Below are 55,782 nucleotides of genomic sequence, written 5' to 3' on the forward strand. Positions count from 1 at the left end.
GCCACGGCCATCCCTCTCTCCTGGCCGTGGATGGAAGCAGAACGGCGCCCCTCGGGGCGCCGTTCTTTTTTGCGTGGAAGCAGGGTCGGATCCCCGCCGGCGCTAGCGCTTGGCGCGCATCGTGCGGATGTTGTCGCCGACGAACAGCACCAGGCCAGCCCAGATCGCTGCAAACCCGATCGCCTTGGCAGTGTCGAATGCCTCATGGAAGAAGAACACACCCAGCAGCAGCTGCAGGCTCGGTGCGATGTACTGCAGGATGCCGACCAGCGACAGCGGAATGCGCTTCACGCCGTAGGCGAAGCCGATCAGCGGTACTGCGGTGACCGCGCCGCCGAAGATCAGCAGCAGGTCGTTGCGCCAGCCCCAACCATGGAAGAACGCACCGCCGTGGCCGTTCTCGGCCCAGATCGCAAACGCCAGCGCCGGCAGGAACAGGTACATGCTCTCCACGCCGAGGCCGGCCACCGGGTCGACCGAGACCAGCTTGCGCAGCAGGCCATACAAGCCGAACGAACAGGCCAGGCCCAGCGCGATCCACGGTGGCGTACCTGCATCGATGGTCAGCCAGGCCACGCCCACCGCCGCCATTGCCACCGCTACCCACTGCAGCCGGCGCAGCCGTTCCTTCAGCACCAGCACGCCCAGCAGCACGTTCACCAGCGGGTTGATGAAGTAGCCCAGGCTGGTCTCGATGACATGACCGGCGTTGACCGCCCAGATGTACAGGCCCCAGTTGAACGCGATGGTCAGGCTCGACACCAGCAGGATCGGCAGCGCGCGCGGCTGCGCGGCGATCTTCCGCCACCAGCCCAGGCGCGCACTGATCAACAGCCAACCCAGCACCAGCACCGTGCTCCAGATGATGCGGTGGGCGATGATCTGGAACGAGGGCACCTCGTTGAGCAGGTGCCAATAGACCGGCACCAGGCCCCAGATCACGAAGGTGGATGCAGTGACCAGCAGGCCCCGGCGTTGTTCTTTCTCGTCCATGCTCACTTCTTTCTCGTCCTTGCCATTGTCAGCACCACCACACCCAGAAGAATCACCGCCATCGCCAGCAGGTCGCGCCAACCGAAGCGCTCACCGTTGAGCAGCGCGCCCAGCAGCACCGCGATCACCGGATTGACATACGCGTAGCTGCCCGCGAGTGCCGGGCGCACGTTCTGCAGCAGCCACACGTAGGCAGTGAACGCGACGATGGAGCCGAACACGCACAGATAGGCCATCGCCAGCAGGCCACCGGTATCGGGCAGCGTGGTCGGGCGCTCGCCCACCGCCAGGCCGATCAGCACCAGCAGCACGCCGCCGCAGATCATCTGCCCGGCCGCGGTCATGAACGGACCCGGCAGGTCCAGGCCGCGTGCCCACACAGAACCGAACGCCCAGCCGATCGGCGCGATCAGCAGCAGCACCAGCCCGGTCGGCGAGCCGGTCAGGCTGCTGCCGGCGTTGAGCCAGACCACGCCGAGGAAGCCGATGGCGATGCCCAGCCACTCACCACGGCTGGCATGTTGCCCGCGCAGCGCCGAGAACAGCGCCATCCACAGCGGCACCGAGGCCACCGCCGTGGCGGCCAGGCCGGAGGACACCTCGCGCTCGGCCAGCACCACCATGCCGTTGCCCAGCACCAGCATGGTCACGCCCATGATGACCAGGTTGCGCCACTGCCGCAGCGTCGGGTTCGGCAGCTTCCAGAACAGGCGCAAGGCCAGGAACATCAGGCCGCCGGCAATGATGAAGCGGCTGCCGGAGACCATCGTCAGCGGCAGTGCGCCGCCGTGCAGGGCCTTGGCGATGCCCAGATAGGTCGAGCCCCAGACCACGTAGACCAGCAGCAGTGCCAGCGCGACAAGGCCACCCCGGGGGGCAGCCGCAGACGAAGAGGGGGGAGCCGACATGACACACCAGGGAGCCGGGGGAAGGCGGATTCTAGGACGTTTTGAGTATGGTCCGGGACCCCATACGGTGGCACGCTGTCATCCATCCATGCACCCTGCTCTGGTCTGCTACCCCGTGTTGACGGCCGATGCAGTACCAAGAGGGCTGCCCGGCCGCGCCGCCCCAAGGCCGGACGCCGTTTTCCCTGCGCACGGACGCGCCGCATCGAGGATTTCCACCCAGATGAGCACCACGTCCCAACCTGTTGTCCCCGCGAACGACCGTGCCGCTTTGCGGCGGTCGATCTCCAACACCCTCAAAGGCTCCGCCGGCAACCTGGTGGAGTGGTATGACGTCTACGTGTACTCGGTGTTTGCCGTGTACTTCGAATCGCAGTTCTTCTCGCCGGACGACAAGAACTCCACCCTGTACGTGTGGGCGATCTTCGCGGCGACCTTCCTGATGCGCCCGATCGGCGCCTGGTTCTTCGGCCGCTTCGCCGACCGCCACGGCCGCCGCCTGGCGCTGACCGTCTCGGTCACGTTGATGGCGCTGTGCTCGTTCCTCATCGCCATCACCCCCACCGCCGCCAGCATCGGCATCTGGGCCGCCGTGATCCTGTTGTTCGCACGCCTGCTGCAGGGCTTCGCCACTGGCGGCGAGTATGGTGCCAGCGCCACTTACATGTCCGAGGCCGCCATTCCGGGCCGTCGCGGCTTCCTGTCCTCGTTCCACTACGTCACCCTGGTCGGCGGCCACGTGCTGGCCCAGCTGACCCTGCTGCTGATGCTGACCTTCTGGGGCAAGCCGGAGATCTCCGAGTGGGGCTGGCGCATCGCCTTCGGTATCGGTGGCATCGCTGCGGTGGTGGTGTTCTGGCTGCGCCGGGGCATGGACGAATCGCTGTCGGAGTCGTCGATTGAGGCCGCGCGCGAGGGCAAGGCAAAGAAGTCCGGTTCGATGTATGAGTTGTTCGTGCACCAGTGGCGGCCGCTGCTGCTGTGCTTCCTGATCACCGCTGGCGGCACCGTGGCCTTCTACACCTACTCGGTGAACGGCCCGAAGATGATCCAGAGCGCCTTCGCCGGCAACGACCCGATGACCGGCACCCTGATCAACCTGGGCGTGCTGGCCTTCCTGATGGTGCTGCAACCGGTCGGCGGCTGGCTGTCGGACATCATCGGCCGCAAGACCCTGCTGGTGTTCTTCGGCGTCGGCGGCGTGCTGTACAGCTGGTACCTGATCACCCAGCTGCCGCACCAGCATGACGCCACCCTGGCCTTCCTGACCCTGGCGCTGGCGTTCGTCATCCTCACCGGCTACACCTCGATCAACGCGGTGGTGAAGGCCGAGCTGTTCCCCACCCACGTGCGTGCACTGGGCGTGGGCCTGGGCTATGCGCTGGCCAACTCGCTGTTCGGCGGCACCGCCCCGCTGCTGTACCAGGGCGCGCTGAAGACCGGCCACGTCGACTGGTTCGCCATCTACGTGACCGCCACGATCGCGGTATCGTTGGTGGTCTATGTGTTCTTCCTTACCAACAAGGGCCCGAACTGGCTCGACGGCACCCGCAAGTAAGCGCGTTGCCGTGATCGCGGCCACTGGTGCAATGCCGGTGGCCGCTACGTCTCCCGCCACCGCGCTGATGTGGATCGCGGTGACGCTGGCCGCAGCCACGGCATTGGCCTGGGTGCTGCGCCGCCCCAACGCGCAGGCCACGTGGCCGCGCACGGGGTTCGGGGTCGCCCTGCTGGTGTTCTGCGCCGCGCTGGCGCTGCAGCTGGCGATGGACCTGGGCAGCGGCCACAGCTCGCTGCACCTGCGGCTGCATCGCGGTGTCAGTCCGGCACCCCTGGTTGGCCTGCGCACGATGGTGGCGTGCTATCTGGCAGCGCTCGTCGCCGGCGGCTGGGGCGCGTGGAAGCTGCTGCGCCGGCGCTGACGAACACCCGGTCGTGCCGGCCGCTGGCCGGCAACTCAACATTCCTTTGGTAGTGCCGGCCGCTGGCCGGCAACCTCATGAACCTCCGGAAAGAGCAGGGAGTTGCCGGCCAGCGGCCGGCACTACCTCAGCGGCGGGCCGCTTCGCTCTTGTCGCGCGCGCCGCGGAACTCCGATTCCTTTTCCCACGTCGGCCAGCGGCGGCTGTTGGCCAGCTCGGCACCCAGGTCGTAGACCAGCAGCGTGTCGGCAGCGTGGCCGCTCGGGTCCCAGCTCGGCGTCCAGGCATCACAGGCCTGGTGGTAGCAGTCGGCGAAGTACTTTTCGCGCAGCGCGCGGCCGCCTTCAACGCCACCGTCCAGCTTGTCCAGGCCCGGGCCGATGGTGATCGCCGGCACGCCCAGGCGGGCGAAGGCAAAATGATCGGCACGGTAGAAGAAGCCGGCTTCCAGGTTCGGGTCCGGACTGTAGCTGCGGCCACGGGCCTTGGCCACGCGCTCCAGATCGCCTTCCAACGACACCCGGCCCTTACCCCATGAAGCAATGTCGCGGGTCGGGCCATCCGGGCTGAACATCTCGATGTTCAGCACCGCAGCGGTCTTGTCCAGCGGCGCCAGCGGGTGCGCAGCATAGTAGCTGGCCCCCAGCAGGCCCTTCTCTTCAGCGGTCAGCGCCACGAAGTACAGCGTGCGCTGTGGCTGCGGGCCGGCAGCGAACACCCGACCCAGCTCCAGCACCGTGGCCACGCCGGTGGCGTTGTCGATCGCACCGCGGCGGATGCGGTCCCCCTTGGCGTCGGGCTGACCGATGCCGAACGCATCCCAGTGCGCGGAGAAGATCACGGCCTCGTCAGCATGTTCACCACCGGGCAGCTTGGCGACCACGTTGCGGGTCACCACCTGCTCGCGCTTGAGCGCGAAATCCACGCTCAGTTTCGCGTTGTCCAGTGCCACCGGGCGGAAGTCGGCACGCATCGCCTTGCGCTTCTCCGCATCGAAGTCGAGGCCGGCGTCGGCGAAGATCGCCTCGGCCAGCTCGCGCTGCATCCAGCCGCGCAGCGGGGTGTGCTGCGCCATCGCTTCGGCGTGGCCGCGCTCGATGTCGAACAGCGGCGAAGTGCCCGAGCTCTTTACCGTGGCCCAGCCATACGCGGCCGGCGCGGTCTCGTGCACGATCAGCACGCCTTCGGCACCCCGGCGTGCGGCTTCCTCGAACTTGTAGGTCCACCGGCCGTAGTAGGTCACCGCCTTGCCATCGAACGCGCCCGGCGCGTCGGCCTCGAAGTCGGCGTCGTTGATCAGCACCACGGCGATCTTGCCGTGCAGGTCCACGTCCTTGTAGTCGTTCCAGTGGCGTTCCGGTGCGTCGATGCCGTAGCCGACGAACACCAACGGTGCATCCTTGATCTGCACGCGCTTGCGCGGCTGCAGGCTCTGCAGGGTCACGTCCACGCCATTGGCCAGCGCACGCTTGCCCTGCTTCAGCGACAGGCTGGCCTTGGCCTCACCCTCCAGCTGCGCGCGCACCAGCGGCACTGGCTGCACCCAGCTGCCGTCCACGCCGCCCGGCTGCAGGCCATAGCTGCGGAACTGCTCGATCAGGTACTGCACCGTGCGCTCTTCGCCCTCGGTCGCCGGTGCGCGGCCCTCGAACTCATCCGACGCCAGCACACGCACATGCCGCGACAGTGCCTGCGGATCGATGCCGCCACCCGGCAGGTCGTTGGCCGCATGGGCCAGGCCACCGACAAACAGGCAGGACGACAGCAGCAACACGCGCATCGGATTCACGGCAGTACCACGGCTAGCTTGGAAGTCACCAGAGTGTAACGTGGTCGTGACATCACGGCGCAGCCTGGGCCCACGTCATCCACGCAGGGCGTGACTCTACCTGCTGATGCGGTCCAGCCAGCAGGCCAGGCCCTGCGCGTTGAGTTCGATGTCCATCGCCAGAACAGTGATCACCGCCGCATCGTCCAGCGCACAACCATGCTGCTGCGCCCGTTCCAGGTACAGCGCCTGCAGTGCCGCCAGCAGGCAGCGGTGGCGGTCCGGGCGGCCATCGCACTGGCGGCCGATCGCGGCCATCGCATCGATCTGCTCGAACAGGTCCGCAGCCAGTTTTTCCACCTGCTGCACGCGCCCATAGTGGGTCAGGTACATCGCCTGCGGGCCGTAGCCCAGCATGCGTCGGATCGAGGCCTTCATCGCCTCCGGGTCGAACTGCACCGGCGAGGAAGTCGGGAAGATGAAAGCGCCCTGCGCGCTGTCCAGCTCGCGGTAGGAGATGCCGAACGTATCGCCAGTGAACCAGCTGCGGCTGCGCGCATCCCACACGCAATAATGGTGCAGTGCGTGGCCCGGCGTATGCAGCAGCGCCAGCTCGCGGCCAGCGAGATCGATGCGGTGGCCGTCTTCGGCAACCACCACGCGGTGTTCGGGAATCGGCTCGATGCGGCCGTAGCTGCGCGCGATCTCTTCGGCGCCGTACACCGCCGTCGCACCCGCAATCAGCCGGATCGGGTCGATCATGTGCGGCGCACCGCGCGGATGCAGCACCGCCTTTGCGTTGGGCAGCTGCTGCATCAGCAGTCCGGCGCCGCCGGCGTGGTCCAGGTGCACGTGCGTGAGCAGCAGCCAGTCCACGGCATCCACGCCCAGGCCAGCGTCCACCAGCGCCTGCAGCATCGCCGGCACAGACAGGCCGGTGCCGCAGTCGACGAAGGCCGCGCGGCCTTTTTCAACGATCAGGTAGGCCGCGTCGAAGTCCGGGCGCTGGAAGCCGGTATCGATGGTGTGGATGCTGGGATCGGCGGTCATCGGCACGCACCTGGCAGTCTCGGAAACAGACGCCCATGGTAGGCGCGCAGGCGGTCCGGGTTCGATGCGGCTTTGGTCGGGTAGTGCCGGCCGCTGGCCGGCAACCTCGGGATGGCCGGGAGAATGCATGTGCCGCCGGCGGCCGGCACTACCGATCAGCCAGAGCGCAATCCGAACCGTGGCCGCAGCAGCAACGCCAGCACCAGCACCGCCAGGAACGCGCCATAGGCATACAGCACCGCCAGCACCTGCGGCCAGATCGGGCCGGCGCCGGGCTGCACCACGCCAATGCGGTAGCCCCACAGCATCGACACGATGCTCAGCGCGAACGCCACGACCAGGGTGGTGCCATCGAACAGGCGCCGCCGCGCGCTGCGCGGCTGGCGCGGAAACAGCCAGTACAGGCTGCCCAGCAGCAGGAACCAGGGCAGGAACAGCAGCAGCGACAACCAGGCCATCGCAGACTCCATGTCATCGCGCCAGAGGCGCGCGGACATCATGCCATGGGTGCTGTGCCACGGTCGTGCCGGCGGGGGGCTTCCCTGTAGAGCCGAGCCTATGCTCGGCTGCTTTGCTACCCAGCCGAGCATGGGCTCGGCTCTACAGAGGCGGAGCCGGGTCGAGCATGGCTCGACTCTACAAAGGGCAGGCAGGCCCGGCGATCAGGCCGCTTCGCGCAACGCAGCCAGGGCGGCCAGCACGGCGTCCACCTCGGTTTCCAGCTTGAACAGCTCGCTCTGCAACTGGTCGCCCTGCTCGGCCTGCTTGATCACCGCAATCAACTGGCCGGCATCGCGTGGCGAATCGAAGCCTTCGCTCTGGATCAGCAGCGTGCCGTCACCGGCGGTCAGCTTGAAGTAGAAGCGGCCGTCCTTTTCGCGGTACTGCTTGAACTGCGGCGGCGCCACGCGGGCCACGCCGGCATCTTCGCTGGCGATGTCACCGGCACTGGACAGGTCACGCAGGCCCACCGCATGACGCAGCTCGTCCAGCAGCGGTGCCGCCAGCTGCTCGCGCAGCTGCTGGCCACGGCGCTTGAGCAGCGCTTCGATCTTCTCCGGCTCGGCCATCAGCGCGTTGTAGCGCTCGCGCAGCGGCGACAGCTCGCTGTCGATACGCTCGAACAGCTGCTGCTTGGCGTCGCCCCAACTGATGCCGGCGGCGAAGGCCCTGGCGAATTCCGCGGTCTGTTCCGGCGTCGCGAACGCCTGGTACATCTGGAACAGCGCCGAGCCCTCGGTGTCCTTCGGCTCGCCCGGTGCGCGCGAGTCGGTCAGGATCGAGAACACCAGCTTCTTCAGCTCCTCGCGCGGCACGAACAGCGGAATGGTGTTGTGGTAGCTCTTGCTCATCTTGCGGCCATCCAGGCCCGCCAGCGTTGCCACCTGCTCATCGATCACCACGTCCGGCAGCGGGAAGTACTCCTTGCCGTACACGTGGTTGAAGCGCTGGGCGAAATCGCGTGCCATCTCGATGTGCTGGATCTGGTCACGGCCCACCGGTACCTGGTTGGCCTTGAAGATCAGGATGTCGGCGGCCATCAGCACCGGGTACATGAACAGACCGGCGCTGACGCCTGCGTCCTCGTCCACGCCTTCCTCGCGGTTCTTGTCCACTGCCGCCTTGTAGGCGTGCGCGCGGTTGAGGATGCCCTTGCTGGCGATGGCGGTCAGGAACCACATCAGCTCGGTGGTCTCGCGGATGTCGCTCTGGCGGTAGAACCACACGTGTTCCGGGTCCAGGCCGCAGGCCAGCCAGCTGGCCGCGATCTCCAGGGTCGCGCGCTGGGTGCGCTGCGGGTCCTGCGACTTGATCAGGCTGTGCAGGTCGGCCAGGAAGAAGAAGCTCTCGATCCCCGGCGCGCGGCTGGCCGCGATGGCCGGACGGATGGCGCCAACGTAGTTGCCCAGGTGGGGCGTGCCGGAGGGGGTGATGCCGGTAAGGACTCGGGTCGTCATGACTGCGTGGGGTAACCTTCGATGAACGGGGCCAGTTTACCTTGCACGCCACCAACCCCGTCAGGGCCTGCGGCGCGTTCATTCACGCAACCCCGCTGGAGACGCCCGATGAAACGCCTGCTGCCCCTGCTGCTGATCCTGCCCCTGGCCGGTTTCCGCCCGGCTCCCCTGCCGCCGCCGGTGTACGACGGCGGCCCCGTGCGCATGGCCCTGGTCGACCGCGACCGCGGCACCGAACTGCGCAGCTACCCTGCCGAGGGCCAGCGCTGGGTGGCCGGCGAGCGCGGCCACCGCTACGCCGTGCGCCTGCACAACGACAGCCCTCGCCGGGTACTGGTAGTGCTGTCGGTGGACGGCGTCAACGCCATCTCCGGCGAGGATGCCGATCCCTCGCAGACCGGCTACGTGCTCAATCCCGGCCAGCGCGCCGACATCACCGGCTGGCGCAAGAGCCAGGACGAAGTGGCGCAATTCGTGTTCAGCAGCCCCAGCGGCAGCTATGCCAGCCGCACCGGCCGCCCGGACAACATCGGTGTGGTCGGCGTGGCCGTGTTCGAGGAAGCACGTCGCTGGCGCCCCGAGCCGATCCTGCGCCGTGGCCTGCCGCCGCCGGCTCCAGCCGCACAGGCCGAAGCGGCGGCCGACGCCAGTGCCAGCCGCATCGAGGGTTTCGCCAGCAAGTCGCAGGCCCCGGCGCTGGGTACCGGCCATGGCGCACGCGAGCAATCCTCGGTACGCGACACCGACTTCGAACGTGCCAGCCGCAGCCCTGCACAGGTATTGCAGCTGCGCTACGACAGTGCCCGCAACCTGCGTGCGCGCGGCATCCTGGTCGATGCGCCCTCGCGCCTGCCGCGCGAACCGCAGGCGTTCCCCAACCGCTACGTGCCGGACCCTCCGGCCCGCTGATCGTCCCGCGCAGACAACACGACGCCCGCAACCTCACGGTGCGGGCGTCGTGATGTGGGGGAAACCGAAGCGCTTACTTGTAGTCCGGGTAGTCCTTGCTCACCGCGTCCTGGAACTCACGCACTTCCTTCTCCGCGCGGTCCTTGGCCCAGCCATAACGTTCCTGCAGGCGGCCGGCCAGATACTCGGCATTGCCTTCGGCCACATCGAAGTCGTCGTTGGTCAGATCGCCCCACTTGGCCTGGGCCTTGCCCTTCAGCTGCGACCACTTGCCGGAAATGATGTCTTTGTTCATTGCTGGGAGTCCTTGGTTGCAACGGCGTTCTTACCGTGGCTCCAGCTTCGCGCAGTCGCTGTTGAGTACCGGTCAACCGGCAATGAAATGCACGCTCACCTGCTTGAATGGTTCACTACGCTTCGACACGTACGCTGCAGAGAAACGCGCAAGCAAAAAGGCCGGGGAGATCCCCCCGGCCTTTTTGCTTTCCGTTCCACTTCAGGCTCAACGGCCCTTGGCGGCATCCTCAACCTTTTCACCGGCCTTCTGCACGTCCTTGCCGGCACCGGCCACGGTGTTGCAACCGGCCAGCAGGGCCACCGAGAACATCGACAACAGCATCAGGGCAACTACGCGCTTCATGGGCTTCTCCTTGGGTTCGCCGCTATACCGCTTCATTCGCGGATGGGATTCTTTCGCTCGGCGGGAGGGCACCAATGCCCACTGCCGCCGCGTGAAGTGCAATCTGGCGGCAGGGGCGTGGAGCGGGCGTGAACGGTTCGGCGATCCATTCAGCAGGGGGCGGTCAGTCGCGCATCAGGGTGGACTTGCCGAACAGGCTTTCCACCAGGTCCACGGCCAGTTCGGCGGTGGCATTCTGCTTGTCCAGCAAGGGGTTGAGCTCGACGATGTCCAGCGAACCCATGCGCCCGGTGTCGGCGATCATTTCCATCACCAGCTGCGCCTCGCGGTAGTTCACCCCGCCCGGCACCGTGGTGCCCACGCCCGGCGCGATGCTGGGGTCGAGGAAATCCACATCGAAGCTGACATGCAGATGGGTGTTCTCATCAATGCCGGCCAGCGCCGCTTCCACGGCACGCTTCATGCCGTTCTCGTCGATGTAGCGCATGTCATAGACATCCACCTTGTGGGTCTTGATCAGGCGCTTCTCCTCCGGGTCCACCGAGCGGATGCCGATCTGGTGCATCTGCGCCGGGGTGATCGCCGGTGCGCTGCCGCCCAGACGGGTCAGCGCGTCCGGGCCGAGGCCGCACAGGCAGGCCACCGGCATGCCGTGGATGTTGCCCGACGGCGTGACATCACTGGTGTTGAAGTCCGAATGCGCGTCCAGCCACAGCACGCGCAGATTCTTCCCCTGCTCGCGGCACCAGCGCGCGACGGCGGTGATCGAACCGATGCCCAGGCAATGGTCGCCACCGAGCATGATCGGCATGCGCCCGGCCTGCAGCTCGGCGTAGCTGGCTTCCATCAGTGCGCGGTTCCAGGCCACCACCTCATCCAGGTGGCGGTAGCCCTCCACCGGCGCAGTCCACGGGTTGCGCGGGCCATCCAGGTTGCCCACGTCGCGCACGTCCACGCCGCGCGCTTCCAGCGCCTCCGGCAGGCCCGCCACGCGCAGCGCCTCCGGCCCCAGCCGTGCGCCGCGATGGCCCGCACCGACATCGGTGGGAACGCCAATCAGGGATACGGAAATGGGATGGGCCATGGGTGCCTCCTGCGGTGCGGAAAAAGAAGCACAGTCTAGCCAGAGCTGTGTGACACCACTCGCGGCGGTGCAGCAGGGCATGGGTCAGATCGCCGCGGCCTGCCAGCCGTATCCGGTCAGGCATTCCAGCGCTGGGTCGTCAGGAATTGGACCTTCCGCGATCCACCTCACATCCCGGTCGGTTTCGCCTCTTACGCAAGGCTGTTGTTGTGTCCACGCTGCGCAGGCACCCTGAAGGTGCCGCCTCACTTCCTCAATCATGGAGCACCACGCGCATGAAACATGCACTCAATGGACTTGCGGTACTGGCAATTGCCCTGGGCGGACTGTTTCCCGCCGCTGCCAGTGCACCCTCGCAACGCATCACGCATACGGTGACCTCCGATGCGTATCCCATGCAGACGGCAGGCGCACGCCAGGTACTCGACTGGGTGGCGCAGCGGGTGAAGCCGTCGTTCGCCCCGCAGGGCTACGGCAACGTACAGGTGGAACGACAGGCAGTCTCCGTAGGCCGCGCGTCTGCACGCTCGGATGAATCGATACCTGGAAAACTGCCAGACCAGGGCATTCCCGGTGAGATCTACCGGGTGGAAAACCTGCTTCCCGACGGTTCCATCCAGACGTGGGAATTCACCTGGGTGGAACCCTCTTCCGGCCATGGCGGCGGCTGGGACGTCACCGGCTACACCTACAAGAAGGGAAATGACCCGGTGAACCAGCAGTAGCGGAACGGTGGCAACGCGCACCGCGCTGCCCCCTTAGACACGCCGCCGCCGCGCCTCAACCGCCGCGGCGGCGAACCGGCGTCAGGCTCTGCACCTGACCGTTGTTGCGCATCATGCACAGGAAACGGCCATCGGGATAATCGATGATCAGTTCCTGGTAATCGCTGCCCACCGGCATCTGGGTGACCAGCGCGCCCTGAGCGCCCTTGCGCATGTTGCAGGCGCCCAACGCGGTATCGCCTGCCGGCGCCGGGGTGGTCACCGAAGACACATTGCGGAACACCGCGCGGCAGCCGCCATTGACCCACACCGAGTGCCGGGACAGGCCCCAGTTCTTGCCTTCCTCGCATCGGGTGCGGCTGAGCTGGCGCACGATTTCCACATTGCCGCGGGTATTCAGATCGCACGACACCTGCTGCTGGCCGGTGGATTCGCAGGTGACTTCGCGGGGTAGCGCGGCATCCCCGGCGGCAGCGTCGCGAGGGCGAACGCTATTTGCGGCGGGCGCAGGCGCACCACTGCTACTGACCTGGCAAATGCCATTGGCGCCGCCACGGCCGGTGTAGCTGATCTGCGGCGTGCCGTCATCGCTGCGGCTGATCGACAACGTGATACCACTGTTGGCATCGCGCGCTTCGAAGTAGCGGTCGTTGAAGCGCTTCAGCGCCGTCTCGCGGCCCTGCACGTAGACCGGCCCGCCATCGTCTGCGTGAACATCGATGCCGCCCGGGCAGCTGGCGTTGAAGAACGGCACGGCGGCCATGGCCGGGGCCACGAAAGCGGTGGACACCAGTGCGACGGTGAGCGATAGGGCATGGCGACGCATGTGCGGGTCCCGAAGGGCATGTGTCCCCAGTATGTGTCGGGGGTCTGCAAATGGTCTGTGAGGAGAATCAAAAAGCCGGCAGCGCATTCGGGCGTTTGTGTTTGCTATGGTAGCTGTGGAGCCTTGCCCGGGCTGTTAAGTCACCTTTACTTCGTGGGCCAGCTCAGGGCATGCGGCAGCGATGGTTCGGGCAGATTTCTCGCTGATGGCGCCACTGCGCAATCTGTCGCTTCTGGCATTGCGATGCTCGAAACGGGCCAAACGCGATAATTCATTTTTCCTTTCAGATCACCCGATGCCATCGAAACAAACGACTGGCAGGCGGGGATTTCGCGTGCGCATGATGAATCGCCACCTGCAAAGGTGGTCGGGACTTCCAAGCCCGTGTTGTCAACGATGTATACGCTTGCCAGCCGGCGTCGTCCTTTCAGGGGCGGCGCCGGCTGGCAATCCGTTAGCCGATCGACGGCGGGCGGTGCGTGGGGGCCTCGTGCCCGCCGATTCGTTGACCCGGTCTTGGAAGCCACGCATCGCCCGCCACCCTACCGTGGCGGCACCTCTGTTCCTGACGAGGATGCCCGCATGTCCAGAACCCCTCACCCATACCTGACCGCCACCCTGGGCGAGGCCGCCCTGCGCCTGCCGCCCGAACTGGCGCAGCCATTGGAAGCCGCTTTCGCCGCTGCGAACGAAGCGCCTGCGTCCATCAACCTGCCCAGCTGCCTGCAGCGCATCCGCGTCGGTGATGCTGCCGACGGACAACCGTGGCAGGGGCCCACCGGCACACCCGGCCAGGCCGTGGCCGCCGCACGCCGGGATCGCGCTGCGGTTGGCCTGGTGTCGCTGTTGGAGCTGTACCACGCCGCCGAGCGCGTGCGCGTGGACGGGGAAAAGAAAGACGACATCGGCGACGGCACGCGCGAAGGACTGATGCTGGCCTGCCGGGGACTGGCGGAGTATGTGGCGTTGCAGGTGCGTAGCTGAGGCTGCTGCGGTCGCAGTGTATGTGCGGCATTGATCGAAGGATCTGCCCGCGCCATACAGTGAGTTGACTCACCGGGTTGGGACGAGAAAACCAGCGAATGGCGGTTTCTTCATTTTCGTTCCATCGCCTTTGCGACCGGCGCCGCGCCGACGCATCATGATCGGCGCCTGTGCTTATGCTGCGCTGGCGTGCAAGCGCACACCCAAGGCACGGATCACGGACCCAATCCGCAGTCAAAAGATGCTGTGCTAGATTCAAGAGCGTGACATTGGCGCGAGAGACGCTTTCATGGATGCATGGGTCGAGAAATGCGCTTCTTCATCAAAACGTGGCCTTCGGCGCCACCTCTGGATAGCAGTGCGTCGTCGCCTCGCGATCGTTATTCCGGCGCTTGTGCTGGCAGCATGTACGAGCGCCGCGCCGCCGCCCCCATCAGATTATCTGAATCAAAAACAGCCCGTCGAATCAGGGAGTCAAACTGGTATGGAGCGGTTCAAGAACGATATCGAGCGTTTGACCAAGTTGCGTTTTGATGATGTCGACGCATTGAATGAACAGCTCCACACGCACCTGGGAGAACCGACTCGACAAGGCTTGAGGGACGAGCGGACCGCAGAACGCGGCATGCTGGGCGGACTTGGTATCCAGAACATCACGCTGAGAAGTCCTGCCGACGATCCGACGCACGCGACCTTGATCTTTGAGGTCACACCACCGAGCATCGCGCTCGAGGAAATCATCTGGGAAGAATCCGCCATGTATCCACCCCACCCGGATGCGCCTGATTCCCGCCCTTACTGGTCTGCTCAGGTGAACAGTGCCAAGGTTGTACTCGGGCTCTCCCTTGACCACAAGACGCTGACCTACGTATCGATCAGTCAGCGCTGATTCGTGTCATTGCGAAAGAGCCGCACCATGGAGCGTACTGAAGAATCTGCACTGTCACAGCCGCAGGAGAGTGGCCGACCAGGGGCAACACGTCGTCCGGCTTCGCCTTTGGTTGATCCCTCGCTGGCATCGCTTCTGACCAAATCCCCAACACTTCGAGCGGGTCTTGCACAGGCTGATAGTCCCTTGCACGTGGCAAGAGAGTATTCATCGTCGAGGGAGCGATGGACGATCCTGCCCAACGCCGTGGAACCATGAATATGATGGACGCGCTTCGCCTGCCTGAAGCAGAGTCCCTTCATCGCGCTGAAGCGTTGGCCGCAGATCTTGAACAGCAGCCGGCGCAGCAGGTTCATGCGCAGGACGGGCCAGCATTCTCAAGGTAAGGCCGTCGACGCAACCGCTCTGCCGCCCTTCGAACAAATGGGAGTACCTGGAGCAGCGCAAAGAGGCGCTGACTCATGGGAATGGGGGCGATTATCCTAGTCGAACGGATGACCTGGTTGTCGTGGAACACCTGACACGATTCGCTGGAGCGGAGGCATCAGCCCCGCTTTCATGTGGGGACAAGATGCGCACAATTGCAATCTTCCTGGTTGGCGTCTGCACCATTGTTCTTTCAGGCTGCGCGACTACCACACTTCCCAATGGGGTTGCTTCAGCGGGATACACTGAAGTTGTTTCCGTCCCTCTAGGCCCTCTCCGTTACTTCCATACGACTTCTGTTCTACCGGGGAAGAACGCCGTAGGCGCTACGAACCTCGTCCGCTGCACGAACACCGCGCGGACGATCAACCTGCAGATCGCGAACGGGCTGGCGCTTGATGCCGCAGATGTGTGCGCACGTATCGATGCTGCGGCTGCGGCATCCGAGTCATGGATACCGGCAGCATCAAACAGGTACCGAATCCTTCTTGTGCCGGAAGGCACTGCTGGGGCAGTACGAACAAGATCGCTTGGCCGCTTTGCCACGGGCAGGCAGCTTGCGTTTGTGGCACCTGTCTACAGTAATCAACATAGAACCTTCGCGAATTTGGTTGACTTGGTTGCGCACGAGAGCTTTCACGCATTAGGCCACGCTACAAAACACCGCCGAGGACTGGACGAAAGAAGTGCCTACTACGCGGGCCTGTGTGCGCAACTTCGGATCAACGGCCTCATTACGGAAGAAGACTTGCCGGGGGCCCCTCTCGAGTTCGGTGATCGGGCAGTACGATACTCCTCGCAGGAGGCCTATCGTGTGCGCTTGGAAACATATCCGTTGCTGGCGGACGGAAGCATCCGGCTTGGAGCTCCATCTGGCGACTTGATGCTGGACCGATGCCAGCAGATCAGAAGCGAGGTTGTCGGGCTTCAGTCGAGCTCATTAGTTCCTCCTAGGGGTCTGCTTCCCTGAGGTCAGCGTAGGGACGGACGGCAGACGCAGGAAAGCCAGCGTACTGCGCTGGCCTTTTTCGTTGAAACCCCTGTTTTCAAGGCGTTTCAGAGCTTCCCAGGTGGTGCCGCTTATCCGAATCGAACGGATGACCTACTGTTTACAAGATAGTTGGACTTAGGTTTAAAATCATGGACTTAGGCTGCACTATTTTCCCGGACGTTGATCGTGGAACACTTGCAGTTGCTGGACGCCCAAGCCAATTTTCCCGGCACTTCAGGCCAGTAGCTAGCGGCTCTGATCGAGCTGACTATTCCTAGCCAGGCAGCCGGCGGCGTAATGCTCATGCCTCAGTCCCCTCACTACATGGATTTGTGGGGGTCGCATTTCCCACTTGGATGGAGAGAAAGGGATGGTGGAGTGGCTGCATAGCAGCTTGCTGCTGGCAAGCGTAACGGTGCAAACAATCGTGGAGACTGCGCCTAAGGCTGACGTTAGCTGGCTGCAAACATATGGTCAGCTCATAGGCGTAGCCATTGGTGCCATCCTGACTGGTGCTGTAGCCATTTGGCTTGCTGTCATGAACAATCGAAGCAGCGATCTCAGACTGCGGATGCAGCAGACCCATGATCTACAGCGCGAGAATCAACGCATTACGCGAGACAGACTTGAGGAGCTTTACGAGCTATCTGGCCATTGGATATCCGCCCTTGAGAATTACGGCCTCATGGGGTTGCGACTCGCAAAGGGCCAGCTCACCTACAGGCAGTATCTCGATCTTCAGATCGAACATGGGTCAAAGTCGAAAGTGCAGAAGTCCCGCATGGAACTTTTGCAGAACGTATACGGCTCGCCGGAAGTCAGTCGAGCGGTCGAAGCGGTTAAGGATGCCCAAGCTGCCTACTACCTACGGCTGAGTGAAGTGGAGCGGATTGCCCAGCGCCCGGACCGACTAGGAGAGGTAGTCGTCAGCAGACCGCCTGCAGACGATAGGCTCTATGCCCAGCTTGAAGAGTTGGCAGGTAACGTCCGTGCGGAATGTCGGAAGCTTTTGGAGGCTATCGGCATGCAGGCCAAAGGCTAGATCTCACCCCGACAGTCCTATCGGCAGCCGCGTGTGCGCGTATCGCGCGAACGTCCTACGCAACAACACCGAGCAGCTCCTGAAGCCGGTCGGCTGAGCGAATGCCGGCAGGCGCTTACCCCTCCCAGCCGAAGGGAGGCTTGAGGTGCAGCCCGGCCAACCGGTTCGCACGTACCGCCTCCCGGTATGCACTGATCTTGGCCACATCCTCGCGCAGCCGCGCCTCGTGCCTGGTCACCCACATCTCGGCGCCGGCGCGGCCCTGCTCGTAGCTGGTACACCAGCGGAACGGCCCGCCGGGGCCATGCCGGTGTCGGTCAAGACTGGCGATCCAGATCCCGTCGCCGACCCGTTGCGCCATCGCAACCACCCAGACGCCGTTGCAAGCGATGACCGTCGGTGCCTCGCTGGGGAGGCTGGCAGAGCGCGTCGTCCAGTAGAAGTCAGGGGGCACCGGCATGGCAGGGAGGATACGGCTGGCCGTCGCAAAGGCTGCGACAAGGGAGCGGGCTGCAGGCGTGAGCATGTACGGCGGTGGGGATGCTGATGGCCCCCTTACGCGCGATAAGGTGCAATTTTTCAGGTGACCACGGGAAAGAGGTAATAAAGGTAACCACCCTGCAAAGAGCGCCCCATTCACCTTTAAAAACAATGATTTATATTGAATTTATCAAGGTAACAATAGGGTAACCTCTGAGTAATCCCATTACCTTCTTCAGAGGTAACATTGGCGCGAACAAATTTCCTTATGAATCAATGACATTACTTTGTAGGGATCGAAAAATTACCTCAAATCACCTCGAAAGGTAACCACCATTTTTCCTTTTCCATCAGTCACTTACAGGCTGTTTGGATGCGCGTGTTACCTGGTTACCTCGTTCCCGTGGTCACCTGAAAAATTGCCCCCGCCCGAAGGTGCCCATAGGAGGCCACAGGGCGCCACGCAGACACCCCCTGCCGCGCAGGGAACCGCAGGGCGGACCGGTGCAAGCGAAGCCCGGAGAACGCCATACAGGGCCGAGGCTGGGCCGCGCTGCAGGCAGTGCAGAAAATGCACCCTGTGAAGTGCGCAGGCGTGGCGGGGAGACGAGTGCGCGCGCTAGGGGACGAAGGGCAGAATGGGGAGATGAACACCACCGATCAGCTCCCCATGCCAGTTGTCCGCGTGTCGGCCGCAGGCTGCGCCTTCACCACCAGCACAGACGTGGCCGCATTCTTCGACAAGCGCCACAGCCACGTGCTGCGAGCCATAGAGAGCCTGTTGAGCGACTTGAGGGAGCAGTTTCAGTGGCAAAGCCAGGCTCACGAGGATGAGCAATCAGACGCTCAGGACCATCAGCCCAAAATTGGGCTGATGGTCCCCGAGGAATTCTTCGAAGCGGCAGAGGTGGAGGTCGGCATTGGAAGTGGCGCCGTCCGCCGCGATCCGATCTACAACCTAAGCCGTGACGGGTTCGCCCTGTTGGCGATGGGCTTCACGGGCAAGCAGGCTCTTGCGTTCAAGCTGGCCTACATATCGGCGTTCAACGCGATGGAAGCTAGACTGCGCCAGCCCTACGTGGCTCCCTTAGCTGAGGATCTAGAGTTCGCACGGCGACTGCGCGTCAAAGACAAGCTGATGCTCCACGAGCAGGCCTACAAGGCCTCCCGTGCGTTGAGCACCGCCGCCAACCAGGACGAACGCCGCCAGGCCTATTGGCAGCTGTATCAGGTCAACACGACCCTTGGCGTCCCCATGCCCACCATGGAAGCGTTAGGAGTTGAGCCATTGGCCACCGGCAACCGCTTGCCCCAGAAGCGCTGAATCTATCTTGCGCCCTCTGTCTGGCGGCCCCACGAAGCTCGGTCTAAATCTGTATTGCGCCCTGTGGCGGGCGTGACAAGGACGCAAGTGCGCGCTGAGAGCTTGAGAGCTAACGATTGAGCTAAGAAAACTGGGGTCGCCTTGATCGGCTTGAGCAACGGCAGGCGCGAAGTGACAAAACTGGCAGCGTCTGAGGAGCACTTGGCCACAGCTCCGTGGTGCCGAAGAGACCGCAATCTGCGTGCCGGCTAAAGTCGAGCCTGCCACGGGCCGATAGCGAGGGGTGAATCCGTAAGATCTAGCGACGTGTAGCATTTGAGCATTCACGCGTCGATAATCGGGCTGATCGATCACGCCAACGCTATTCGCGTTACGACGCACAACACTAAGAGGGAACTTATGGCACCTGACAAATTGGCGCTGCTGCGCAGCCTGGAGATTGGCGAGCGCGTCGCCGAAGAGGAGGTTGAGAAGCTTGAGAAGTACTTTGTCGAGACTGACCAGTGGCGTCAGATGGAGGCCGGGAAGGTCGACGTAGTCTATGGACCCAAGGGCTCCGGAAAGAGCGCCCTCTACACGCTATTGAACAAGCGCGAGAACGAATTCTTTGACCGTGGAATTCTGCTCGCGGCAGGTGAAAATGTACGTGGTGCGACTGTCTTTCGTTCAGTGGTTTCTGCCCCCCCGCCGTCGGAACTCGCATTCCAGTACCTATGGAAGCTCTACTGCCTCACTCTGATTGCAAACACCCTAAGGAGCTATGACGTTCGTGACGGCAACGCGACCGCACTCATATCTAGCCTTAGCGAGGTCGGTCTGCTCCCGACTTCAACTGGTCTGCCCGCCATCTTCAAAGCAGTTACGTCGTACTTGAAGAGCTGGCTCAATCGCGATGCCAAGTCTGTTGCATATGAGCTAACCATCGATGCGGCCACCGGGGCGCCAAGCGTTTCTAGAAAAGTGGAATTCGCAGCAAAAACCGAACAACAGAGTCTTGACGACATACCTGTAGACGAGCTGCTCGAAATGGCCGACACCGCCCTGCAGGGCGCCGGCCTTAAGCTCTGGCTGCTCTTTGATAGACTCGACGTCGCATTTGCAGATTCCCCTGAACTAGAACGCAATGCCTTGCGTGCTCTATTCCGGGCCTACAACGACATCAAGGCATTCTCAAACATTTCGCTCAAGATTTTCGTGCGAGACGACATCTGGAGACGAATCACCGAAGGCGGCTTTACAGAAGCAAGCCACATCACGAAGAGCCTGACCATTGCCTGGTCTACGGAGAGTTTGCTCAACCTTATCGTGATGCGCCTTCTCAGCAACGAATCCATCGTCAAATACTGCGGGGTAGATCCCGACGCTATTCGCTCGGACTACGATGCACAGAAGGCGCTTTTCTACAGTCTGGCGCCAGACAAGATCGACTCTGGCAAGAATCCTCAAACATTCGAGTGGATGGTCTCTCGAACGACTGATGGCACTGGTTATCCTGCTCCACGCGAGCTGATTCATCTGCTTGGCGCTGTCAGAAAGCTCCAGATTTTGCGATTCGAGAGAGGCGCAGCCGACGTTGAAGACACACAGATCTTCGAACGCGCGCCCTTCAAGGAAGCACTCATTGAGGTATCCAAGGTCAGGTACGAGCAGACGCTGCTCGCTGAGTACCCAGGACTACGGGAATACTTGAATCAACTCGAAGGAGAGAAGTGCGAGCAAACCACTGATAGCTTGAGCAAGCTTTGGGGCATCCCTATCGAAGAATCATTCAGGATTGCCAAGCGCCTTTCCGAAGTAGGCTTCTTTACTACGATTGGTGACAAGGCCAATCCCTCCTTCTGGGCTGCTTTCCTGTACCGACCTGCACTAAATCTGGTTCAAGGAAAAGCTGATCCCGCCTAGCCTCAATCAGAAGCGCCACCTCTGAGGCGAACCGAGGCGGAGCCTTCAGGCTCCGTTCGGTGTGGCATCAGTCTGCGCTTGCCACTAAGTCGAAAGGCGCGAACCGGATTACTTCTTGGCCCAGCCATTCGTTGATCGCAGTCATGCGTGTCTGCAGCGGGGCAAGCTCCATCGCCGCCCACACCGTCGCCGCGTCCCGGATCGAGCCAAAGCCGCCGCTGTTCTGCGGAACGATGCCGAGCAACTGCGGAGGCACGCGCAGCGCGGCCAGCATGTCATCGCGGGTCACGCTCTTGATGCCGGTGAATTCATCCCTTGCCGCCACCTCGCTGACCGGGATCACCTGCAGGCCGTCCTTCTTCCCGTTGGGCGAGTGCACGAACAGGTTCTTGAAATTGCCCGGCCCGCGCGACTGCCGCAGGGCGTCGCGCAGCGCATCCACGTCCATGCCCTCGGGCTGGGGGTCGGTCATGTAGAGGATGTAGCCGGCGTGCGATCCGTTGTTGTAATACTTCCGCCGGAACAGCGTGGCCGACTCGTTGAGCAGCGCGGCCTGTACCGCCGGCATCAATTCCGGCAGGCCGTAGATTTCCTGATCGGCATCGGCCTCCCGCAGCTGGAACAGCTCACCGGCGGGAAACTCATGCTCTACCCGTCCGGCGCGCACCTGAAAGAACTCACCGGGCTGGACACCGCGGCGCACGTACTGCGCCAGCGGCACGGCCAGGCTGTGTGCGGCGCCTGACATGGCACGGCGTCGCTCGACATACCCCATGCCGAACGTGGTGTAGTCCAGCGCCAGCTGCGAGAACGCCTCGCGACTCAGCAGCCGGTGCGGTCGGAACGTGAGCACCGGCATGCTGCGTTTGAATGTCAGGCCGCTGTGCAGGTACGGGTTGGAGCGCGTGGTGCGCGACAGCCCTTGCAGATCCGTGGACCAAGGATCTGCGCGCGGGCCGTGAAGTGGCTACAGAGCTACTGAGACGAACGAATGCAGGCCCATGGGCGGCCGGTACCGATCAAACCTGAGCAACGACGCCTTCTGTTTCAGAGTCCGGCACCCCGCTCACGAAATCAGCCTTGGACAGCGCCTGGCAGCGCCTGGTCCGCCGCGCGATTGCGGAGGACGTGATCGAGGAGGAGCAGCGGTTCGCGCTCCATGGCCTGAAACACCGGGGAATCACCGACAGCGAGGACAAGAGCGCTGGCGGCCACGTGACCGAGGCCATGCGTCAGCTGTACGACCATTCCGTACCGGTGGTAAGAGCGGCCGTGAAACCAAAAAAGAGCCGCTAATTTTCCCGGTAATTTTCCCGGTAGACGTATAAAGGCCAGCGCAACGCACTGGCCTTTTTCGTTGAAACCCCTGTTTTCAAGGCGTTTCAGAGCTTCCCAGGTGGTGCCGCTTATCCGAATCGAACGGATGACCTACTGTTTACAAGACAGTTGCTCTACCAACTGAGCTAAAGCGGCATGGGTGGTGCACCGGCGGCAGCGCCGCGGTCAGGGGATTCTAGCGCAACCGCGTGCATTCCAGCGACCGGCTCTGCGCCGCGCCGCTGCGCTGCTGGGCCTGGGCCGGCTGCGTGCCCGCCGCCAGCTGCCCTTCCAGCCACCATTGGCCGGCGTCGCCGCTGGCGACCAGGCGCGGCTGAAACCCGGCGGCCTGCACCGCCGCCATGCGCCGTTCGGCGCCTTCGCGGTTGCGGTACTGGCCCAGCGCCACGGCGTTGGCCTCCTCGCCCTGGCTGATGATGTAGTAGTCGCTCAGGCCGGCGGCGACGATGCGCTTCACGGTGGCCTGGGCTTCGTCACGGTTGGCGGCGGCCGGCAGCATCACCCGGTAGCGGGCACTGCCGCTGGCAGCGGGCTGTTCGCGCAGGCGCACCTGGCTGAGCAGCGTACCGGCCTTGCCTTGCGCACTGCTCGCGGCGGCGCGGTCGGCGAACGGGCCCAGCGCGACGCAGCGCGGCGGCTCGGCGGCCGCGGGCGGGGTTACGGGCTTTTCCGCTGCCGGAACGGGTGCAGGCGGTGTTCCCGGCTTGGCAGCGTCAGCAACCGGCGCAGCGTCAGCCACCTGCGGCTTGGCGATCTCCGGCTTTGCCGGCGCAACGGGCGCGGGCGTCGCAGCCACCGCGGTCTTCGCCGCCGGTTCGCGCTCCATCAGCGATGCAGTCGGGGCGGCGGCCGTGGCCTCGGCTGCGGCATTGGCATCCACGCCACCGGGCACCCAGCGCAGCTCGGCGACGCCAGCCGGTTGCGGCGCAGGCGCAGGCTTCTGCGGCGCATCGCGCAGCAGCCACCAGCAGGCGACGCCGAGATTGAGAATGGCCAGTACGACGATGAGGGCACGGGTGAGCATGCGCGGATACTAGCGCGCGGGCTGGTGCACCGCCCAGCGGGCGAGGCCATCCAGCACCAGCGAGGGGTGGTAATCGGCAGCGGGCAGCAGCGGCATCAGCGCCGCTGCGCCGCCACCGTGCACCAGCAGCGACGGTGCCACGCCCAGCAGCGTGTGCGCGTGCTGTGCGCTGCGTTCAATCAGCGCCACCGCAGCGCCATCGCAGCCGGAAGCCAGCGCGTCGGCGGTGTCGTTGGCGAACTCGCTGTAGCCGCCACCGGTCGCGGGCAGCTGCACGGCACGCGCGTGCAGTGCTTCGCGCATGGTGGTGGGCGATGCGGAGATGCGGCCACCGTGGTGCTGGCCGTCGGCATCGAGCAGATCAATCGTCAGTGCGGTGCCCACGCCGACCACCAGCACCGGGCGCTGCGCCTTGGCCGCAGCCAGCAGGGCGAGGAAGCGGTCGACGCCGAACTTTTCCGGCCTGGCATAGGCAATGCGCACGCCGGCGCATTCGGCGCTGGTGCGCACCACATGCACATGCTCGAAGCGGCGCTGCAGCTGGTCCAGCATCGCGCTGGTCAGCGACGGTGCCGCTACGCTGGCCACGAACGCGGTGCGGCCGCTGGGCAGGCTGTGCGGCGGCTGCCCGGCCATGCCTTCGGCGCCATGCGCCCAGGCCTGTACGTCACCGGCACGGTCACCCTGCAACGGCGCGAACTTGAAGCGCGAGTTGCCGAGGTCGAACAACCAATCGCTCATGCCGCCCTCACGCTGACTTCTCCGGCGTGCAGCAGGCGTTCCTGGCCATCGATGCGCACGCGCAATGCGCCGTCATCAGCCAAGCCAAGCGCAGTACCGTGCTGCCACTGCCCGTCCAGTTCCACGCGCACTTCGCGGCCGGCCAGCATGTCGAAGGCAGCGTAGCGCGACAGGAACGGAGCGAGGCCTTCGCGATCGAATTCTTCCAGCGCCGGCAGCAGGCGCGCCAGCACGGCAGCAACCACCCCATTGCGGTCCACCGGCTTGCCGGCCAACGTGTCCAAGTCCACCCACGGCTGGGTGATCTGCTCGCCGAACGACGGCGGCATGTGGGTGTTGATGCCGATGCCGATCACCGCGCGCGCCGGGCCGGCGTATTCGCCACCGCCCTCGGCAAGCAGGCCGACCAGCTTGCGCTTGCCATCGACGATCAGGTCGTTCGGCCACTTCAACTGCGCTTGGGTGTAGCCCAGGTCGTGCAGCGCTTCGGCCACGGCGATGCCGGCCACCAGGCTCAACCCGGCCAGGCGGCCCAGGCCGCCGGAGTACAGGCGCATCACCGACAGGTAGATATGCGCGGCCAGCGGCGACGCCCAGGTGCGGCCACGACGACCGCGGCCACCGGTCTGGCGTTCGGCCAGCAGCACGCTGACCCCGCGCTGGGGCGCGCTGCACCGCAGCAATTCAGCGTTGGTGGAGTCCACCGTCCAGGCCACCTGCAGGTCGTGCAGCAGGGCCTGGGCATCGGCGGGCAGGCCGGCGCGGATCGCCGCCGGGTCCAGCAGGTCGACCGGGCGGGTCAGGCCATAGCCCTCGCCAGCACGGCCCTCGATGTCCACACCTGCGGCCCTAAGCCCTTGAATACGCTTCCAAATAGCCGCCCGGGTCTGGCCCAGCTCTCGGGCCAGGGCGTCGCCGGACAGGCGACCGGCAGCGAGTTTGGCCAGCAATTGGCGATCGTCCACGGCAGCTTCCACGAAGTCAGGAAGGAATTATGCGGGAAAGCCGCCAGCGACGCCTGCCACGCTGGGTTCCGCAGGGGCTTCCAACGGGGCGCCGGGTTCGGGCTAGAATCGGGAACTCACCCTCCCTTAACGTGGATGTCGTCAATGCGCCGTTATGCCCATTGCCTGATCCTGCTGATGATGCCCTTCGCGGCGTCTGCAACGGCAGCGCTGGACGACAGCCGCGGCGCCTGCGTGTCCTCCAACGGTGATGCCGCCTCGCAGCGCGCGCCGACCGCGACCGCCTCGGCTGCGACCACCAAGCCGGCACCGGTACGCCCTGCGGCCAGCAGTGCCACCAGCACCGGGGGCGGCGGCAGCGACGACGACGTGCTGCAGCGCATCCGTGCGCCGAAGTGGCACAGCTACCTGCCGGGAATGTTCCGCTGATCAAGTCGTTCCTGCAGTGGCTGCGGCCCTCGCCGCGGCCGATCGACGATGCGCTTTGGGAAGACGCCTGCCGCCGTGCGGCCTGGCTGCACGGCCTGGACGACGAACGCCGCGCGCGACTGCGCGTGCTGGCCACGCGCTTCCTGCATGAGAAGACCATTACCCCTGTCGGTGAACTGCAACTGCAGGCTGGCGATGGCGTGCTGCTGGCCGCACTGTGCTGCCTGCCGCTGCTGGAATTCGGTGAAGTGGGGCTGGAAGGCTGGTCGCAGCTGATCGTCTACCCGGATGCGTTCCGCGTGCACCGCAGCCACATGGATGCGGCCGGCGTGTTGCACGAGTGGGATGACGAGCTGATCGGCGAGTCGTGGGACAGTGGTCCGTTGATCCTGTCCTGGGCCGATGTGCAGGCCGACCTGGCCGCGCCGCACGACGGCTACTGCGTGGCGGTACATGAGATGGTGCACAAGCTCGATGCACTGGATGGTGCGATGGACGGCACACCGCCGCTGCCGCGGCAATGGCAGCGCGAGTGGGCGGCCACGTTCCAGCGCGCCTACGACGCCTTCTGTGCGCAGGTGGACGCAGGCGAAGAGACGCTGATCGATCCGTATGCGGCCGAGGCGCCGGAAGAGTTCTTCGCGGTGGCCAGCGAGTACCACTTCTCGGCACCGGATCTGCTGCAGCAGGCGTTGCCGGAGGTCGCCGCGCAGCTGCGGCGGTTCTACGGCGAGCCGCCGAAGATCGAATTTCGGTAGTGCCGGCCGCTGGCCGGCACCAAGCAAGGCTACCGAAGATCATGAGGTTGCCGGCCAGCGGCCGGCACTACCGGAACACCCTGCGTTGTTGCGCCAGGCAATGCCCGGCGGACGGGAATGCGCGGCTTACGGCCCCGGCGGCAAGCGCACTTCGAAGCGGGCGCCACCCAGTTCGGCTGAACGGCCCACGGTCAGTTCGCCGCGGTAGTCCTTGATCAGGTCCTGCACGATCGACAGGCCGATGCCGTGGCCCTGCACGCGCTCGTCGCCACGCACGCCACGCTGCAGCACCTTGCCGATGTCGTCCGGGGCGATGCCCGGGCCATCATCGTCCACCGCCAGCAGCAGGCCGGCACGGCGTGCGTTCGGCGCCGGCAGCGGCTGCGCGGTCAACAGCACGCGGCGGTTGGCCCACTTGAAGGCGTTCTCCAGCAGGTTGCCGAGCAGTTCCTGCAGGTCGCCCGGTTCGCCGTGGAAGCGTGCGACCGGGTCGATATCGAATTCGCACAGCACGCCCTTGGCGGCGTAGACCTTTTCCAGGCCACGCACGATTTCCTCGGCGTTGGACTCGATCGGCAGCGGCGCGGAGAACAGCTTGTGACCCGACGAGGCCGCGCGTGCCAGCTGGTACGAAACCAGGTTGTTCATGCGCTGCAGCTGCACGTCCAGTTCTTCGCGCAGCGCACCGTCGCCGGCGCCGCTGTCCATCTGCGTGCGCAGTACCGCGATCGGCGTTTTCAGGCTGTGCGCGAGGTCGGCCAGGGTGTTGCGCTGGCGCTCGAGGTTCTCGCGCTCGCTTTCGATGAAGGCGTTGATGCTGTCGGTCAGCGGTTCCAGCTCGCGCGGGTGGCGCTCGCTCATGCGCTCGGTCTCGCCGCGCTGCACCTTGGTCAGCTCGGTGATCACCCGGCGCAACGGGCGCAGGCTCCACTGCAGGATGACGGTCTGCAGCAGCAGCAGGATCAGGCCGATGCCGCCCAGGTAGAACCAGACGCGGCCACGGAACACGCGCAGCTGCGCACCCAGCGCGCGCGAGTCTTCCATCACGTAGATGGTGTACGGGAATTCAGTGGCGGGGTCGGCGTCGGCGCCCCACACCAGGCCCAGGCCATAGCGGTACACCGAGCCCTGGCTGCCATCGATCTGGATCATCGGCAGCGGGCCTTCGAACACTTCCTGGCGCGGCGCCAGCAGGCCGCCGCCCACGGTGGGCAGCATGGGCCCTTCGGCGGACATCGAATTGCCCTTGCCGTGCGGCATCACCACCTGCAGGTACAGGCCACTGCCAGGTACGTCGAAGCGTGAATCCGGCGGCTGCTCGCGGATGTACAGCGAGCGGTCGCGGGTGAAGTCGATGCCGGCCGCGTAGGAGGTGGCGTAGTTCTTCAGGCGCTCACGCAGGTTCGCCTTCGCCGTATCGGCGAAGGCGGCGTCGAGCGCGTAGCCGGCCAGCGCCAGGAACGCCACCAGGCCCACGGACGCGGCGAGCATCTGGCGCGCCTGCAGTGAGCGCGGCCGCCAGCGTCGGAAGAACCACAGACGGCCGGACATCGTGTTATCGCCAGGGTGAGCCGGCTCAGCCCTCGTTGCGCGGGATCGCGAAACGGTAGCCGCGACCGCGCACGGTCTCGATCGGCTTCAGTTCGCCATCCGGGTCCAGCTTCTTGCGCAGGCGGCCGATGAAGACCTCCAGCACGTTGGAGTCGCGGTCGAAGTCCTGCTGGTAGATGTGTTCGGTGAGGTCGGCCTTGGAGACCAGTTCACCGGCATGCATCATCAGATACTCCAGCACCTTGTACTCGTAGCTGGTCAGGTCGACATTGCTGCCGGCCACGCTGACCGTCTGGGCAGCAAGGTCCAGGGCGACCGGGCCGCATTCCAGGGTCGGCTTGCTCCAGCCGGCGGCGCGGCGCAGCAGCGCGTTGACGCGGGCCAGCAGCTCTTCGACGTGGAACGGCTTGACCAGGTAATCGTCGGCGCCCTGCTTCAGGCCCTCGACCTTGTCCTGCCAGCTCGAACGCGCGGTCAGGATCAGTACCGGGAACTTCTTGCCTTCGTCACGCAGGGCCTTGATCAGCTCCATGCCCGACATCTTGGGCAGGCCGAGGTCGATGATGCCGACATCGAACGGAACTTCGCGCCCCATGTAGAGGCCTTCCTCGCCGTCCTGCGCAGCATCGACGGCAAAGCCTTCGCGCTTGAGCCGGGCTGCCAGGGTCTCACGCAGCGGGGCTTCGTCTTCGACCAGAAGGATACGCATGAACTCTCCCTAGTGTCCTGGGTGTGGCCCGGAGGCCTGTGGGGTACGGGTTGATAGCGACGACTATCCCTGTTCAGGGGTTATCGCCGCGTAGTGATGACATATCCGACCGCGGCGTGCGCGGCTGTGAACGCGACGGGGCGGGGTCGTCCATGTAGCGGACCCGGCCCCGGTCGTCCATGTACTTCACCCGGTTGATATCACGACCATCGAACGGCACGCGCTCGGCGCCGAGGATGTGGCCGCCGGTGCTGCGCTGCACGCGGCGCACGGCGTCGGACAGCGAACGCTCGTCGCCACGGTTGCCACGCTCTCCCCGATCCATCATTTCCGCCCGTGCCTGCTCGCCGCGCGGCGGCTGTTGCGCCAGCGCCGACGACAGCGGCGCAGCCGACAGCACCACGCAGGTGGCCAGGGCAATGCGGCAATGGAAGGGAGCGGAAGACATCGATGCGATCCTAGCCGAGCACGGCGATTCGTTCAAAAGTCGTAAATCCGGGAGCCGGGTGCGGGACCCGGCCTTTACAATTCCTTTGCAAATTCTTGGTTTGGGGCAGTGAATCCGGTCTGAACTTTTCCGGCCGCAGCCCTGCGATGTTCAGCTAGGTGAACATTCGGGACGAATCGCCGTCCCTTGTCAAGTCAGGAATGTGACTGCGGTCACGCTGCGGCACGATCGGCTTCGCGCTCGGTGACCGACAGCGCCTGCTCGACCAGGCTCCAGTCGGCGCCCGGGCGGTGCGCGCCCTCGCTCAGCACCTGGCGGAACGCGCGGCCACCGGGCTGGCCGTGGAACAGGCCGAGCAGGTGGCGGGTGATGTGCTTCAGTGCCAGGCCTTCGCCCAGGCGCGCTTCCACGTAGGGACGCAGCGTGCGCAGCAGGTCACCGCGCGCCTGCAACGGCGCGCCGGTCTGCAGCGCCTCCAGCTGATGCAGCAGGTAGGGGTCGTGGTAGGCCGCGCGGCCCAGCATCACGCCATCGACGTGCGCGGCCTGCGCCTGCACCGCCTCGATGCTGGCCAGGCCGCCATTGAGCACCACCGGCAGCGCCGGGCGCTCCTGCTTCAGGCGGTAGGCCCAGTCGTACTTCAGCGGCGGAACCTCGCGGTTCTCCTTCGGCGACAGGCCCTTGAGCCACGCGTTGCGCGCATGCACCACCACCATTGCGGCACCGGCGGCGACCTGGCGGTCGACAAAGGCAGCGAACACGTCATAGTCGTTGTCCTCGTCCACGCCCAGGCGACACTTCACCGTCACCGGGATCCCGATCGCGTCGACCATCGCCGCCACGCAGTCGGCCACCAGCGCCGGCTCGCGCATCAGGCAGGCGCCAAAACGCCCGGCCTGCACGCGGTCGGACGGACAGCCGCAGTTGAGGTTGACCTCGTCGTATCCCCACTCGGCGGCAATGCGCGCAGCCTGCCCCAGCAGGGCCGGATCGCTGCCGCCCAGCTGCAGCGCCAGCGGCTGTTCGCTGCGGTCGAAGCCGAGCAGGCGCTCGCGGTCGCCGTGGATGACCGCGTTGGCGTGCACCATTTCCGTGTACAGGCGCGCACCCGGCGCCAGCACGCGGTGGAACACGCGGCAATGGCGGTCGGTCCAGTCCATCATGGGGGCAACGGACAGGCGCAGGGAATCGGCGTAACGGGCGGTGGCGGACGTCATCGAGGTGTTGATCGCGGAGACTGGCATTGCCAGTGAGATCAATAGTTTACACCGGACGGCTGAATGGCGGCGGGTGGCTCCGGGGCCGTTCGACCGGCCCCGGGACGCCGCGTGGCTTACAACCCGCGGTTGCGCACCTGTTCCTGCTGCTGTTCCTGCGCACGCTGGTTGAACTGGCTGTCCAGCGCCTCGCTCTGCCGGCTGCTGGCCTCGACCGAGTGCGATACCGCCTGCTGGCGGTCGACGTAGGTCCGCTGCGCCGCCGGATCGCCCAGCTCACCCTGCACCGCGAACAGGCCGGTGCCGTCGGGGCGGGCCACGACGTGGTCGATCTGGCGCATGCCGGACACCTTGCTTTCATAGGCCAACTGGCCGGCCGCACGCTCGGCTTCCTGCGGGTTGGCGAACAATGGCTTCAGGCCGGCCTGGGCGCGCTGCATCCATCGTCCTGTACTCCTTTGCGCGGAACTACTTCGAGGTCAGTGCCTGCAGCACATCGGCACGGTTGGCAGTGCGATTGATCCGGCAGGACTGCGCGTCCAGCATCTGCCCCTGCCCGTCTTCGGCAGGGTTCCAGCAGCAGTAGCGATTGGTATCGGACATGTAGGCGGCCTGCTCGTCCATCAGCCTGTCCTTGTCCTTGCCATCGGGGCCGTCGACGATCTTCATGAAGGCCTGCTCGAGTCGCTGCTCCTGCCAGGCAAGCTCCTCATCGCCGCACGCCTGCAGTGCCGGTGTCTCGCCGCCGCTGGACTTCACGCACGTGGCGTACTGCGGCCGCAGCGTCGCCTTGTTGTAGGAATCATCCGGGCGCCGCGGCGGCATGTCCTGGTCATCGGCATCGGCCGCCGTCGTGGCAGGTGCGGCACGTGCAGGCTCTGCAGTGGCGGGCGGCGATGCAGTGGCCGGCGCGGCGGCCGCGGGGGCAGCTGCCGTATACGCCTCCGGGCTCTTGGCCTGGCATGCCGCCAGGCTGAGGCCAAAGACCAGCGCAAGGGCGATGGCCCCAACCTTGCCGAACGTTTCACGGGGGGCCGCTGGAAGGTGGTTCGTTCCCTGCATTGCTTGCATCTCCTTGGCATCCAGGCGCGTGGCCGGTCAACGCGGGGCCGTCCATCGGCCCCATCAGGAAACGCATGCTACGCGAGCGTGGATTTCAGATGCCTGACTGGATTCGGAATGCGTGCACCTTGTCCCAACTGCAATCTGCACGGCGCAACGTCCTCGCGATCGCGTTCGCGAATTCGTATGTTGAGGTCGCTCACATGATGCCCAACACTCACGAACCTCAACGAAACTGCCGTCTCAAGAACATCTTGAAGACTTGATCGCAGTCAATTCCGTTGCGCTGCCAGCAGACGGGCTTTCGGATCGGCGTCGAGGCCCCCTGCAATGCCGGCATCGAGGCTCGTCATCGCGCCAGCACGCCCTTCTGCAGTTCCGCCACACGGTTGGCATAACGATTGATGAAGCACAACTGTGCATCCAACGCCGGGCCCACGCTGTCAGTGGCCTGGCTGCACTTTTTGTCCGTCTCTGCGACCCAGTTGGCCTGCTCGTCCATCCAGCGGTCCTTGGCCGGGCCGTCGGCGCCGTCCATCAGTCGCGCGACCTGTGCTTCCAGCAGCGCCTTGTGGTGGGCGAGCTCGGCCGTATCGCAGGCTTCCAGCTGGTCGTCCATGCCGCGGGCGTCTTGCACGCAACGGGTGTATTCCGGACGCAGCGTTGCCTGGGTATACGAGGTATCCGGCGGCGCGCTCTGCGCCAGCAACTGGTCGGCACGGTTGGCAACACGGTACAGGCGGCATTCCTGCGCGCCCTGCAGCTGCTGCACGCTGCCGTTGGGAACATCGCGGCAATAACGGTCTGTATCGCTGCGCCAGCTCGCCTGGCTGGCCTGGAACGCCGTCTGGGCAGCGGCGTCGAGCCCGGCCAGCGCCTTGCTGGCCGCCGCTTCGAGACGCGCTTGCTGGTAGGCGAGTTCGTCCTTGCCGCAGGCCTGGAGCTTGCCTGCATCTTCCACCCCATCCACACACCAGCCATAGGCGGGGCGCAGCGTACCTTCGCTATAGGACGTATCCGGGTACCGCGGAGAATCTGCGGATGCCGGGCCGGGAGGAGCTGCCGGCGATGCTGCGGCGATCGACACGGGCGCAGCCGTATCGGCCGCTGCCTGGGAAGAAGGCGCTTGGCATGCGGTGAGCGCCAGGCATAGAGCCAACACCTTCCAGCACCCACGGCCGACGCCGACCCGTTCGTTGCGGCCGAGCGCGTCCATTGCCTGCATTGCCTGTTTCTCCCTTGCGTGTCGCCAGCGGGTGCCGGCAGGAAGGGGCCGTCCATCGACCCCCATCACGCGGGCAATGCTACGACGGCGCAGAGTTCAGATGCCTGACTGAATTCAGAATGTGTGCGCCCGATCGCAGCCGCTTTGTCCCGGTCCCACGCGGATTGCGGCGGCTGTGTCGGAAGGGCACGCACGGCCGGCCCAGCGGGGCGCGGCGGCGCTCTACAATCGCGCCATGGCCGCCGATCGTCCGCAGTTCTTCGACTCCACCACCGAACAGGGCGTGCTGCGCCTGTCCATCGCCGCCTCGCTGCTGCTGGCCGCCGCCGCAGTGGTATTCGGCCTGCTGGCCAATTCCTCGCTGATCATCTTCGACGGCATCTACGGCCTGATCGATGTGGTGATGACCTGGCTGTCACTGCTGGTCGCGCGGCTGATCGCACTGTCCACGAGCACCGACGCGCTGCAGTCGCGGCTCAACCAGCGCTTCACCATGGGGTTCTGGCACCTGGAGCCGATCGTGCTGGGGGTGAGCGGCACGCTGATGATCGGCGCGGCGCTGTATGCGCTGGTCAATGCGGTCGACGCGCTGATGTCCGGCGGCCGCCACATCGCGCTCGGCCCGGCCATCGCCTTCGCCGGGCTGTCGATCGTCGGCGAAGGTGCGCTGGCCTGGTTCGTGCTGCGCGCCAACCGGCGCATCGGTTCGGAGTTCATCGCACTGGACGCGAAGAACTGGGCGATCGCCGCCAGCATGTCTGCCTGCTATCTGCTGGCCTTCCTCGGCGGCGTGCTGGTGCAGGGCACCTCGCTGGCGTGGGTCGGGCCGTACATCGACCCGGCCATCCTCGCCTTCGTCTGCGTGCTGGTGATGATCGCCCCGCTCGGCACCGTGCGCCGGGCGCTGGCCGGCATCCTGCTGGTCACTCCGCCGGAACTGCAGGCGCATGTGGATGCGGTGGCACGCGCGATCGTGGCCAGGCACGGCTTCGTCGAGCACCGCAGCTACGTCGCGCAGGTGGGGCGTGGCGAGCAGATCGAGCTGTTCTTTGTGGTGCCGGAAGACGACCCGCCGCGGCCCCTGGTGGAATGGGACCGGCTGCGCGACGAGATCGGCGAAGCGCTGGGCGAGGCCTCGCCGGACCGCTGGCTGACCATCATGTTCACCACCGACCGCGAGTGGACGATCTAGGCCGGCAGGATGATCGATCAAGTTTTTCGTACGCGTTGCAACCCAACGTACGCGGAAAGCGGGCAAAGTAGGCTCCAACGCAACACCCACCCACTGACCAGGAGCATCCCGATGTCCATCGAAAAGGTTCTGTACACCGCCCAGGCCACCTCTACCGGCGGCCGCGAAGGCCGTTCCGTCTCCTCCGACAACGTGCTGGACATCCAGCTGTCGACCCCGCGCGAGCTGGGCGGCGCCGGCGGCCCCGGCACCAACCCGGAACAACTGTTCGCCGCCGGCTACTCGGCCTGCTTCCTGGGCGCACTGAAGTTCGTGGCCGGCCAGGCCAAGGTCGCGCTGCCGGCCGACACCACCGTCACCGGCAAGGTCGGCATCGGCCAGATCCCGACCGGTTTCGGCATCGAGGCCGAGCTGACCATCAACGTGCCGGGCGTGCCGCGCGAGCAGGTGGAAGAACTGGTGCAGAAGGCACACATCGTGTGCCCGTACTCCAACGCCACCCGCGGCAACATCGACGTGACGCTGATCGTTGCCTGATGCAGCGCCGGGGTCGGATCCCTTTGCCAACAGCAAAGGGCTCTGACCCCATCCCAGGCCCGGCACGGCTATATGGGGTCAGAGCCCTTTCGCGTTGCGAAAGGGATCCGACCCCAGTGATCCGCCCCCCCAAAAAAATGGGCGGATGCCGGTCGAAACCAAACATCCGCCCATCCCACCTCGGGTGGGCCCCGGCACATGGCCGGGGACGCATTCGCTGCGGCGCGCATCCATCCTTCTGGAGAAGAGCCCCCTTGTTGTTCAAGGGGGCGCGCCAACGGCGCGGGGATAAGGTGGAATGCGCGGACCAGCGACCAGTTACTGGTCGCTTGTGATGAGCTGCACGACGCTGGAGAAATCCAGCTTGCCGCGGCCGGCTTGGTGGTTCATCGAGTACAGGTTGCGGGCCACTTCGCCCAGCGGGATCGAGGCGCCGACACTCATCGCCGCTTCTACCGCCAGGCCCATGTCCTTCAGCATCAGATCGCTGCCGAAACCGCCGCTGTAGCCGCGCGAGGCCGGCGCATTTTCCAGCACGCCCGGCCACGGGTTGCACACTTCGGTGGCCCAGCTGCGGCCGGTGCTGACCGCCATCATCTGCGACAGCACCTTCGGGTCCAGCCCGTGCGCCACGCCCAGTGCGATGGCTTCACCGGTCACCGCCATGATCACGCCCAGCGCCATGTTGTTGCACAGCTTGGCGACCTGGCCAGCACCGCTGGCGCCGACATGGAAGATGTTCTTGCCCATCGCCTGCAGCACCGGGCGGGCGCGCTCCAGCGCGTCCTCTTCGCCACCGACGATGAAGGTCAGGGTACCGGCCTGGGCGCCGGCGGTACCGCCGGAGACCGGCGCGTCGATCATCTGCAGGCCACGCGCGGCGGCCGCTTCCGAGACCTTGCGGGCACTGGCCGGTGCGATCGTGCTGCAGTCGATGACCAGTGCACCGGCCGGGATTGCGGCGAGGATGCCGTCATCGCCCAGGTAGACGCCTTCGACGTGGCGGCTGGCCGGCAGCATCGAGATCACGACTTCCGCATCGGCCAGGGTGTCGCGTGCCGACGACGCCGCGCTGGCACCGGCATCGACGGCGGCCTGCACCGCGGCCGGGACCAGATCGAACACGCGCACGGTGTGGCCGTTCTTGACCAGATTGGCGGCCATCGGGCCACCCATGTTGCCCAACCCGATGAATGCAATGCGGCTCATGCAAGGCTCCTTTCAACAAGGGGAGTGCCCAGGTCGGCCAGCGGATGCGCGGCAGCGGCCCAGGGGGAAGCGAAGAAGGTGTCGGCCCACGCACCGGTGGCCTCGGCCAGGGTGGCCGGGTTCCACTGCGGATTGCGGTCCTTGTCGATCAGCAGCGCGCGGATGCCTTCGGCGAAATCACCGTGGGCGGCGCAATGCAGGGCGACGATGTACTCCAGGCGATAGATCGCGGCCAGATCCTGGCCGGCACTGCGGCGCTGCAGCTCGTACGACAACCGTGCCGAACCCGGCGCACCGGCGGCGAGGGTTTTCTGTGCCGCCTGCAACCACGCATCATCGGTCTGCAGGCCGGCAATGCGCGCGACAATGGCTTCAAGGTCATCGCCTTCGCACAACGCATCGACCTGCGCCGCATTGGCCAGCAGCGGACCGGTGGCGGCATCGCTGGCATGCGCCTGCAGCAGATGGGTCAGGCGTTCGTGGTTGTGTGCGGAGTCACTGGACCAGGCCACCTGCAGCAGCGCATCGAACACCGCACTGCGGCGCTCTTCGGGCACATGTACATCGGCCAGGCCAGCGTAGATGGCATCGCCTGGGTTGAGCAGCGCGCCGGTCAGCGCCAGGAACAGCCCGCCCTTGCCCGGCACGCGCGGCAGCAGCCAGCTGCCACCGACATCAGGGAACAGGCCGACGGTGATTTCCGGGAAGGCCAGCTTGGAGCGCTCGCTGACCACACGGTGGCTGGCGCCGGACATCAGGCCGATGCCGCCGCCCATCACGATGCCGTGGCCCCAGCACAGGATCGGCTTGGCGTAGGTGTGGATGAGGTAATCGACGCGGTATTCAACGTCGAAGAACTCGGTGGCGTAGTCGTTCTCGCGGATGTCGCTGCGGCCAGCCTCACGGAAGGCGACCATGGCCTTGTACAGGCTGTGCAGGTCGCCGCCAGCGCAGAACGCCTTTTCGCCAGCACCCTGCAGCACCACCATGGCGATGCCGTCGTCGTCGGCCCAGGCGTTCAACTGCTCCAGCAGCAGGTGTGCCATCGGCAGCGAGAAGCCATTGAGCGTGCGCGGCGCGTTGAGCGTGGCGATGCCGATGCGCATGCCGTTACCGGCCACGCGCTCCTCGAACAGCACCGGTGCGTCGTCGGCAGCGGTGTCGGCGCTCATGCGTTCTTCCACTGCGCGGCGCGCTTTTCCAGGAAGGCAGTCACGCCCTCGATCTGGTCGGCGGTGTCGAACAGGTCGACGAAGGCTTCGCGCTCGGCCACCAGCGCCGAGGCGTGGGTGCCGGTGCGGGTGGACTGCACCAGCGTCTTGCAGGCGGCGATGCTGGTCGGGCTCTGCTTGCCGGCCTTTTTCGCCCATTCCAGCGCCAGTGCCTTGGCTTCGCCCTTGCCGACCTTTTCTTCGGCCAGCCCGATGCGCAGTGCGGTCTCGGCGTTGATGCGCTCACCCAGCAGGATCATGCGCTTGGCCCAGCCTTCGCCAACCAGGCGCGGCAGGTTCTGGGTGCCACCGGCGCACGGCAGCAGGCCGACGGTGGCCTCCGGCAGCGCCACCTGGGCGTGCTCTTCGATGATGCGCAGGTCGCAGGCCAGTGCGCATTCCAGGCCTCCGCCCATCGCGTAGCCGTTGATCGCGGCGATCGACACGCCACGGAAACCAGACAACGCCTCGAAGGCTTCGCCGAAACGGCGCGCGGCTTCGCGCGCTGCGGCCTTGTCGCCGGAAGCGAACTGGTTGAGGTCGGCACCGGCGGAGAAGAACTTCTCGCCGTCACCGGTGATCACCAGCGCGTAGATGTCGCGGTCTGCGTTGAGCGCGCCGACCAGGTCGCGCAGCGCCGACAGGCTGTGCACGGTCCAGGTGTGCGCCGGCGGGTTGTTCAGGGTGACCACGGCGGTATGGCCGTCGGCCTCGACCTTCAGGCCCACGTGCTCCTGGGTACGCCAATCCTTCATCGCAGTTCCTCTTCGGTGTTGAGCAGGTGACGGGCAACGATCACCCGCATGATCTCATTGGTGCCTTCCAGGATCTGGTGCACGCGGCAGTCACGCAGCAGGCGCTCGATCGGGTACTCGCGGATGTAGCCGTAGCCACCGTGGATCTGCAGCGCTTCATTGCAGACGTTGAAACCGGCATCGGTGGCGAAGCGCTTGGCCATCGCGCACCATACGTTGGCATCGCTGGCACCGGCATCGAGCTTGCGCGCGGCGGTGTGCACCATCTGCCGCGCGGCCACCAGTTGGGTGACCATGTCGGCCAGCTTGAACTGCAGCGCCTGGAACTCGGCCAGCGCCTTGCCGAACTGGCGGCGCTCGCCCATGTAGCGGCGCGCGGCATCCAGCGCGCCCTGCGCTGCACCCAGCGAGCAGGCGGCAATGTTGATGCGGCCACCATCAAGCCCCTTCATCGCCAGCTTGAAGCCGCCGCCTTCCTCTCCCAGAAGGTGGCTGACCGGTACGCGGACGTTTTCGAAGGTGATGCCACGGGTGGGCTGGCTGTTCCAGCCCATCTTCTCTTCCTTGCGGCCGAAGCTGATGCCCGGCAGGTCCGACGGCACTGCAATGGCGCTGACGCCGCCAGCACCGGCACCGCCGGTACGTGCCATCACCACCAGCAGTTCGGTGGCACCGGCGCCGGAGATGAAGGCCTTCGAGCCGTTCAGCACGTAATGATCGCCGTCGCGCACGGCGGTGGTCTTCAGCGAGGCCGCATCGGAGCCGGCACCCGGTTCGGTCAGGCAGTACGAGGCCAGCTTGTTGCCCGAGGACAGGTCAGTGCCCCACGCATCGCGCAGTGCTGGCTGGCCCCACGTGGACACCATCCACGAGGCCATGTTGTGGATGCTGATGTAGGCCGCAGTCGACGGATCGACGTTGGCGAGCTCCTCGATGACGACGGCGGCGTCCAGCCGGCTCAGGCCGCTGCCGCCCACTTCCGGGTCCATGTACAGGCCGCAGAAGCCCAGTTCACCGGCCTTGGCGATCGCCTCGCGCGGAAAGATGCCCTCCGCATCCCATCGCGCGGCGTGTGGCGCCAGTTCGGCCTGTGCGAAGTCGCGCGCTGCCTCGCGGTACGCCTGCTGCGCTTCTTCCAGTTCCGTCGTCATCGAGTGGCTCATGGCTGCTCCTGCCGTTACTTCAGGCTGATCGTGGTGTTGACGCCGTGGCTCAGCGTTTCGTCATCGAACCAGCGCGCGGTGACCGTCTTGGTCTGGGTGTAGAACAGCACCACCTGCTTGCCGTATGGGCCCAGGTCGCCCAGCTTGGAGGCGCGCGAACCGGTGAACGAGAACAGCGGCACCGGCACCGGGATCGGCACGTTGATGCCGACCTGGCCGACGTCGATGTCTTCCTGGAACTTGCGCGCGGCCGCGCCGGACTGGGTGAACAGTGCGGTGCCGTTGCCGTTCGGGTTGCTGTTGACCATCGCGATGGCGTCTTCCAGCGTCTCCGCTTCGAGGATGACCAGCACCGGCCCGAAGATTTCTTCCTGGTAGATGCGCATGTCGGTGGTGACACCGGCAAAGATGGTCGGGCCGACGAAGTTGCCCTTCTCGAAGCCATCCACCTGCGGGTTGCGGCCATCGAGCACCAGCGAGGCGCCCTGCTCCACACCCGAGGCGATCAAGCCTTCCACGCGCTCGCGGGCACTGCAGGAAATGACCGGACCGACGTCGGTGCCGGATACGGTGCCGGCGCTGACCTTCAGGGTCTTGGCCTTTTCGACCAGATCCTGCACCCAGTTGCGCGCTTCACCGACCAGCACCAGGGTGGAGGCGGCCATGCAGCGCTGGCCCGCTGCGCCGAACGCCGCACCGACCATCGCGTTGAGGGTCTGTTCCTTGTTGGCGTCCGGCAGCACCACGGCGTGGTTCTTGGCGCCCATCATGCACTGCACGCGCTTGCCGGCCAGCGAGGCACGGTTGTACACGTGGGTGCCGACGCGGGTGGAACCGACGAACGACACGGCCTTGATGTCCGGGTGGTCGCAGATCGCGTTGACCACTTCTTCGCCGCCGTGGACGACGTTCAGCACGCCCTTCGGAATGCCGGCTTCCAGGGCAAGCTCGACCAGGCGCATGGTGACCATCGGGTCCTGCTCGGACGGCTTGAGGATGAAGGTGTTGCCCGTTGCAATCGCCATCGGGAACATCCACAGCGGGATCATCGCCGGGAAGTTGAACGGGGTGATGCCGGCGCACACGCCCAGCGGCTGCATGATCGTGTAGGTGTCCACGCCATTGGCCACGTTGTTGGCCAGCTCGCCCAGTTGCAGGTTGCCGATGGCGGCCGCGTGCTCGACCACTTCCAGGCCGCGGAACACATCGCCTTCGGCGTCCGGCAGGGTCTTGCCCTGTTCGGCGGTGAGGATGTGGGCCAGCTCGCTCATGTTTTCGCGGATCAGCTGCTGGTACTTCAGGAAGATGCGCGCGCGGGTGCCGATCGGGGTCTTGCGCCAGGTCTTGAAGGCTTCCTTGGCGGCGGCGACGGCGGCGTCCACTTCGCCGGTGGTGGCGAAGGGCACCTTGGCCAGCACGTCCTGGGTGGCCGGATTGATCACGTCCTGCCAGTGGGAGGTGGCCGATTCAACGAACTGGCCATCGATCAGCATGCGGATACGGGGCGCTGCAACAGTCATGACGACAATCCCACAGGGTGCGAAAGATGCTTGGCATTATTCACAGCACCCAGCTCGATTTCTGGGCTGAATCCGCTTAATCTGGCCAACACGCCCCACGATTCCTGTTAATTCTGTGAATCCCTCAGCTCCCCAGCGGCAACTCGGCCTGCGCCTGCGGCGGTTGCGTGAACAGCGCGGCTACAGTCAGGTTGACCTGGCGCGGGCGCTAGGGCTGTCGGCCAGCTACCTGAACCAGATCGAGCGCAACAAGCGCCCACTGACCCCGGCCGTGCAGAAGAAGCTGGGCCAGGTACTCGGCGATGTTTCCGCACTGTTCGACGAAGATGAGCCCGCCGCGCTGCAGGAAGCGCTGGGCGAGACCCTGCGCGACCTGGGCCTGGCCGAAGTCAGCGCCACCGAACTGCGCACCCTGGCGGGCAACCTGCCGCAGGTCAGCCGTGCGCTGCTGGACCTGCACCGCCGCCACCTGGCACTGCGCGAACATGCCGCCGCGCTGGAGTTCCAGCTGGGCGAGCCCGGCGCCGGCAGCACCCTGCCCGCCGGTGACCAGGTGCGTGAGTTCTTCAACCGCATGCACAACCACATTCCCGAACTGGACGAGCTGGCCGAACGCCTGTTCGCCGAGTGGGGGCTCTCGCCCGGGCATGTGGCGCCACGCCTGCGCCAGCTGCTGGCCGACCGCCACGGCGTGCTGGTGGAAGTGGCCGCACTGCAGGCCGGGCGCGAGAAGCGCCAGTACGATGCCGGCACGCGGCGGCTGTGGCTGCCGGACTACCTGGAGCCGGGCCAGCAGGCGTTCCAGATGGCCGCCGAACTGGCCCTGCACGGCTACCTGCCGCAGATCGATGCGGTGGTGGCGCGTGCCGGCTTCACCGATGACGCACGCATCGCACAGGCGCGGGTGGGTCTTTCGAACTACTTCGCCGGCGCGCTGGTCATGCCCTACATGCGCTTCCTGCGTGCGGCCGAGGCCAGCAGCTACGACATCGAACTGCTGGCGCACCAGTTCGGCGTCGGTTTCGAGGCGGTCTGCCACCGGCTGAGCACGCTGGCACGGCGCAGTGCGCCCGGCCTGCCGTTCTTCTTCATCCGCGTGGACCGCGCGGGCAACGTATCCAAGCGCCATTCGGCCACCGATTTCCACTTCTCGCAGGTGGGCGGTTCGTGCCCGCTGTGGATCGTCTACGAGGCGTTCAACCAGCCCGGTCGCATCCTTACCCAGACCGCGCGCATGCCCGACGGGCGCCGCCATTTCTGGCTGGCGCGGCAGGTCAGCAGTGGCCCGGTGGGCCATGGCCAGCCGCGCAAGACCTTCGCGGTGGCGCTGGGCTGCGATCTACAGCATGCCGAACGCCTGGTGTATTCGCTGGGGCTGGATGTGCAGAGCCCAGGGAACTCGGTTTCGATCGGACCGGGTTGCCGGGTGTGCCCACGCGAGGACTGCATGCAGCGTGCGTTCGCGCAGTTGCCGGGGAGGTAGGGTTGGTTCGGCAGGGCTGCGCCCTGCACCTGCCGAAGCCGAAGCCGAAGCAACAGCAACAGCAAAAGCTGGCATTCCGTGGGATTGCGGGGCGGTGTCGGATTGCGGGGACGCCGTGAACCCGTCCCTGGGGGCTTGTCCGCGGCATCCATGCCGCGGACACCCCGCAATCCGACAGCACCCCGCCTTCGACAGTTTCCTTCCATCTGTCGGAACGACGTATTGCTCTGGTAGGTGTCGACCTTGGTCGACACGGTAGATCCACGCCATGCGTGGATGCTCTTCGATGAATGTTCGAAATATTCAATTTCGATGGACGTTCATCCACGCATGGCGTGGATCTACTACCGGGTCAGTAGATCGGCGTGACCTTCATCTGCGGCAGCGGGCGCGGTGCGCCGTCGGTCAGGTCCGGGCCAAGGTCTTCCCAGGTGCGGCCCTGCTCGACCATCTGCGCCCACAGCTGCTGCGAGCCGCGACGCTTGTCTTCCGAGCCCAGCTTGTACGACGGCGGTGCCGGCTCGCCACGGGCAACCATCGAGTACGCCGCGCGGTAGGCCAGCACCTGCTGCGCCGGGTCGTCGGTACGCGCCACTTCCAGCGTGTAGCGCTGGTAGGCCGAGGCCAGGTTGCGCCAGCGGATCCAGTAGTGGTTCCCGAACGAGAACGAACAGAAGCGCGCACCCGCCAGGCTGCCCTTGTCGGCGATGCGGGTCAGCACCTCCTGCGGCATGTCCAGGTTCATGCCGCCTTCGTCGCCCTGCAGGCTGACGTGCACGATGCGGTCACGATAACCCGGCGCGCGCGCCTGCAGCAGGTCGCGCCAGTTCTGCATGGTCGCCACCACCGCGAACAGGAAGCGACCCAGCTCGGCCGCCGCCAACGGTCTGGCGATCGACTGGTAGGTCCGCTGCCAGCCGTGGCGGTTCTCGGTGGGCAGGAACACGGCATGTTCCAGCGCCTGGCGGCCATCACTACCGTGGCCCACGTCTTCGGCATGCTGCGGGTAGACCAGGTTGATGGCGAAGGTCGGCCAGCGCGGCAACGCGGCATCGAACAGATGGATCGGGAAGTTGCTGCTGATGCCGCCATCGGAGAACCAGCAGATGCGGAACGCGGTGATCACCGGGCCGCAGGTCTGCCCAGCGCTGGTCAGCCCTTCCATGCTGTCGGCCACGTTGTGTTCCTGGTCGGTGGCCGGTGCAGTGGATTCGCAGCGGCGCTCGCGGCGCGAGGGCTCATGCAGCGGCACCGCGCTGATCAGCAGCGGGAAACTCAGGCTCATGCGCGTGGCCACCAGCACCGGCAGCTTCGGGCCCTGCGGCAGGTGGTAGTACCGGCGCCCTTCCACCTCCAGCGGGCGGCCAGCTTGATCCACCAGCCACTGCACCACGCTGGCCGGGAACAGCTGCTCGAACTCCTCGCGCAGGAACCAGAACTGCGCGCCACCCAGCGGCAGCGTACGCGGCTCGTTGTGCGACACGCAGGTGGTGATCATCTGCAGGCTGATCGCATGCGGGCTGTCCGGCTCGCCGGCATAGCGCGGCGCCTCGTGCAGATCGGCAAAGGTCAGCGGTGCATCCAGCGGCTTGCCGGACAACTGCTGCAGGCATTCATGCAGCCACTCGGTCAATGCCGGTTTACGTGCATCGCGGCCGAGGCCACTGCACAGGCCCAGCAGGTTGCGCCGGGCCACACGCGCAACGCGCAACGCGGCTCCGGCCACGCCTGCACCGTAGGCGCACAGCAGCGACGGCAGCAGCGTTGCGGCCACGCCGCTCCAGCCACCGCCCCACCAGCCCAGGCCGAGCAGCAGCGCCAGCGACACCAGCACTTCCAGCGGCGCGATCTCGAATACCGCCACCGCCAGGCACAGCAGCTTGTGCGGCAGGCCGGCATTGCCGGTCAGCACCACCAGCAGCCGATAGGCCGCGCGCGCGCCCCGCGCCGGTTGGAACAGGCTGTAGATGAACCCGCGCCGCGACAACTGCGCCGACACCGCCGACAGCCCGCCATAACCGGCATCACCGGGCAGGTGCTCGCCGGCCTGCATGCGGCGATCACCGCATGCCGCCGCAGCCGCTACCGCCGCAGCGATGGCGCCAGCGGAGGTGCCGCCGATGCTCTTGAACCGATACTCGCGTGCCAGCGCCAGTACCGCATTGGGGTACACGATGCCGCTGGTGATGCCGCCTTTCATGACCAGATCGCAGTACTTCGCCGCCACGAGCCACCTCCCGTCTGTCGATGCACAGTATGGCAAGAGGGGCTCTCACCAATTGAGACAAGCCCCGCAACTCCGGCGCTTTGCGACATCAAGCAAACAGATTGATAATAACCTTGATGCAACAAGCCCGCCCTGCCAATCTATTCAGAAGTTGCGCCAGTCTGGCGCGGATCATTAGTCACCAGGGGGGAGAAAAAGTGGGAATATTTGGCGGTGTGGATCAAGCGGACTTTGATAAGTTCAGATCAACCATTGGCGAGCAGATTGCCGTTCTTAATAGCAATGTCCTGGCAATCACTAACGGAAAAATCCCTCAGATTGAATCGCGGATTGCGCAAACAGCGAGCGAGTCCGCCCAGGATGCTGCTCAAGCACTCGAGGAAATCAGGCTGAAGCGAGCGGCGCTTGATCAGATGGCACAGGAGATGCATGCGGCCCATACACAGATCGAGGCTGCAAGATCAACGCTTTTGCAGGAAATGGAATTAGTTTCCACCTCAAAGGAAAAGTTCCTCCAAGAGTCCGAATCTCTAGCACTGAAGTCTAGCGAATCCCTAGCACTGCATGATTCCGTTGTTGCCGCCAGTTCCAACACGCAGAATTCTATTGACAGCATCACCTCCCAACTCAATGAAGTTCAGAGACTTCTTGAACAAGCGGCGAACGCGAACGAGGCCATAGAAAATCTCAAGAAGACATTAAGCGATGCAAATGCGCAAAACGAGAACATCAAAAGTCTGCTCACACACTCCATGAAGAAGACTGCCGAGTTCGATGAGCTGCACAAGGAAATTTTTGGGCACAACATTGAAGACTCAGCCGGAAACACTCAAAGAGTAGATGGCCTGAAGGATCAACTTACGAAGTCGTATGAAGAGCTCGACTCGAAGATCGGTTCACTAGACGAGTTGGTTGACACATCTATTAAGGCCGTAGAAGGGCGTCATGACAGTTTGCGTGAAGCGCAACGCACCGAGTTCGCATCGCTGCTGGAGGGAGGGAAAGCTTCGCTATCAGAAGTTTCGGATCAGTTGAAAGCGCTTCTCCCAGGCGCACTAGCTGCAGGACTGAGTGCGGCTTATGAAAGCAAGAAAGATGAAGAGGCATCCTTCCTGGCATCACACGAACGCAGCTTCAAGTTTGCGGTGTATGGACTGGTTGCAGTCTCCATCATTCCGTTCGGAGTCAATTGTTACTTGTTGATGCAAGGAACTGAGCTTGCAAGCGTCTTGAAAGACACTCCCCGGCTCGTTGTTTCCATTCTCCCGTTGTACTTCCCAGTTCTCTGGCTAGCGTATTCGGCCAATAAAAGGCTGAACTTATCCAAGCGACTGATTGAGGAGTACACCCACAAGGCTGTACTGGGAAAGACATTCTCCGGGCTTTCCAATCAGATTGAAGGATTAGCCAACGATGCATCAGTAAAAGATGAGCTGCGAACCAGGCTGTTGTTCAATGTACTTCAAGTGAGTGCCGAGAACCCCGGAAAGCTGATCACCGATTACAGCAAAGCTGATCATCCGCTTATGGATGTACTGGAAAAGAGTGCTCGACTCTCCGAGTCTGTAGATGCACTTTCAAAGGTTCCAGGCTTAGGCGCCGTTGCAAGAGCTCTCTCATCTCGTCGCGATAACTTGGTTCGTGAACAGGAATCAAAGATAGAAGCTGGCTTTTCGGTCAATGAAGAACTCGATACGAAGCCAGATGAGCAGCAGGGCCAACCCTAAACCCCAACGAACCCGGAAGTGGAAACATGGAGATTGACACCTCAATACCCTTGCCTCTTTCAATTCACATCTAGATGCGGAATGACGACATGCGCGTGTAGATCGATGCGCAGAGTGGAGACCCGACCGCTACTGGGGCTAGCCTCTGCGCCACGTATCTCATGCTTTGCCCTTGACCATTGCCGCCAACGCGTCCACCGTGGGCACGCCGAAGGTATCCCTGCCGTGGCTGGATGGCGGCAGGGAGTTAAACGGGAATCCGGTGAAGGCGCTTCGTGCGCCCATTCCGGAGCTGCCCCGCAGCGGTGAATGGAAACGAATCCTGCCAACAGCACTGGGCTCGCGCCTGGGAAGCGGCAGGGAGTAGGTGGGCTGCGGCCCGTGTCCATCAGCCCGAATACCGGCCCCGGCCGGGGGACACGACCGTCCCCTGATTCGACCTGGACTCTCCGCGGGGAGGGTGCCGGGGCCATCGCCCGCCTGCACGTACAGGCGGCGTGGCCGCGCGCGTCCTGTTCACGGTAACCGGCCAGACCGCTCCCACGCCCTGACGCACGCCACGATGACCGAGTTCCAACGCCCCACCCTGACCCTGCCCGCCGATGGCAAGCGCCTGCTGCTGCATTCGTGCTGCGCGCCGTGCTCGGGCGAAGTGATGGAGGCGATCACCGCTTCCGGGATCGACTACGCGATCTTCTTCTACAACCCCAACATCCATCCGGTGAAGGAGTACGAGCTGCGCAAGCAGGAGAACATCCGCTTCGCCGAGCAGCACGGCATTCCGTTCATCGACTGCGACTACGACACCGACAACTGGTTCAGCCGTGCGCGTGGCATGGAGAACGAGCCCGAGCGCGGCATCCGCTGCACGATGTGCTTCGACATGCGTTTCGAACGCACCGCGCTGTACGCGCACGAGCACGGCTACGACACCATCAGTTCGTCGCTGGGCATCTCGCGCTGGAAGAACATGGCGCAGATCAACGACTGCGGCATCCGCGCGGCGTCGCGCTATGAAGGCCTGCAGTACTGGGACTACAACTGGCGCAAGGGCGGCGGTGCCAGCCGCATGATCGAGATCAGCAAGCGCGAGCAGTTCTACCAGCAGGAGTACTGCGGCTGCGTGTACTCGCTGCGCGATGCCAACCGCCACCGCCGCGAGAACGGCCGCGAGCGGATCAGGATCGGCCTGCTGTACTACGGGCAGGACGCTGAGGCGCCGCAGGGCGATTGACGTGCAGGCATGGGGCGGCCACGCTGGTCGCTCCTTCTGATGTAGTGGATCTGCCATGATTGCCCTGCCCGCCGATGTCGCCCTGCTGGTGATCGACCTGCAGCCGGACTTCATGCCCGGCGGTGCGCTGGCCTGCGACCAGGGCGATGCGCTGGTGGCACCGATTGCCGACCTGCTGGCACAGCGTCGCTACCGCACCGTGGTGGCGACCCAGGACTGGCACCCGGCCGACCACGCCTCGTTCGCCAGCCAGCACCCCGGCAAGCGACCGTTCGAGACCATCCTGCTGCACGCGCAGCCACAGACCCTGTGGCCCGACCATTGCGTGCAGGGCAGCGATGGCGCCGCGCTGCACCCGGGCGTGGACTGGACCGTGGCCGACCTGATCCTGCGCAAGGGCACCCGCCCACAGGTGGATTCGTACAGCGCCTTCCGCGAGAACCACGGCCCCGATGGCGAGCGCCCGGCCACCGGCCTGGCCGGCTGGCTGCATGAGCGCCGCATCCGCGAGGTGCACGTGTGCGGCCTGGCACGCGACTACTGCGTGCTGTGGAGCGCGCAGGACGCGGTGAAATCCGGCTTCCGGGTGAAGTTCCTGTGGGAGCTGACCCGGCCGGTGACCGAAGCCAACGACGCGATGGTGCGCGAAGCGCTGGGCAAGGCGGGGATTGCGATCGTCTGAGGCGTGACCGCCGGGCATGGCCCGGCGCTACCGCGCACGTCGCTTATGCCGCTTGCGCGCTCCTGCCCACAACAACACAATCGATTCATCCAGCCCCCTAACTACGCCCCCCTATAGATCGCGGGACGGCCGAACCGGGGGCTTTTCATTGGATGAAATCAGGATTCGGTAGTGCCGGCCGCTGGCCGGCAACCTCGGGATCTCTGCAGTTGCCGGCCAGCGGCCGGCACTACCGGATAGCACCCGTGGTAGCGCCGGGCCATGCCCGGCGGACGCGGGATGGGCGATTACCGGAACACCACCGTGCGATGCCCATTGAGCAGGATGCGGTGCTCCACATGGCGGCGGACCGCGCGCGCCAGCACCAGCGATTCGGTATCGCTGCCCAGCCGCACCAGCTCGCGCGGAGCCATCGCGTGGTCCACGCGGGCCACGTCCTGTTCGATGATCGGGCCTTCGTCCAGATCCTCGGTGACGTAATGCGCGGTGGCACCGATGATCTTGACCCCGCGCGCGTGCGCCTGATGATACGGCTGCGCGCCCTTGAAGCTGGGCAGGAAGCTGTGATGGATGTTGATCGCACGGCCGGCCAGCGCGCGGCACAGCGCGGGTGACAGGATCTGCATGTAGCGCGCCAGCACCACCAGGTCGATGCGCTCACGCTCGACCAGGTCGATGATCTGCTGCTCCTGCACCGCACGCGTATCGGCGGTCACCGGCAGGTGGTGGAACGGTACCTGGTAGGACGCGGCCAATGGCGCAAAGTCGGCGTGGTTGGACGCCACCGCCGCGATATCGACCTTCAGCTGGCCGCTGTGGGCACGGAACAGCAGGTCGTTGAGGCAGTGCCCCTGCTTGCTGACCAGCACCAGCAGGCGTGCCCGGCGGCGCCCATCATGCAGCTGCCAGTCCATGCCGAAGCCTTCGGCAAGTTTGGCCATCGCGGCATGCACGGTCTCCAGCAGCAGGCTGGCATCGCGGTCGAAATGCACGCGCAGGAAGAAGCGGCCACTTTCCTCGTCGCCGAACTGCTGGGCGTCGAGGATGTTGCAGCCGTGGTCGAACAGCAGGCCGGACACTCGGTAGACGATACCGGTACGGTCGGGGCAGGACAGGGTGAGGATGGAATCGGGGCGCATCTCCACAGTGTAGGGCAGCTTCCTGCCCAGCAGCCGGATCATCACCGATGCAACCGAACCGCTTGGTTCAGTCCCAAGCGATACTTGGCCATCACCGTGGCAAGCTGGTCGGTCATGAACCTGTTGCAACTGATCCGCAGCTTCACCCGCACCGCAGAGACCGGCAGCATTGCCGCCGCGGCCCGCATCCTTGGCATCAGCGCCACCGCAGTCGGCCAGAACATCAACCGACTGGAAGCGCATCTGGGCGTACGGCTGCTGAACCGGAGTACGCGCCAGCTGGCCCTCAGCGAGGCCGGCGCGCTGTACCTGGCGCAGGTGCGCCACATCGAGGGCGACCTGGCGCGCGCGCAGGCGATGGTGACTGCCGGTGATATCGAACCGGCCGGTCCCCTGCGCATCGCCAGCAGCAGCGCCTTCGGCCGCCACGTGCTGGCACCGTTGCTGCCGTCACTGCAGCAGCGCTACCCGCAACTGCAGCTGGAGCTGCGCCTGACCGACCGCGCCGTGCAGCATGGTCCAGAGGCGGTGGATGCCAGCATCCGCATCGGCGCGCAGCTGGAGGACGGTGTGGTCGCACGGCAGCTGGCGCGCGTGCCATTCGTGTTCTGCGCCTCACCAACCTACCTGAAGACCCATGGCACGCCGCAGGAACCCTCGGACCTGGGCAGCCATCGCGGGCTGCTGCACCGCTTCCCCACCGATGGCCGGCCGCTGCGCTGGGGCCTGCTGAAGGACGGCCAGCGCGTGGACGCCGCGCTGCCGCCGAGCATGGTCTGCGATGACATCGATGCGCTGGCGTCGCTGGCGGCGGCCGGTGCCGGCATCACACGATTGGCTGCGTTCGTGGCCGAGCCCTACCTGCGCGACGGCCGCCTGCAGGCGGTGTTCGGCGCCGACACGGCGTGGCGCCCGGAGCCGATGGAGGTCTATTTCTGCGTCAGCGACCGCCGCGACTTCACCGCCAAGATCCGCGCGCTGTTCGAGCATCTGCAGGCCGGCATGGCGCCGGCCTGGCGGGTGTGAGCCTCAGCGCGCCTTGAACACGCCACGCGCATCGCGCGGCTCGCAGCGCAGGTACTGCGGCGCCGGCTCCACGCTGTCGCGCAATGCGGCAGCAGCGTGCCACGGCCAGCGCGGGTCGTAGAGGATGCCGCGTGCCAGCGCTACCGCATCGGCGTGGCGATGGCGCAGGATCGATTCGGCTTGCTCGGGCTCGGTGATCATGCCCACCGCGATCACCGGCATGCGTACCTTGGCCTTGATCGCCGCGGCGAACGGCACCTGGTAGCCGGGACCGACGGTGATCTTCTGGCGTTCGTCCAGGCCACCGCTGGAGACATGCAGGAAATTGCAGCCGCGCGCGTCCAGCACCTGGGCCAGCGCTTCGCTCTGCACCAGGTCCCAGCCACCCTCGACCCAGTCGCTGGCGGAAATGCGCACGCCCACGGCGATCTTGTCCGATACCGCCGCACGCACGGCGTCGAACACTTCCACCAGCAGGCGCAGGCGGTTCGGCAGCGAGCCGCCATAGCCGTCGGTGCGGTGGTTGCTCAGCGGCGACAGGAACTGGTGCAGCAGGTAGCCGTGCGCGGCATGCAGCTCGATCAGCTCGAAGCCCAGGCGCTCGGCGCGCACCGCACTGGCGGCGAAAGCGGCGATGAGCTCGGCGATGCCGGCCTCGTCCAGTTCCTGCGGTGCCGGATCGGCGGCATGGAACGGCAGCGGCGACGGCGCCACCGTGGCCCAGCCACGCGCATCATCGCCCGGCAACTGGCCGCCGCCGTCCCACGGGCGCTTCACCGAGGCCTTGCGACCGGCGTGGCCGAGCTGGATGCCCAGCGGCATCGGCGACCAGCGGCGGACGCTGGCCAGCACCTGTGCCAACGCGGCCTCGGTGCCGTCATCCCACAGGCCGAGGTCGGCCCAGCTGATGCGGCCGCGCGGCTCGACCGCAGTGGCTTCCAGGATCAGCAGGCCGGCGCCGGACTGCGCCAGGTTGCCCAGGTGCATGGCGTGCCAGTCGCTGGCGCGACCGTCTTCGGCGGAGTACTGGCACATCGGCGCGATGACGATGCGGTTGGACAGGGTGAGGGGGCCGAACGAGATCGGCGAGAACAGCTGGCTCAAGACGGTGATGAACGACGTAGGGGGTGCGTATTGCACCGCTGCGCGGCTCGCGGATCAACCATCTGGATGGATCGCTGTTTCGTGTGACCTGCAGCAGCCGAGCGTGCGCCCGGCTCTACAGAAGCCCTCGCCCCTTGTAGAGCCGAGCCCGTGCTTGGCTCAGCGCGCAGCCCACGTGGCCAGCGCTTCAGCGCAGTCCCGCTCATCCTTGAACAACAGCAGGTCGTCGGCTCGGGTGCGGCCTCGGTTCAGCGCCACCACCGGCAACCCTGCCTTCGCGGCCGCCTGCACGAAGCGGAAGCCGGAATAGACCATCAGCGACGAGCCCACCACCAGCACGGCATCAGCCTGTTGCAGGTGGTCATGCACCGCCGCCACCCGTTCACGGGGCACGTTTTCGCCGAAGAACACCACGTCCGGTTTCAGCAGGGCGCCGCAGGACGGGCAATCGGGCACCACGAAGCTGGAGAAATCGGTCTCCAGATCGGCATCGCCATCCGGGGCGATGCCGGCCTCCAGCGCGTCCCAGCCCGGGTTGGCGTCCAGCAGGCGCTGCTGGAAGTCCTCGCGACCGCTGCGGCGTTCGCAGCCCATGCAGCGCACCTGATCCAAGCGGCCATGCAGGTCGATCACGTTGTGGCTGCCGGCGCGCTGGTGCAGGCCATCCACGTTCTGGGTCAGCAGCACCTGCAGCTTGCCGCGGCTTTCCAGGGCGGCCAGGGCCTGGTGGGTGCCGTTGGGCCGGGCCAGGCCGAAGCGCGGCCAGCCCAGCAGGCTGCGCGCCCAGTAGCGCTGGCGGGTAGCCGCCTCGCCCATGAACGCCTGGTAGGTCACCGGCGGCGTGCGTTTCCACTGGCCGTCGGCATCGCGGTAGTCGGGAATGCCCGAGGCAGTGCTGCAGCCGGCGCCGGTCAGCACGAACAGGCGCTGGGCGCGGTCGATGAAGTCGGTCAGCGGCGGGGTCATGGGAGCCAGATGGGGGCGCGTGGGCGCCCCCGCAAGCGGCGGCTCAGGCCGTCGGCAGCGGCGGCACCGCGATCGGGTGGCCTTCCTCGTCCAGCGCGATCATCACGAAGTGGCCGCGGGTACACAGCTTGCGCTCGCCGCTGTGCAGGTCTTCGGCGACCAGCTCCACCTCGACCTTCATCGAGCTGCGCCCGACTTCGACGATGCGGCCGATGGTTTCCACCATCTGGCCGATGCGGATCGGCAGCTTGAAGTCGACCTGGTCGCTGCGCGCGGTCACCACGGTGCGTCGCGAATAGCGGGCGGCGGCCAGGAAGGCGGCCTTGTCCATCCACGCCAATGCCTGGCCACCGAACAGGGTGCCGAGGTGGTTGGTGTGGTTGGGGAAGACGATTTCGGCCATGCGCACTTCAGTGGGCGGCACAGTCTCGGGGATCGGGGTCATGGGGGTGCTTCGGTGTGGGGTCCGTCAATTTTAAGCCAGGCCCCGTGCAGGCGGCGCTACACTGCGCCACGCCCCCTGCCAGGACCGCCCATGCCCGCGACCTCCGACCTGCTGGCCTTCGCCCTCATCTCGCTGGGCATGGTGCTCACGCCCGGGCCGAACATGATCTACCTGGTGTCGCGCTCGATCTGCCAGGGCCGTCGCGCCGGCCTGATCTCACTGGGCGGGGTGGCGCTGGGCTTCGTGTTCTACATGCTGTGCGCGGCACTGGGCATCACCGCCCTGCTGATGACCGTGCCGTTCGCCTACGACGCGCTGCGCATCGGTGGCGCGCTGTACCTGTTGTACCTGGCCTGGCAGGCAGTGAAGCCGGGCGGCCGCTCGCCGTTCGCGGTGCGCGACCTGCCGCCGGATGGCCCGCGCAGACTGTTCACAATGGGCTTCCTGACCAACCTGCTGAACCCGAAAATCGCGGTGATGTACCTGTCGCTGCTGCCGCAGTTCCTGCACCCGGAAGGGCATGGCAGCGTGCTGATGCAGTCGCTGGTGCTGGGCTTCACCCAGATTGCGGTCAGTGTCAGCGTCAACGCGGTGATCGCGGTGATGGCCGGCAGCATCGCCGGCTTCCTGACGGCGCGCCCAACCTGGCAGGCGGTGCAGCGCTGGCTGATGGGCACGGTGCTGGCCGGTCTGGCGGTGCGCATGGCGGTGGAAGGGCGGCGCTGATCGTAGAGTCGAGCCATGCTCGACTCTACAAAAGCCAGGCGCGCAACAAAAAACCCCGGCATCGGCCGGGGTCTTTCGTTGCGACAGGCCTGACCGGTTCGATCAGAAGTTCATGTCGAAGGCGACTTCGCCCTGCACGCCGACCTGGTAGGCCGAGACGCGGCGTTCGAAGAAGTTGGTCAGTTCCTGCACGTCCTGCAGTTCCATGAACGGCAGCGGGTTGCGCACGTTGTACTTCTTTTCCATGCCCAGCTTGGCAAAGTGCTGGTCGGCGCAGTGCTGCAGGTACTGGCGCATGTCGCGGGTGGAAATGCCAGCCACGCCACCGGACAGCACGTCCTCGGCGAACTGCACTTCGCATTCGATGGCTTCGGCCAGCATGTCGTAGACCTGCTGCTTCATTTCATCGTCGAACAGGTCCGGCTCTTCCTCACGCACCACGCGCACCGACTCGAAGGCGAACTCCATGTGCGCGCTTTCGTCGCGGAACACCCAGTTGGTGCCCGAGGCCAGGCCTGGCAGCAGGCCGCGCGAACGGAAGTAGTACACGTAGGCGAACGCAGCGAAGAAGAACAGGCCTTCGATGCAGGCAGCGAAGCAGATCTGGTTGAGCAGGAACTGGCGGCGCTGTTCGCGGGTCTCGATGCGGGTCAGGTCCTGGATCGAGTCGATCCACTTGAAGCAGAAATCGGCCTTCTTCTTGATCGAGTCGATGTTCTCCACCGCCGAGAACGCCTTGGCGCGCTCTTCCGGGTCCGGCAGGTAGTTGTCGAGCAGGGTCAGGTAGAACTGCACGTGCAGCGCTTCTTCATACAACTGGCGCGACAGGTACATGCGCGCTTCCGGCGCATTGAGGTGCTGGTACAGGTTCAGCACCAGGTTGTTGGACACGATCGAGTCGCCGGTGGCGAAGAACGCGACCAGGCGGTGGATCAGGTGGCGCTCGCCCGGCGACATCTTGCTGTGCAGGTCGGTGATGTCGATCTGGAAGTTGATCTCTTCCACCGTCCAGGTGTTCTTGATCGCATTCCGGTACATGTCATAGAACTGCGGGTAGCGCATCGGGCGCAGGGTCAGTTCAAAACCGGGATCGAGCAGCATCTGCTTGGGCTTGTCGGCCATGGGTGTTTCCTTGAATTCTCGGGTCAAAACGCCGGGCATGGCCCGGCGCTACCTTGGTGTTTCCGTGCTGCAGCCGAGCATGGCTCGGCTCTACAGGTGCGAGGTGTTCGAATGCCGACCAACGGTCGGCACCCACCGCGCGGCGTGTTACTGGCAGGCCTCGCAGGCTTCCGGGTTTTCCAGCGAGCAGGCGATGGCTTCGTCCGGGCTGAACACCTTGGCCGGTGCGGCGGCACTCACCGTGGTCTTGGCGATCTTGGTGGCCGGGCGCGAACGCAGGTAGTAGGTGGTCTTGATGCCCTGCTTCCAGGCGTACATGTACATGGAGGACATCGCGCCGATGTTCGGGCTTTCCATGAACAGGTTGAGCGAGGCCGACTGGTCGATGAAGGCGCCACGCTCGGCGGCCATGTCGATCAGCGAACGCATCGGCAGTTCCCACGCGGTGCGGTAGACCTCGCGCAGCGTTTCCGGGATCTGCGCCACGCCGGCGATGGAGCCTTCGGCCAGCTTGATGGCATCGCGCATCTCCGGCGTCCACAGGCCCAGCTTCTTCAGCTCGTTGACCAGGTAGCGGTTGACCTGCAGGAAGTCACCGGACAGGGTCTCGCGCTTGAACAGGTTGGACACCTGCGGCTCAACGCACTCGTAGCAGCCGGCGATCGAGGCGATGGTCGCGGTCGGCGCGATCGCGATCATCAGCGAGTTGCGCAGGCCGTGTTCCTTGATGCGCTCACGCAGGGCATCCCAGCGCGCAGTGTCTTCCGGCACCACGTTCCAGGCATCGAACTGCAGTTCGCCGCTGGCGGCACGGGTGTCGTTGAACGACGGGTGCTTGCCGCGTTCCTGGGCCAGCTCGCAGGAGGTTTCCAGCGCGTGGAAGTAGATCGCTTCGGCGATCTTCTTCGACAGCGCGCGGGCTTCGGCGCTGTCGAACGGCAGGCGCTTGCGGAAGAACACATCCTGCAGGCCCATGCAGCCCAGGCCGACCGGACGCCAGCGCAGGTTGGCGCGGCGGGCGGTTTCGATCGGGTAGAAGTTCAGGTCGATGACGCGGTCGAGCTGGCGCACGGCCAGGCGCACGGTCTCGGCCAGCTTCTCGAAGTCGAACTCGTTGTGCTCGTCGAAGTGGTTGCCCAGGTTGATCGAACCCAGGTTGCACACTGCGGTTTCATCGTTGGAAGTGACTTCCAGGATTTCGGTGCACAGGTTGGACAGGTGGATCACGTTGCCCGGACGCAGGGTCTGGTTGCTGGCGCGGTTGCACTTGTCCTTGAAGGTCATCCACCCGTTGCCGGTCTCGGCCAGCGTACGCATCATGCGGGCGTACAGCTTGCGCGCGGAAATGGTGCGGTTGGCCTTGCCCTGGGCTTCGGCCTGCAGGTAGGCAGCCTCGAAGGCTTCGCCAAACAGGTCGGTGAACTCCGGCACGACGCGCGGATCGAACAGCGACCATTCCTGGTCGGCCTCGACGCGCTTCATGAACAGGTCCGGCACCCAGTTGGCCAGGTTCAGGTTGTGCGCACGGCGGGCTTCGTCACCGGTGTTGTCACGCAGTTCGAGGAAGTCCTCGATGTCGGCGTGCCAGGTTTCCAGGTACACGCAGGCTGCGCCCTTGCGCTTGCCGCCCTGGTTCACCGCGGCCACGGACGAATCCATGGTCTTCAGCCACGGCACGATGCCGTTGGAGTGGCCGTTGGTCGACTTGATCAGCGAACCGCGCGAACGCACGCGGGTGTAGCTGACGCCGATGCCGCCGGAGAACTTCGACAGCTGGGCGATGTCGCCGTACTTGGCATAGATCGACTCCAGCGAGTCCTGCGGCGAGTCCAGCAGGAAGCACGAGGACAGCTGCTCGTGGGTGGTGCCGGAGTTGAACAGGGTCGGGCTGGACGGCAGGTAGTCCAGGTTGCCCATGCGCTTGTACAGCGCCAGGGTCTCGGACACGTCCTCGCTCAGCGCGCTGGCGATGCGCAGGAAGAACTGCTGCGGGGTCTCGATCACCTTGCGGGTGTGCGGATGGCGC

The 55,782-nt window shown here is 65.3% G+C and carries 53 protein-coding genes, 1 tRNA gene, 1 pseudogene and 1 riboswitch (1 of these 56 only partly in view); of the genes and pseudogenes, 20 read left to right on the forward strand and 35 right to left on the reverse strand.

Features of this window, described 5'->3' with window-relative positions:
- Positions 1–102: 102 nt before the first annotated feature.
- The gene (rarD, locus tag AC5P7S_RS12575; protein ID WP_065178981.1) at positions 103–999 is read right to left on the reverse strand and encodes an EamA family transporter RarD; all 897 of its coding nucleotides are present in this window, start codon (positions 997–999) and stop codon (positions 103–105) included.
- Entirely contained in the window at positions 996–1,901 is a 906-nt protein-coding gene (gene yedA, locus AC5P7S_RS12580) for a drug/metabolite exporter YedA (RefSeq protein WP_005420582.1), read from the reverse strand. The genes rarD and yedA overlap by 4 nt, the downstream gene beginning before the upstream one ends.
- A 223-nt stretch (positions 1,902–2,124) precedes the next feature.
- Between yedA and AC5P7S_RS12585 the strand changes: the two genes are divergently transcribed.
- Both AC5P7S_RS12585 and AC5P7S_RS12590 read left to right on the forward strand, forming a co-directional pair.
- Positions 2,125–3,459: an MFS transporter gene (locus AC5P7S_RS12585; RefSeq protein ID WP_005420583.1), complete on the forward strand. Its 1,335-nt coding sequence runs from the start codon at positions 2,125–2,127 to the stop codon at positions 3,457–3,459.
- A 67-nt stretch (positions 3,460–3,526) separates the two neighbouring features.
- A complete protein-coding gene (locus tag AC5P7S_RS12590; protein ID WP_095377898.1) occupies positions 3,527–3,823 on the forward strand; it encodes a hypothetical protein in 297 nt (98 codons plus the stop codon).
- A 127-nt stretch (positions 3,824–3,950) separates the two neighbouring features.
- On the opposite strand, the gene AC5P7S_RS12595 is transcribed toward AC5P7S_RS12590, so the two are convergent.
- The 4 genes from AC5P7S_RS12595 to AC5P7S_RS12610 form a co-directional block, all read right to left on the reverse strand.
- The gene (locus AC5P7S_RS12595) at positions 3,951–5,603 is read right to left on the reverse strand and encodes a M28 family metallopeptidase (RefSeq protein WP_053498772.1); all 1,653 of its coding nucleotides are present in this window, start codon (positions 5,601–5,603) and stop codon (positions 3,951–3,953) included.
- Positions 5,604–5,708: 105 nt separating this feature from the next.
- Positions 5,709–6,641, reverse strand: a complete 933-nt coding sequence (locus AC5P7S_RS12600; protein ID WP_095377897.1) for an MBL fold metallo-hydrolase — start codon at positions 6,639–6,641, stop codon at positions 5,709–5,711.
- Positions 6,642–6,796: 155 nt separating this feature from the next.
- The gene (locus AC5P7S_RS12605) at positions 6,797–7,099 is read right to left on the reverse strand and encodes a hypothetical protein (protein WP_032954673.1); all 303 of its coding nucleotides are present in this window, start codon (positions 7,097–7,099) and stop codon (positions 6,797–6,799) included.
- A 204-nt stretch (positions 7,100–7,303) separates the two neighbouring features.
- Positions 7,304–8,599, reverse strand: a complete 1,296-nt coding sequence (locus AC5P7S_RS12610; RefSeq protein ID WP_065178978.1) for a tryptophan--tRNA ligase — start codon at positions 8,597–8,599, stop codon at positions 7,304–7,306.
- A 108-nt stretch (positions 8,600–8,707) separates the two neighbouring features.
- Between AC5P7S_RS12610 and AC5P7S_RS12615 the strand changes: the two genes are divergently transcribed.
- Positions 8,708–9,508: a hypothetical protein gene (locus AC5P7S_RS12615; protein WP_095377896.1), complete on the forward strand. Its 801-nt coding sequence runs from the start codon at positions 8,708–8,710 to the stop codon at positions 9,506–9,508.
- A 73-nt stretch (positions 9,509–9,581) separates the two neighbouring features.
- Here AC5P7S_RS12615 and AC5P7S_RS12620 read toward each other — a convergent pair whose 3' ends face one another.
- The 3 genes from AC5P7S_RS12620 to rocF form a co-directional block, all read right to left on the reverse strand.
- Positions 9,582–9,803 (reverse strand): CsbD family protein, encoded by a 222-nt coding sequence (locus AC5P7S_RS12620; protein ID WP_004153772.1) that lies wholly within the window; start codon positions 9,801–9,803, stop codon positions 9,582–9,584.
- 207 nt (positions 9,804–10,010) lie between these two features.
- Positions 10,011–10,148, reverse strand: coding sequence for an entericidin A/B family lipoprotein (locus tag AC5P7S_RS12625; protein ID WP_005407710.1), 138 nt, complete (start codon positions 10,146–10,148; stop codon positions 10,011–10,013).
- 163 nt (positions 10,149–10,311) lie between these two features.
- Complete coding sequence (rocF, locus tag AC5P7S_RS12630) at positions 10,312–11,232, reverse strand: arginase (RefSeq protein ID WP_005420594.1); 921 nt, start codon at positions 11,230–11,232, stop codon at positions 10,312–10,314.
- A gap of 275 nt (positions 11,233–11,507) precedes the next feature.
- On the opposite strand from rocF, the gene AC5P7S_RS12635 reads away from it, so the two are divergent.
- Complete coding sequence (locus tag AC5P7S_RS12635; protein ID WP_053498765.1) at positions 11,508–11,957, forward strand: hypothetical protein; 450 nt, start codon at positions 11,508–11,510, stop codon at positions 11,955–11,957.
- A 55-nt stretch (positions 11,958–12,012) separates the two neighbouring features.
- Here AC5P7S_RS12635 and AC5P7S_RS12640 read toward each other — a convergent pair whose 3' ends face one another.
- A complete protein-coding gene (locus tag AC5P7S_RS12640) occupies positions 12,013–12,783 on the reverse strand; it encodes a DUF3011 domain-containing protein (RefSeq protein WP_095377895.1) in 771 nt (256 codons plus the stop codon).
- A gap of 582 nt (positions 12,784–13,365) precedes the next feature.
- Here AC5P7S_RS12640 and AC5P7S_RS12645 point away from each other — a divergent pair.
- The 3 genes from AC5P7S_RS12645 (at position 13,366) to AC5P7S_RS12655 (ending at position 17,115) form a co-directional block, all read left to right on the forward strand.
- The gene (locus tag AC5P7S_RS12645; protein WP_095377894.1) at positions 13,366–13,767 is read left to right on the forward strand and encodes a hypothetical protein; all 402 of its coding nucleotides are present in this window, start codon (positions 13,366–13,368) and stop codon (positions 13,765–13,767) included.
- A gap of 358 nt (positions 13,768–14,125) precedes the next feature.
- Positions 14,126–14,656, forward strand: coding sequence for a putative periplasmic lipoprotein (locus AC5P7S_RS12650; RefSeq protein WP_206780701.1), 531 nt, complete (start codon positions 14,126–14,128; stop codon positions 14,654–14,656).
- Positions 14,657–16,443: 1,787 nt separating this feature from the next.
- Positions 16,444–17,115, forward strand: a complete 672-nt coding sequence (locus AC5P7S_RS12655) for a hypothetical protein (protein ID WP_262232839.1) — start codon at positions 16,444–16,446, stop codon at positions 17,113–17,115.
- 115 nt (positions 17,116–17,230) lie between these two features.
- Here the strand turns inward: AC5P7S_RS12655 and AC5P7S_RS12660 are convergent, their stop codons facing one another.
- Complete coding sequence (locus tag AC5P7S_RS12660) at positions 17,231–17,641, reverse strand: hypothetical protein (protein WP_262232840.1); 411 nt, start codon at positions 17,639–17,641, stop codon at positions 17,231–17,233.
- A 600-nt stretch (positions 17,642–18,241) separates the two neighbouring features.
- Here AC5P7S_RS12660 and AC5P7S_RS12665 point away from each other — a divergent pair.
- Both AC5P7S_RS12665 and AC5P7S_RS12670 read left to right on the forward strand, forming a co-directional pair.
- On the forward strand, positions 18,242–18,919 hold the full coding sequence (locus tag AC5P7S_RS12665) for a Rha family transcriptional regulator (RefSeq protein WP_262232842.1): 678 nt from the start codon (positions 18,242–18,244) through the stop codon (positions 18,917–18,919).
- Positions 18,920–19,318: 399 nt separating this feature from the next.
- Complete coding sequence (locus tag AC5P7S_RS12670; RefSeq protein ID WP_262232843.1) at positions 19,319–20,821, forward strand: P-loop ATPase, Sll1717 family; 1,503 nt, start codon at positions 19,319–19,321, stop codon at positions 20,819–20,821.
- 67 nt (positions 20,822–20,888) lie between these two features.
- On the opposite strand, the pseudogene AC5P7S_RS12675 reads toward AC5P7S_RS12670, so the two are convergent.
- Positions 20,889–21,752 (reverse strand): annotated as a pseudogene (locus AC5P7S_RS12675) (phage portal protein); the annotation flags it as partial.
- A gap of 149 nt (positions 21,753–21,901) precedes the next feature.
- On the opposite strand from AC5P7S_RS12675, the gene AC5P7S_RS12680 reads away from it, so the two are divergent.
- Positions 21,902–22,117 carry a hypothetical protein gene (locus tag AC5P7S_RS12680; RefSeq protein WP_430542161.1) on the forward strand — a complete coding sequence of 72 codons (216 nt, stop codon included), beginning with the start codon at positions 21,902–21,904 and terminating at the stop codon, positions 22,115–22,117.
- Positions 22,118–22,218: 101 nt separating this feature from the next.
- Here the strand turns inward: AC5P7S_RS12680 and AC5P7S_RS12685 are convergent.
- From AC5P7S_RS12685 to birA, 4 genes are all read right to left on the reverse strand, one after another.
- Positions 22,219–22,294, reverse strand: a tRNA-Thr gene (locus tag AC5P7S_RS12685).
- Between the two features lie 40 nt (positions 22,295–22,334).
- Positions 22,335–23,183 carry an SPOR domain-containing protein gene (locus AC5P7S_RS12690; RefSeq protein WP_095378628.1) on the reverse strand — a complete coding sequence of 283 codons (849 nt, stop codon included), beginning with the start codon at positions 23,181–23,183 and terminating at the stop codon, positions 22,335–22,337.
- Between the two features lie 9 nt (positions 23,184–23,192).
- Entirely contained in the window at positions 23,193–23,924 is a 732-nt protein-coding gene (locus AC5P7S_RS12695) for a type III pantothenate kinase (RefSeq protein WP_005420614.1), read from the reverse strand.
- Positions 23,921–24,889, reverse strand: coding sequence for a bifunctional biotin--[acetyl-CoA-carboxylase] ligase/biotin operon repressor BirA (gene birA / locus AC5P7S_RS12700; RefSeq protein ID WP_095378625.1), 969 nt, complete (start codon positions 24,887–24,889; stop codon positions 23,921–23,923). The genes AC5P7S_RS12695 and birA overlap by 4 nt, the downstream gene beginning before the upstream one ends.
- Positions 24,890–25,033: 144 nt before the next feature.
- Between birA and AC5P7S_RS12705 the strand changes: the two genes are divergently transcribed.
- Positions 25,034–25,318 carry a hypothetical protein gene (locus AC5P7S_RS12705; RefSeq protein ID WP_014645622.1) on the forward strand — a complete coding sequence of 95 codons (285 nt, stop codon included), beginning with the start codon at positions 25,034–25,036 and terminating at the stop codon, positions 25,316–25,318.
- Positions 25,285–26,076, forward strand: coding sequence for a M90 family metallopeptidase (locus AC5P7S_RS12710; RefSeq protein WP_262232845.1), 792 nt, complete (start codon positions 25,285–25,287; stop codon positions 26,074–26,076). The genes AC5P7S_RS12705 and AC5P7S_RS12710 overlap by 34 nt, the downstream gene beginning before the upstream one ends.
- Before the next feature lie 126 nt (positions 26,077–26,202).
- Here the strand turns inward: AC5P7S_RS12710 and AC5P7S_RS12715 are convergent, their stop codons facing one another.
- The 7 genes from AC5P7S_RS12715 to AC5P7S_RS12745 form a co-directional block, all read right to left on the reverse strand.
- Positions 26,203–27,627, reverse strand: a complete 1,425-nt coding sequence (locus tag AC5P7S_RS12715) for an ATP-binding protein (RefSeq protein ID WP_005420622.1) — start codon at positions 27,625–27,627, stop codon at positions 26,203–26,205.
- Positions 27,628–27,652: 25 nt separating this feature from the next.
- Positions 27,653–28,336 (reverse strand): response regulator transcription factor, encoded by a 684-nt coding sequence (locus tag AC5P7S_RS12720; RefSeq protein WP_004136763.1) that lies wholly within the window; start codon positions 28,334–28,336, stop codon positions 27,653–27,655.
- Positions 28,337–28,409: 73 nt separating this feature from the next.
- A complete protein-coding gene (locus tag AC5P7S_RS12725; protein ID WP_005420623.1) occupies positions 28,410–28,784 on the reverse strand; it encodes a hypothetical protein in 375 nt (124 codons plus the stop codon).
- Between the two features lie 212 nt (positions 28,785–28,996).
- The gene (gene dusA, locus AC5P7S_RS12730) at positions 28,997–30,028 is read right to left on the reverse strand and encodes a tRNA dihydrouridine(20/20a) synthase DusA (protein WP_095378619.1); all 1,032 of its coding nucleotides are present in this window, start codon (positions 30,026–30,028) and stop codon (positions 28,997–28,999) included.
- 89 nt (positions 30,029–30,117) lie between these two features.
- Entirely contained in the window at positions 30,118–30,441 is a 324-nt protein-coding gene (locus AC5P7S_RS12735) for an XVIPCD domain-containing protein (protein WP_240431567.1), read from the reverse strand.
- Between the two features lie 28 nt (positions 30,442–30,469).
- Positions 30,470–31,063: a lysozyme inhibitor LprI family protein gene (locus AC5P7S_RS12740; protein ID WP_095378616.1), complete on the reverse strand. Its 594-nt coding sequence runs from the start codon at positions 31,061–31,063 to the stop codon at positions 30,470–30,472.
- 349 nt (positions 31,064–31,412) lie between these two features.
- Entirely contained in the window at positions 31,413–32,024 is a 612-nt protein-coding gene (locus tag AC5P7S_RS12745) for a lysozyme inhibitor LprI family protein (protein ID WP_162911608.1), read from the reverse strand.
- A 499-nt stretch (positions 32,025–32,523) separates the two neighbouring features.
- Between AC5P7S_RS12745 and AC5P7S_RS12750 the strand changes: the two genes are divergently transcribed.
- Complete coding sequence (locus AC5P7S_RS12750) at positions 32,524–33,480, forward strand: cation diffusion facilitator family transporter (RefSeq protein ID WP_095378611.1); 957 nt, start codon at positions 32,524–32,526, stop codon at positions 33,478–33,480.
- 111 nt (positions 33,481–33,591) lie between these two features.
- A complete protein-coding gene (locus tag AC5P7S_RS12755; RefSeq protein WP_004153735.1) occupies positions 33,592–34,017 on the forward strand; it encodes an organic hydroperoxide resistance protein in 426 nt (141 codons plus the stop codon).
- Between the two features lie 318 nt (positions 34,018–34,335).
- Here the strand turns inward: AC5P7S_RS12755 and mmsB are convergent, their stop codons facing one another.
- From mmsB to AC5P7S_RS12780, 5 genes are read right to left on the reverse strand one after another with little or no spacing between them, the layout of a single operon-like run.
- A complete protein-coding gene (gene mmsB / locus AC5P7S_RS12760; RefSeq protein WP_069138081.1) occupies positions 34,336–35,226 on the reverse strand; it encodes a 3-hydroxyisobutyrate dehydrogenase in 891 nt (296 codons plus the stop codon).
- Positions 35,223–36,398 (reverse strand): enoyl-CoA hydratase/isomerase family protein, encoded by a 1,176-nt coding sequence (locus tag AC5P7S_RS12765; protein ID WP_095378609.1) that lies wholly within the window; start codon positions 36,396–36,398, stop codon positions 35,223–35,225. The genes mmsB and AC5P7S_RS12765 overlap by 4 nt, the downstream gene beginning before the upstream one ends.
- On the reverse strand, positions 36,395–37,192 hold the full coding sequence (locus tag AC5P7S_RS12770) for an enoyl-CoA hydratase (protein ID WP_095378607.1): 798 nt from the start codon (positions 37,190–37,192) through the stop codon (positions 36,395–36,397). Before AC5P7S_RS12770 ends, AC5P7S_RS12765 begins: the two co-directional genes overlap by 4 nt.
- Positions 37,189–38,355, reverse strand: coding sequence for an acyl-CoA dehydrogenase family protein (locus AC5P7S_RS12775; protein ID WP_095378605.1), 1,167 nt, complete (start codon positions 38,353–38,355; stop codon positions 37,189–37,191). Before AC5P7S_RS12775 ends, AC5P7S_RS12770 begins: the two co-directional genes overlap by 4 nt.
- A gap of 14 nt (positions 38,356–38,369) precedes the next feature.
- Positions 38,370–39,875: a CoA-acylating methylmalonate-semialdehyde dehydrogenase gene (locus AC5P7S_RS12780; RefSeq protein WP_053498738.1), complete on the reverse strand. Its 1,506-nt coding sequence runs from the start codon at positions 39,873–39,875 to the stop codon at positions 38,370–38,372.
- Positions 39,876–39,990: 115 nt separating this feature from the next.
- Here AC5P7S_RS12780 and AC5P7S_RS12785 point away from each other — a divergent pair, with 115 nt between their 5' ends.
- The gene (locus tag AC5P7S_RS12785; RefSeq protein WP_095378603.1) at positions 39,991–41,358 is read left to right on the forward strand and encodes a helix-turn-helix domain-containing protein; all 1,368 of its coding nucleotides are present in this window, start codon (positions 39,991–39,993) and stop codon (positions 41,356–41,358) included.
- Between the two features lie 352 nt (positions 41,359–41,710).
- Here the strand turns inward: AC5P7S_RS12785 and AC5P7S_RS12790 are convergent, their stop codons facing one another.
- Positions 41,711–43,558, reverse strand: a complete 1,848-nt coding sequence (locus AC5P7S_RS12790; RefSeq protein WP_170944949.1) for a patatin-like phospholipase family protein — start codon at positions 43,556–43,558, stop codon at positions 41,711–41,713.
- A 143-nt stretch (positions 43,559–43,701) separates the two neighbouring features.
- Here AC5P7S_RS12790 and AC5P7S_RS12795 point away from each other — a divergent pair, with 143 nt between their 5' ends.
- From AC5P7S_RS12795 to pncA, 3 genes are all read left to right on the forward strand, one after another.
- The gene (locus AC5P7S_RS12795) at positions 43,702–45,312 is read left to right on the forward strand and encodes a coiled-coil domain-containing protein (protein WP_095378598.1); all 1,611 of its coding nucleotides are present in this window, start codon (positions 43,702–43,704) and stop codon (positions 45,310–45,312) included.
- A gap of 209 nt (positions 45,313–45,521) precedes the next feature.
- Positions 45,522–45,735, forward strand: a riboswitch (cobalamin riboswitch).
- A gap of 139 nt (positions 45,736–45,874) precedes the next feature.
- Entirely contained in the window at positions 45,875–46,546 is a 672-nt protein-coding gene (locus tag AC5P7S_RS12800; protein WP_061480745.1) for an epoxyqueuosine reductase QueH, read from the forward strand.
- A 55-nt stretch (positions 46,547–46,601) separates the two neighbouring features.
- On the forward strand, positions 46,602–47,228 hold the full coding sequence (gene pncA, locus AC5P7S_RS12805) for a bifunctional nicotinamidase/pyrazinamidase (RefSeq protein ID WP_095378597.1): 627 nt from the start codon (positions 46,602–46,604) through the stop codon (positions 47,226–47,228).
- 287 nt (positions 47,229–47,515) lie between these two features.
- On the opposite strand, the gene purU is transcribed toward pncA, so the two are convergent.
- On the reverse strand, positions 47,516–48,367 hold the full coding sequence (gene purU / locus AC5P7S_RS12810; protein WP_095378633.1) for a formyltetrahydrofolate deformylase: 852 nt from the start codon (positions 48,365–48,367) through the stop codon (positions 47,516–47,518).
- A gap of 114 nt (positions 48,368–48,481) precedes the next feature.
- On the opposite strand from purU, the gene AC5P7S_RS12815 reads away from it, so the two are divergent.
- Positions 48,482–49,393 carry a LysR family transcriptional regulator gene (locus AC5P7S_RS12815; protein ID WP_069138218.1) on the forward strand — a complete coding sequence of 304 codons (912 nt, stop codon included), beginning with the start codon at positions 48,482–48,484 and terminating at the stop codon, positions 49,391–49,393.
- A 3-nt stretch (positions 49,394–49,396) separates the two neighbouring features.
- Here the strand turns inward: AC5P7S_RS12815 and AC5P7S_RS12820 are convergent, their stop codons facing one another.
- From AC5P7S_RS12820 to AC5P7S_RS12830, 3 genes are all read right to left on the reverse strand, one after another.
- A complete protein-coding gene (locus tag AC5P7S_RS12820; protein ID WP_005420676.1) occupies positions 49,397–50,497 on the reverse strand; it encodes an NADH:flavin oxidoreductase/NADH oxidase in 1,101 nt (366 codons plus the stop codon).
- Positions 50,498–50,656: 159 nt separating this feature from the next.
- Complete coding sequence (locus AC5P7S_RS12825; protein ID WP_069138089.1) at positions 50,657–51,463, reverse strand: NAD-dependent protein deacetylase; 807 nt, start codon at positions 51,461–51,463, stop codon at positions 50,657–50,659.
- A 43-nt stretch (positions 51,464–51,506) separates the two neighbouring features.
- Entirely contained in the window at positions 51,507–51,908 is a 402-nt protein-coding gene (locus tag AC5P7S_RS12830) for an acyl-CoA thioesterase (RefSeq protein ID WP_065724127.1), read from the reverse strand.
- Between the two features lie 90 nt (positions 51,909–51,998).
- Between AC5P7S_RS12830 and AC5P7S_RS12835 the strand changes: the two genes are divergently transcribed.
- Positions 51,999–52,634, forward strand: coding sequence for a LysE family translocator (locus AC5P7S_RS12835; RefSeq protein WP_069138090.1), 636 nt, complete (start codon positions 51,999–52,001; stop codon positions 52,632–52,634).
- A 102-nt stretch (positions 52,635–52,736) separates the two neighbouring features.
- Here the strand turns inward: AC5P7S_RS12835 and AC5P7S_RS12840 are convergent, their stop codons facing one another.
- On the reverse strand, positions 52,737–53,756 hold the full coding sequence (locus AC5P7S_RS12840; RefSeq protein WP_005420683.1) for a ribonucleotide-diphosphate reductase subunit beta: 1,020 nt from the start codon (positions 53,754–53,756) through the stop codon (positions 52,737–52,739).
- 147 nt (positions 53,757–53,903) lie between these two features.
- A protein-coding gene (locus AC5P7S_RS12845) for a ribonucleoside-diphosphate reductase subunit alpha (RefSeq protein WP_095378594.1) crosses the window boundary here: on the reverse strand, positions 53,904–55,782 show its 3' portion. Its footprint extends 524 nt past the window's final position; only the last 1,879 of its 2,403 coding nucleotides appear in the window; the start codon falls outside the window, past its right edge; the stop codon is at positions 53,904–53,906.

It is taken from the genome of Stenotrophomonas sp. YJH_SMC_32 (assembly GCF_059369975.1).

Excerpts from the sequence above, each read along its gene's own strand:
- pncA (WP_095378597.1), top strand. The coding sequence starts at position 46,602 with ATGATTGCCCTGCCCGCCGATGTCGCCCTGCTGGTGATCGACCTGCAG.
- AC5P7S_RS12720 (WP_004136763.1), bottom strand. The coding sequence starts at position 28,336 with ATGCGTATCCTTCTGGTCGAAGACGAAGCCCCGCTGCGTGAGACCCTG.
- AC5P7S_RS12715 (WP_005420622.1), bottom strand. The coding sequence starts at position 27,627 with ATGTCCGGCCGTCTGTGGTTCTTCCGACGCTGGCGGCCGCGCTCACTG.
- rocF (WP_005420594.1), bottom strand. The coding sequence starts at position 11,232 with ATGGCCCATCCCATTTCCGTATCCCTGATTGGCGTTCCCACCGATGTC.
- AC5P7S_RS12610 (WP_065178978.1), bottom strand. The coding sequence starts at position 8,599 with ATGACGACCCGAGTCCTTACCGGCATCACCCCCTCCGGCACGCCCCAC.
- AC5P7S_RS12645 (WP_095377894.1), top strand. The coding sequence starts at position 13,366 with ATGTCCAGAACCCCTCACCCATACCTGACCGCCACCCTGGGCGAGGCC.
- AC5P7S_RS12595 (WP_053498772.1), bottom strand. The coding sequence starts at position 5,603 with ATGCGCGTGTTGCTGCTGTCGTCCTGCCTGTTTGTCGGTGGCCTGGCC.
- AC5P7S_RS12695 (WP_005420614.1), bottom strand. The coding sequence starts at position 23,924 with ATGAGCGATTGGTTGTTCGACCTCGGCAACTCGCGCTTCAAGTTCGCG.
- AC5P7S_RS12670 (WP_262232843.1), top strand. The coding sequence starts at position 19,319 with ATGGCACCTGACAAATTGGCGCTGCTGCGCAGCCTGGAGATTGGCGAG.
- AC5P7S_RS12690 (WP_095378628.1), bottom strand. The coding sequence starts at position 23,183 with ATGCTCACCCGTGCCCTCATCGTCGTACTGGCCATTCTCAATCTCGGC.
- AC5P7S_RS12585 (WP_005420583.1), top strand. The coding sequence starts at position 2,125 with ATGAGCACCACGTCCCAACCTGTTGTCCCCGCGAACGACCGTGCCGCT.
- AC5P7S_RS12755 (WP_004153735.1), top strand. The coding sequence starts at position 33,592 with ATGTCCATCGAAAAGGTTCTGTACACCGCCCAGGCCACCTCTACCGGC.
- AC5P7S_RS12790 (WP_170944949.1), bottom strand. The coding sequence starts at position 43,558 with ATGAAAGGCGGCATCACCAGCGGCATCGTGTACCCCAATGCGGTACTG.
- AC5P7S_RS12775 (WP_095378605.1), bottom strand. The coding sequence starts at position 38,355 with ATGAGCCACTCGATGACGACGGAACTGGAAGAAGCGCAGCAGGCGTAC.
- AC5P7S_RS12780 (WP_053498738.1), bottom strand. The coding sequence starts at position 39,875 with ATGACTGTTGCAGCGCCCCGTATCCGCATGCTGATCGATGGCCAGTTC.
- AC5P7S_RS12740 (WP_095378616.1), bottom strand. The coding sequence starts at position 31,063 with ATGCAGGGAACGAACCACCTTCCAGCGGCCCCCCGTGAAACGTTCGGC.
- AC5P7S_RS12840 (WP_005420683.1), bottom strand. The coding sequence starts at position 53,756 with ATGGCCGACAAGCCCAAGCAGATGCTGCTCGATCCCGGTTTTGAACTG.
- AC5P7S_RS12600 (WP_095377897.1), bottom strand. The coding sequence starts at position 6,641 with ATGACCGCCGATCCCAGCATCCACACCATCGATACCGGCTTCCAGCGC.
- dusA (WP_095378619.1), bottom strand. The coding sequence starts at position 30,028 with ATGCCAGTCTCCGCGATCAACACCTCGATGACGTCCGCCACCGCCCGT.
- AC5P7S_RS12590 (WP_095377898.1), top strand. The coding sequence starts at position 3,527 with ATGTGGATCGCGGTGACGCTGGCCGCAGCCACGGCATTGGCCTGGGTG.
- AC5P7S_RS12830 (WP_065724127.1), bottom strand. The coding sequence starts at position 51,908 with ATGACCCCGATCCCCGAGACTGTGCCGCCCACTGAAGTGCGCATGGCC.
- purU (WP_095378633.1), bottom strand. The coding sequence starts at position 48,367 with ATGCGCCCCGATTCCATCCTCACCCTGTCCTGCCCCGACCGTACCGGT.
- yedA (WP_005420582.1), bottom strand. The coding sequence starts at position 1,901 with ATGTCGGCTCCCCCCTCTTCGTCTGCGGCTGCCCCCCGGGGTGGCCTT.
- AC5P7S_RS12705 (WP_014645622.1), top strand. The coding sequence starts at position 25,034 with ATGCGCCGTTATGCCCATTGCCTGATCCTGCTGATGATGCCCTTCGCG.
- AC5P7S_RS12825 (WP_069138089.1), bottom strand. The coding sequence starts at position 51,463 with ATGACCCCGCCGCTGACCGACTTCATCGACCGCGCCCAGCGCCTGTTC.
- mmsB (WP_069138081.1), bottom strand. The coding sequence starts at position 35,226 with ATGAGCCGCATTGCATTCATCGGGTTGGGCAACATGGGTGGCCCGATG.
- AC5P7S_RS12800 (WP_061480745.1), top strand. The coding sequence starts at position 45,875 with ATGACCGAGTTCCAACGCCCCACCCTGACCCTGCCCGCCGATGGCAAG.
- AC5P7S_RS12660 (WP_262232840.1), bottom strand. The coding sequence starts at position 17,641 with ATGCTCACGCCTGCAGCCCGCTCCCTTGTCGCAGCCTTTGCGACGGCC.
- AC5P7S_RS12615 (WP_095377896.1), top strand. The coding sequence starts at position 8,708 with ATGAAACGCCTGCTGCCCCTGCTGCTGATCCTGCCCCTGGCCGGTTTC.
- AC5P7S_RS12750 (WP_095378611.1), top strand. The coding sequence starts at position 32,524 with ATGGCCGCCGATCGTCCGCAGTTCTTCGACTCCACCACCGAACAGGGC.
- AC5P7S_RS12605 (WP_032954673.1), bottom strand. The coding sequence starts at position 7,099 with ATGGCCTGGTTGTCGCTGCTGCTGTTCCTGCCCTGGTTCCTGCTGCTG.
- AC5P7S_RS12640 (WP_095377895.1), bottom strand. The coding sequence starts at position 12,783 with ATGCGTCGCCATGCCCTATCGCTCACCGTCGCACTGGTGTCCACCGCT.
- AC5P7S_RS12655 (WP_262232839.1), top strand. The coding sequence starts at position 16,444 with ATGGTGGAGTGGCTGCATAGCAGCTTGCTGCTGGCAAGCGTAACGGTG.
- AC5P7S_RS12765 (WP_095378609.1), bottom strand. The coding sequence starts at position 36,398 with ATGAGCGCCGACACCGCTGCCGACGACGCACCGGTGCTGTTCGAGGAG.
- AC5P7S_RS12835 (WP_069138090.1), top strand. The coding sequence starts at position 51,999 with ATGCCCGCGACCTCCGACCTGCTGGCCTTCGCCCTCATCTCGCTGGGC.
- AC5P7S_RS12770 (WP_095378607.1), bottom strand. The coding sequence starts at position 37,192 with ATGAAGGATTGGCGTACCCAGGAGCACGTGGGCCTGAAGGTCGAGGCC.
- AC5P7S_RS12815 (WP_069138218.1), top strand. The coding sequence starts at position 48,482 with ATGAACCTGTTGCAACTGATCCGCAGCTTCACCCGCACCGCAGAGACC.
- AC5P7S_RS12795 (WP_095378598.1), top strand. The coding sequence starts at position 43,702 with ATGCAACAAGCCCGCCCTGCCAATCTATTCAGAAGTTGCGCCAGTCTG.
- AC5P7S_RS12725 (WP_005420623.1), bottom strand. The coding sequence starts at position 28,784 with ATGTCTTCCGCTCCCTTCCATTGCCGCATTGCCCTGGCCACCTGCGTG.
- AC5P7S_RS12620 (WP_004153772.1), bottom strand. The coding sequence starts at position 9,803 with ATGAACAAAGACATCATTTCCGGCAAGTGGTCGCAGCTGAAGGGCAAG.
- AC5P7S_RS12665 (WP_262232842.1), top strand. The coding sequence starts at position 18,242 with ATGAACACCACCGATCAGCTCCCCATGCCAGTTGTCCGCGTGTCGGCC.
- AC5P7S_RS12625 (WP_005407710.1), bottom strand. The coding sequence starts at position 10,148 with ATGAAGCGCGTAGTTGCCCTGATGCTGTTGTCGATGTTCTCGGTGGCC.
- AC5P7S_RS12735 (WP_240431567.1), bottom strand. The coding sequence starts at position 30,441 with ATGCAGCGCGCCCAGGCCGGCCTGAAGCCATTGTTCGCCAACCCGCAG.
- AC5P7S_RS12635 (WP_053498765.1), top strand. The coding sequence starts at position 11,508 with ATGAAACATGCACTCAATGGACTTGCGGTACTGGCAATTGCCCTGGGC.